Below are 52,991 nucleotides of genomic sequence, written 5' to 3'. Positions count from 1 at the left end.
TCTAATCTTAAAACATGAAGAGGATGTCGATGTAATTCCAGCAAACATTGAACTGACAGATTATGAAATGCGTATTGTTTTTGGACCATATCCAACAAGCATTACTTTAACTATTCGTAATTCGAAATGTTTGCGAAATGTTATCGAAATGTTTGCGAAATGTTGATATAATTATTGCGAGGTGATTAATTTGAGAATTAACGAACTATATCCAGATGTCATAACAGAAGATTTGCACTATGAACTCAAAAGCATTTTATCATCCGATAACCCATTGAAATGGGCAAAAACTATTGTTGGATATGCTAATGGTGATGGCGGAATAATCTTTGTTGGTGTTTCCAATAATCGAGATGTTTTTGGACTTTCGATTGAAGAGATTGATAAAACAAAAAATCTTATTGCGATTATTAATGATAGACACATTTTTCCACATACAAAAATATCATATTCTATGAGGAGCGTTGATAACGATGCTGAAAAATTTGTTTTGGCAGTAAAAATATATTCTTCCGACTCTGTTGTGAGATATAGAGATGGAGATTTTAACGAAACTGTTTATGTTAAAGGCGATGGAAATACAACTCCTGCCACTCCAGAAGACATTATCTCACTATCTAAGCGTAAATATGGTGTCGATAATTCAATAAGTGAAATCTTATATAAAGAATCAGACTGGAGCAAATATCTTTCGACATGTAGCATTTATCGAACCGACCACAGCATCCCGAGCTTAAAAGAATTACAAAATGAACAAATTGTATCAAAAGACGGCTATTCATCAACCGGGCTACTAATGTTTAAAGATGACTATGATAACGATGATTCTTTAATATGTTGCAGACTTTGGAAAGGAATTAACAAAGTTGGCACTGTTTTAGATACTGGTAGATATAAAGGACCTTTATTAGATGTTTTTTCTTCAACACTCAATTTTATTGAAAGAAACACAAAATCCGGATGGAAAAAGGCAGCAAACGGAGGAAGAGAAGAAGTACGTTCCTATCCTAAAGAAGCAATAAGAGAAATACTGGTTAATGCAATAGCACATCGTGATTATTCAATCATGGGAACGCAGATTGATGTAGATATTTATGATGATAGGATTGAGGTTGTATCCCCTGGATCATGGTTGCTTCCAAAGCCATACGAAGAATATCCTGTTGGCACCATTCCTTCCATTAGAAGAAACACAATAATAGCAGCATGTCTGGATATTGCAAATCTAATGGAACGTGGTGGCACAGGATTTCAGACAATCGTAGAGTGTTATAAGAAAGCACCTGAAAACAAACAACCAGTTGTTTCTGCATATCCAGGTTTTCTATCCTTAAAGCTTTATGATCTTTTGTACAACGAAGAGGTGAAAGAATTAGACGTCGATAATATTACAGACTTAAAAAATTATGAAGAAGTGATAATACATTTGCTAAAAAGCGGTCCAAAACAAATAAACGAATTACAAGGTGTTACTCCTTATAAAAGTAGATCAACATTTTTATCTAGAGTAATAAACCCACTTATTGAAAAAAATATTATTAAAAGAGAAGGAAATTCTAAATCTCCATATTCAGTATTCATATTAGTTGACGATAAAAACAACTTATAAACCAGTTAAAAACGCCGATTTCTCGGCGTTTTGCTCATTTTATTCGAACTCGATTGTCCCTGGAGGCTTACTTGTAATGTCATACATTACGCGGTTTACACCTCGTACTTCATTAATAATACGAGACATTACTTTATTTAATACATCATATGGAATTTGTGCTGCTTCAGCTGTCATAAAATCCACTGTATTAACGGCTCTTAGTGCAATGGCATAGTCATATGTTCTTTCATCTCCCATAACACCAACAGAACGCATATTTGTTAAAGCCGCAAAGTATTGACCAATACTGCGATCCAAACCAGCTTTTGCGATTTCTTCTCGATAAATCGCATCAGCATCTTGAACAATACGAACTTTTTCAGCTGTAACTTCTCCGATGATACGAATACCTAAACCAGGTCCTGGGAATGGTTGTCTAAAGACTAAGTAATCAGGGATTCCTAATTCCAATCCCACTTTACGGACTTCATCTTTAAATAAATCACGTAAAGGTTCAATTATCTCTTTAAAATCTACCACATCTGGTAATCCACCCACGTTATGATGAGACTTAATAACAGCAGATTCTCCACCCAATCCACTTTCTACAACATCTGGATAAATAGTTCCCTGTACTAAGAAATCTACTTTGCCAATTTTTTGTGCTTCTTCCTCAAAAACACGGATAAATTCTTCTCCAATGATTTTACGTTTTCTTTCTGGTTCTGTCACACCTTTTAATTTTTCATAATAACGCTCTTGCGCATTAACACGAATAAAGTTTAAGTCATATTCTCCATCTGGACCAAATACAGCCTCGACTTCATCGCCTTCATTTTTACGAAGAAGCCCATGATCCACAAATACACAAGTTAATTGATTTCCAATGGCTTTTGATAATAAAACAGCTGCAACCGATGAATCCACACCACCACTTAAAGCACATAAAACCTTACCATTTCCAACTTTTTCACGAATCAATTTAATTTGTTCTTCCACAAATGCATCCATTCGCCAATCACCAGAACATTGACAAACATTCATAACATAGTTCTTTAAAATTGTTTTTCCATAGTCTGTATGCAATACTTCGGGATGAAATTGAATCGCATAGTTTTGATTCGTAACATCTTCACAAGAAGCACATGGACAATTATCAGTATAAGAAGTAATTTCAAATCCAGGCGCCACTTTCGAAATATAATCAAAATGAGACATCCAAACAGAAGAGTGATATGGAACTCCTTCAAATAATACTGAATTATTTTTATGAATTAAAGCCGTTTTCCCATATTCACGAGCATCTGCTTTTTCAACTTTTCCACCCAATACATGCTGCATTAATTGAGCTCCATAACAAAGACCCAGAACAGGAATACCTAACTCAAATAATTCCTTTGAACAAGTTGGTGAATTATCTTCATAACAACTATTCGGTCCACCTGTTAAAATAATTCCCTTTGGGTTCATTTCCTTAATTTTTTCAATAGGCGTTTTATATGAATAAATTTCACAATATACATTACATTCACGCACACGACGCGCAACCAATTGATTATATTGACCACCAAAATCGATAACAACTACCAGTTCTCTTTTCACTGTGAATCCTCCTATTTACCCATACATGATACCATAAGAAAGCACTATCCCAAAAGAAAAACGAGAAGAACCCCTCTCGCTTATTCATCTACATTTGATTTTGATAACGCAAAAGCAATATTTGTTGCATGATCGCCTACACGTTCCAAGCTAGAAATAACATCCGCAAAATAAACACCCGCACGAGCTGAACAAACACCTTCTTTTAAACGCGTAATATGAGCATCTTGTAAAGTCTTTTCATAACGATCAATACGATTTTCGTAATCCTGAATATCTTTCATATATGATTCATCTCCTGAAACGAACATCTTCAAAGACTTGTCTAAAATCACATTAACAGTTCCCATCATTTCACGAAGCTCATCAATACTTTGTTGAGACAAAGACAAGTTTCTTTCTTTGAACAAAGAAATCATATCCGCAATGCTTTCAGCATGATCCCCAATACGTTCAATATCTCCATTTACATGGAAATAAGCCGAAATTTTGTTAGCATCTCCTAAAGGAATCGCATTCTGGTTAATCTTAATTAAATAATTATTAATCTCAGTATTTAAATAATTAATATACTTTTCTGTTTCATGAACCTGATTAGCCCCATCTTCATCTACATCAATCAAACACTCAATGGCTAAATTTAAGTTATTAAATGCCATATAAGCCATGCGCTCCATTTCCTTTATCGCAACATAAACAGCTACAGAAGGATCTGGAAGAGCATTGCTGATGAAATGCGCAACATATTCATTGTCTTTTTCTTCAGGAACTGTATCATCTCCAGGAACAATTAAATACGTTAACTTAATAATCCAATTCATAAATGGATAGAAAACAATAACCTGGAATACCTTGAATAAAAAATGCGTATACGCAATTTGACGACCCAGTGTACCAGAATCCGTTCCACCACCGGCAACCATCAATACAATGCTTTCAATAAAATCACCAACAACTAATAATAAAACAAACATTAAGACAGTTCCAAAAACATTAAATAACAAATGAATCAAAGCCGTACGCTTCGCATTTTTTCCACCACTCAATGCCGTTAATAAAGCAGAAGTACATGCTCCAATGTTACATCCCAAAATAACAAACATACAAATACGTAAGTCCACTAATCCCTGAGAAGCCATAACAACTAAAATACTGACCGTTACAGAAGAAGATTGCACAACCGATGTAATAACCAATCCCAATAACATTCCCAGGAAAGGATTTGTGAAATTTGCCAGGAAATCAATGACAAATTGCATATCTCTTAAAACACCCATTGCACTGGACATAGCTGAAATACCCATAAACAAGATACCAAATCCCAATACAATTTCACCTGATTTTTTAACCATAGGTGCTTTAAAGAAATTACACATGATTGCCCCTGCTAAAACAAAGACAGGCGCTACTGCGCTTAATTTAAACGCAACCAGTAAAGCCGTAACCGTTGTACCGATGTTAGCCCCCAAAATAATTCCACTTGCTTGTGCTAAATTCATTAATCCCGAATTCACAAAACTCACTGCCATTGAAGTTGCAGCACTCGAAGATTGAATAACAGCCGTAAAAAATAAACCAACAAACAATCCCATTAGACGATTTTTTGTAAACGCCTCAAGAATAGATCGAAGTTTACTACCAGCAACTTTTTCAATACCATGACTCATCATATTCATCCCAGCAAGAAAAAGTCCAAGGCCTCCCATCAACTCAACTATAATTGTAATCATCTTTTCTCTCCTAAACCAAAAGACTATTAAAGCCTTTACAAAATAATTTTACTTTATCTTACATATATTTCAACTAAATTTTACTTACGACTATTATATTTTACACAGATTTTACATTTAAAATAAAGAAAAGATCTTTCCTAAGAAAGACCTAAAAACGAACAAAAATATGACAACCCTTTCCCACATCACTCACCAATTCAATCTTTGCATCATGAATTTCTACAATATGTTTCACAATTGCCAAACCAAGCCCCGTTCCCCCTGTTTGACGAGAACGCGACTTATCAACACGATAAAATCGCTCAAAAACACGATCCTGTACATCTTTTGGAATTCCAATTCCATTATCTTTAACACTTAAAACAACACCATTATCATTATATATACTAACTTCTACTTTGCCACCTTCATTATTATATTGAATCGCATTTTGAACCAGATTTGTAACCAATTCATTTAATAACTCCCGATTCGATAGAATCACTTCATCACTGCCAGTACAAGTTAAAGACACATTCTTTTTTTGGGCATTTACTTGCAGATTATCACAAACCTCTTTTGCCACATCCAATAAATGAATCGAAACAAAATCACTATGTACTTCACTATGATCCAATTCTGATAAACGAATAATATCATTAATCAGAACCAATAAACGATTCGCATTGTCTCGAATTTGTTTTGCAAAATAGACTTCCTGATCCTTTTGAACCATGTGATTCTCAATCAATTCTGCATATCCACTAATCGCCGTTAAAGGCGTCTTTAATTCATGAGAAACATTGGCTGTAAAATCTTGTCTGGACTTTGCTGCTTTTAATATATTTTCATGTTGCGAACGAATTTTATTCGCAAAAGGAATTAATTCCTTGTAACAAGGCATTGCGATAGAATCATCTAAACTTTCTGCCATTGTATTGATTGGCTCTAACAATAATTTCGTTAATAAATGCGATAACACAAAACAAATCAATAAAATCACAATCAATACAATCACAATATAAGGAACCATTGAAAGAAAAATACTCACAATCGTTTTTGACATAATAGAAACACGTAAAATCGTTCCATCACTTAAACGAAGTGCATAATAATACGTATTCATTTTCAATGAATCCGATTGACGAACACATTGCCCAGTACCTGTTTCAATGGCCTGCTTAATTTCCGGACGATCCAAATGATTGCTCAAAGAATTCACATCAACATCATTATCATATAAAACCGTTCCATCTTGATCAATCCACGTAATACGTAAATTCTCTTTGATGGCATCCGCAAATAAATCCGGAATCGAATCTAAATTTCCTTCTTGATAATACCGCTGAAAAACACCCGACTCATCAATTAATTTCGCATGAATTTGTAAATCTTTTTGAACCTGAGACTCTAAAGTCGAATATGAACCATAAATAATACCCGATGCCGTTAAAAAAATAGCCAATAAAGCAATCAAAAACAAACGAATACTAATTTTCTGTTTCATTTGAACTTACTCTTTGAAGTACATAACCAACATTTCGAATCGTCTTAATGCACTTTCCACTTTCCTTTAATTTTTGACGAAGCGTCTTAATATGCATATCCACGGTTCGACTCTCTCCTTCAAAATCCGTATCCCATACCACACGCATAATAGCATCCCTTGATAAAACCACTTCTACATTAATCATTAAATAACGAAGCAACTCAAATTCTTTATATGTTAATTCTACAATTTCATCTTTTACATAAACAATATGTCTCGTATAATCCAGTGTAATATCATTTACTTTCAATAAAACAGGATCCTTATCTTGTGTTCGACGAAGCAAAGCCTTGACACGTGAAATCAATTCCATAATAGAAAAAGGTTTTTTAATATAATCATCTGCCCCTTCATCTAATCCACGAACCATATCAATTTCAGTTGACTTAGCACTCACCATAATAATAGGCAAACGACGCCAAGTTGGGTTCTTACGAATTTTTTTGATGACTTCATATCCATTTTCATCTGGCAACATGATATCCAGTAAAACCAAATCCGGAAGCGTATCTTCTAATTTTTTAAAAAAAGTAGACGAACGATCAAAAGTCCTAACATCATAGTTACAGTTTTTTAAAGCAATCATTTCAATTTCACTAATACTTGCATCGTCTTCTACAATATAAATCAGTGTCATATATCCTCTTTTCTAAGGCAAAACATAAACATCCTTAATCTTATTATACTCATCTTTAAACCACGTTGCATCTAAAATCAAGTCATCCATACTCATTAAATCCTTTGCGACATTGGAACAATGATCCGCTACTCTTTCATAATAAATAATAATATCTTCCAAAATTAAGCCTGCATCTAAAGAACACTCGCCACTTCTAAGACGCATAATATGACGCTTTTTCATTTCAACGCTCAATTTATCTACTACTTCTTCCAATGGCTCCACTTCTTTTGATTTTTCTGTATCCATTGTCGCAAAAACATCGACTGTTAAATCCAAAATATCCTGAATAGCTTGTGCAAAAATATCCAATTCCACTTTTGCTTTCTTTGACCACTGAATCTTATTTTTTATCAATTCATCGCTGCTTTCGATCACATTGATGGAATGATCTGAAATCCTTTCAAAATCATTAATACAATGAAGCAATAAAGATAAAACCTTACTATCATCACTCGACAAATTCTGACTCGATAATTTTATCAAATACGAATTCAGTTCCGATTCATATAAATCCACTTTCTTTTCAATTTCATAAACCTCATTTCGCTTTTCATCCGATGGAAATTTCAAATTATCAACCGCAATCAAAAACGACTTCTTTGACAAATACGCCATATCCACAACAGCTTCCTGTGCCAGTTTAATCGCAAAACCAGGTTGATCCAAGAAACGAGGATCCAATACCATGACCGGATTTTCCTGTGTGTCTTCTTTCTTTTCTGGAATACAAACTGTAGCTAATTTCACCAAATAATTACTGAAAGGAAGTAAAACCAGAACACAGCCTACATTAAATAAACTATGAATCACTGCAATAGAAGCTGCAGAAGTCACATCACTTAAAAATTCAAAATGAACAAACATATTGATTCCATAAAACACACCAATAAACACAAGAGAACCCACTAAATTAAAAATCAAGTGAATCATAGCCGCTCTTTTAGCATTAATATTTGCTCCAATGGAAGACAATAAAGCCGTTACACAAGTTCCAATATTTTGTCCCATGATAATAGGAATTGCTACATTATAACGAATCGCTCCTGTCATACATAAAGCCTGTAAAATTCCTACTGAAGCCGAAGACGATTGAATGACAGCCGTTAATAAAGCTCCTGCTAAAATTCCTAAAATCGGATTAGAAAACATTGTTAAAATACTTGTAAATGCTTCATTATCGGCTAAAGGCGCAACTGATGCACTCATTGTATCCATTCCAAACATCAAAGTCGCAAATCCCAATAAAATCATCCCCAGATTCTTTTTGAAATCACTTTTCTTTGACATATAACAAAGAATTCCAATCAAAGCCAATATCGGTGAAAACGAACTCGGCTTTAATAAACGAATCCAGACATTACTACTTTGTATCCCAGTTAACGATAAAATCCAGGCAGTAGCAGTTGTTCCAATATTGGCACCCATAATAATACCCACCGCCTGATTTAATTTCATGATTCCAGAATTCACAAATCCAACAACCATAACTGTTGTAGCAGAAGAAGACTGAATGACAGCTGTCACCAAAGCCCCTAATAAAACCGCCATAATACGTTTTGACGTTAATTTTTCCAAAATACGTTCCAGTCGTCCACCAGATAATTGCGTCAATCCATCTCCCATTATACTCATTCCAAATAAGAATAACGAAAGACCACCTATCATTGATAAAACACTAAATATATCCATATATCTTATTGTCCTTTCGTATTTCTACTATAAAAATGATTTGTAAATTCTAAGTAAATTTTAATGTAAAGGGCATGTAAAATTTATATGTTTTACCAAAGATTTACACAAAATAGATATTGGACTTTACAATTTTCTTTTATTTTTTTTATTGAAGGAAGTGAATACTATGACTAAAAAACTTAATATATTTCTCATTTCAATGATTGGACTCCTGATTGGATTTATTTTATCCATTCCATTTCAATATCCAACAAACGCCATCCTTATTTTATCAACGATGATACTATTCGGATACACTGCCATCTTTTATTACATGAGAAAATAGCTCGGAAATTCCGAGCTATTCATTTTCTACTGGCTTATTATCTAATGAATAAATAACCCATTCCGCAATATTTGTCACATGATCTCCGATACGCTCTAAATACTTATTTACCATTAATAAATCAACCGCTGCTTTTCCTTTTTCCGAATTCAAATGAATCAATTCAATTAAATCCTCTTTATTCTGGTCAAATAAACGATCCACTGCATCATCTTTTTGAATCACGTCTCTAGCCAATTCAATATCCCTGGACACATAAGCATTTATACTTTGAATCAACATCGAAACCACGCCTGTATACATTTCTTTAAAATGATCTACATTAAATAAAATCGGACAATCCGACATATCAATAACCAATTCTGAAATATCTGAAGCATGATCTCCAATACGTTCCATATCGGTTACCATTTTTAATGCCGCTGTAATTGTTCTTAAATCCTTGGCAACTGGTTGTTGCTGAATCAATAAATTAAAACAAATATTTTCAATTTTCTTTTGATAATGATTAATATTTTCGTCGTTTTTAATTATTGTTTTTGCACCTTCAATATCCGCTTCAAAAAACACCTTCATCGCATTTTGAATCGCATTCTGAATTAAATAAGCCATATCCAATAAATCAATATGCAATTGATTTAATTGTTCATCAAATTTTGATCGCATTATCCAAACCTTCCTGTAATATAATCTTCTGTACGTTTATCCTTTGGATACGAGAAAATCTGTTTCGTACTACCAAATTCCACTAAATCCCCAACCAGGAAAAACGCTGTATCATCGCTTACACGAGCAGCCTGCTGCATATTATGTGTAACAACGACTACTGTATAATTTTTCTTTAACTGCTCCATCAATTCCTCAATTTTTAAAGTCGAAATTGGATCCAAAGCACTTGTTGGTTCATCCATCAATAAAACCTCTGGATGCACAGCCAATGCTCTGGCAATACAAATACGTTGTTGCTGTCCACCCGATAAACCCAAAGCCGATTTCTTTAAACTATCTTTTACTTCATCAAAAATAGCAGCCTGTTTTAAACTATTCTCCACAATCTGATCCAATTGTTTTTTATCCTTTATTCCATGTACTCTAGGACCATACGCAATATTATCATAAATACTCATTGGAAAAGGATTTGGCTGCTGGAAAACCATTCCAACTTTTTTTCTTAAAGAAATTGTATCCACATTTTTATCATAAATCTCTTTTCCATCAATTTTAATTGAACCCTCAATACGAACCCCATCAATTAAATCATTCATTCGATTCAAAGTACGCAAGAAAGTCGATTTACCACATCCAGAAGGACCAATAAACGCAGTGATTGAATTCTTTTTTATATCCATGTTTATATTTTTTAGAGCTTGTTTCTCACCATAAAACAAATTCAAATCACGCACTTCAATAATATTTTCCATACCTTACCTCTTCGTATTATCAAATTTTTTCGCCAAAACCTTTGTTAAGACATTGATTCCAAATACAATCACAATCAAAACAAACGCAATTCCAAAAGCTGTACTAAAATCACCATCGGCGGTAGCACTTAAATACAACTGAATCGTCATTGTACCACCAGATTGGAAAATCTTACTAAACAATCCTTTGAAAGTCTTTGGAAGAATTTTGGCACTTCCAGCTGTAAATAATAAAGCCGCAGATTCTCCAACAATTCGTCCTACCGATAAAATGACACCTGTAATAATGCCTGGAAGCGAACAAGGAATCAAAATCGTTCGAATCATATACCATTTTCCGGCTCCTAAACCAATAGCTCCTTGTCGATAACTATCTGGAACTGTTTTTAAAGATTCTTGTGTATTTCGAACAATTAAAGGAAGAATCATTAAAGACAGGGTTAATGAACCCGTCAATAAGGAATACCCCATCTTTAAAGATTGCCCAAAAAACATCATCCCAAACAAACCATAAATAATAGAAGGAATTCCAGCCAAAGTTTCAATCGCAAATTCAATCATATTGACTAATTTTCCAGGCTTAGCATATTCATTCAAATAAATAGCGGCTCCAATTCCAATAGGTAAAGACACAATCATTGACAACACAATAATATAAAGAGTATTGACAATATTTCCTGCAATTCCCACTGTTCCTTTTAAAGAAGAAGACACACTCGTTAGAAACGACCAATTAATAGCGCCAATTCCTTTTACACATACATACGCTAAAATACCAACCAACAATAAAACTGAAAAACTGGCGCATATATAAATGATGCCATATAGAATGGAATCCATAATTCGTACTCGCTTATGCATGTTGTTCTCCCTTCTTTTTCACTTTCAACAACACAAAATTGATAATCATGATAAAAATATAAAGAACCAATCCAACTGTAAACAAAACTTCACGATGCAGACCTTGTGAATAGCTCATTTCACTAACCAACTGTGTCGTTAAAAAACGAACTGAATTAAATGGAAGAGGAATATTAACCGATCCACCAGAAACCATATTGATAGCCATTGCCTCTCCAATGGCACGACCAATTCCTAATACAATACCAGCAACAATTCCAGATTTTGCAGCAGGTAAAACCGTTTTAAAAATTGTCTGCATTTTTGTGGCTCCCAATGCTAGACTCGCTTGTTTCAAACTACCTGGAACTGCACGAATAGCACTGGCACTCATATTAATCACTGTTGGTAAAATCATAATAGCTAATACGATGATGGCTGCCAGCATATTGGCACCACCAGTAAATTGATGGGTTGCAGAATTTTCAAAAATTAATTTTTCTAATTTATATAAAACCGGATTTAAAATCATCATTCCCAGCAAACCATAAATAACTGAAGGTATAGCTGCCAATAATTCGACGGCAGGCGAAACAATAGAAGCCAATTTTTTATTTGAAACTTCTGTTAAAAAAACTGCTGTCATCAAACCAATAGGAACACCAATTCCTACGGAACAAAGAGTTGCCAATAAAGACGATAAAATAATATATAAAATACCATAAGATGGATTAGATCCCGTTGGTTTCCATTCTGTAGAAAACAATAATTCAAAAGGACCTACTTTAAAAAGAGCCGGAACTCCTTTTAAAATCATATAAATCGTAATGGAACAAATAGCGAAAATTGCCACAGAAGCGCATCCCGTGACAACCCATTTCGCTATTCGTTCTTTTTTAGAAATCATTGTGCATCAGGAAGGATTAATCCTAAAGATGTAATAACTTCCTGACCTTCATCTGACTGTACAAATTCAAACCAAGTTTTTACTGCATCATTTTGTTCATCAATAGCACCCATTGTAGCCATTACAAATGGACGAGATAACAAATAATCCCCTGCTAAGATATTTTCTTCTGTTGCTTCTACACCATTTAAAGAAACCATTGAAACAGAATCATCTACAACATCTAGTGAAACATACCCAATTGCACCAGGTGTAGCTGCGACTTTACCTAATACAGCACCAGTTGAATCCAATTCTTGTGCATAAGCACATTCTTCTTCAACACCAACTAATTCTTCAAAAGCAGATCTTGTCCCGGAACCATTTTCACGTCCAATCACAACGATAGCTTGATCGCTTCCACCTACTTCAGACCAGTTTGTGATTTCTCCTTTATAAATTGAAGCCAATTGATCTGTTGTTAAATCTTTTACACCATTGTCTTTATCTACGATTAAAGCAATACCATCAACGGCTACAACATTTTCAACCAAACCACTATTTTTTTCATCATCACTTAAACTACGAGAAGCATTTCCAATATCCACACTACCAGCACTTAAACTTTCCAAACCAGCTGTAGAACCTGTATATTCCACTTGAACATTGATATCAGGATATTCTTCCATAAATTTTTCAGATAACGCATCACATAATTTATTCATGGAAGTACTTCCAGCTAAAGACACAGATCCACTTACACTTTCATTACTTGAACAACCAGCTAAAACAGAGGCACACAAAGTTAAAGCAGTTGCGACTTTTAATAATTTCTTCATATAAAATTTTTTCCTTTCCATCTCGTGATCACGGTTATATGATAGAAAGGCTTTGTAAAAATAAAAAACATAAAATCGTAAAATAAATGTAAAAAAAAGATGTCGTAATTGACACCTTTTATTGAATATCCCAACCTGAATCAGCCGTTAAATCATCATCAGCTCTTCGACCACTTTCATACGCAATTTGACCTGCAATCGCAATCATATTCGCATTGTCTGTACAACAAGACATTGGCGGAACCGTAAACGTTACATTTGGATATTTATCTTTTAATTCTTCAATCTTTTCACGTAAACGAGAATTGGCACTAACACCGCCTCCCACTACAAAGTGCTTAATTTCTGGATAATCCATTAAAACCGCATTGACTTTATCAAAAATCTCATTTAAAGCTGTTTCCTGAAAAGAAGCCGCTAAATCTTTCATATCATAACTCTGATTCAATCTTTCTTGTCGCTTCACAAATTGAAGAACACTACTCTTTAATCCCGAAAAACTAAAATCATATTTTCCCTGTGTCTTTGGCTTAGCCAAAGCATAAACAGGCGACCCTTGTTTAGCTAATTGATCAATTTTTGGCCCACCAGGATATCCTAAATTCAAAACACGAGCCACTTTATCATAAGCCTCTCCAATGGCATCATCTTGTGTCTGTCCCAAAATCTCAAAACTCGTTTCATCTTTCATATACACCAATTCTGAATTTCCTCCCGATACCACTAAAGCCAATACCGGAAACTCTAAATCTACAACCAATTCATTGGCATAAATATGTCCAGCTAAATGATGAACCGGTACCAATGGTTTATGATACGCAAAAGCCAATGCTTTAGCTGCCTGCACACCCACATGAAGACAACCAATCAATCCTGGTCCCTTTGTGACAGCCACTACATCTATATCTTCCATTGTCATGTGTGCTTTTTCAAAGGCTTGTTCAATACAATATGAAATATTTTCCACATGAATTCGACTGGCTACTTCAGGAACAACGCCACCAAATTCCTTGTGAACATCAATTTGAGAAGCCACAATGGAAGCCAATATTTCTTTTTTATCTTTTACAATGGAAACCGCTGTTTCATCACAACTACTTTCAATTCCCAATACAATCATATATCCTCCTACAATGCTTTGGTCATAACGATGGCATCTTCCCCATCGGAATAATAATGCTTCGAAACATTTACTTGAATAAACCCATTCTTTTTATACAAAGCCAAAGCCGCTTCATTTGAAGCACGAACTTCTAAAGTCATGAATTCGCATTCTTGTTCCTTGGCTCTTTGAATCAAATACTGCAATAAAACATGTCCATATCCTTTTTTTCGAAACGAAGAAGCAATTCCAATACGAGCAACTTGTGCCATTTCAAATGTTTCCCAAAGAAAAGCATATCCAACTATTCCATCATCTTCCAAAATCCATCCATGACTAAATGGATTTTCATGAAGTTCATATAAACATTCTTTTTCACTCCATGGTTCTTTAAAACAATTTAGTTCTAATTCTAAAACACAATCCAAATCATTGTCTGTCATTTCTCGAAACATCATACCTTATATGAATCACTTTCTTTTAAATACTGTGGCACCAAAGCATGTATATTTTCAATTTTACGCATCGGTACTTGAATAAAATTTTCAAGAAAATCACTTTTTGTTTCTTGTTGATTGATTAAATACCCATCTCCATATAAAGTACCCGGATGCTCTTGTAGAAAAGAAGGAAGATCTTCCACATTTAAAATTTGGATACAATCATGAATTCCTTTTTCAACATGAGCCACATAAGCTCTTTTTGAACGTGCATCTAAAACCACATTGGCACTTTCATCCATCCCCGCATACAACTGCATCGTAGAAATACAATATAATTCTTTTTTCATCTGCGAAGCTAGAACCTTGGCAATGGTCATCGCAATTCGAATACCTGTATAACTACCTGGTCCATCTGTAATAATAAAACGATCAATGTCACAATAATCTAATTTCACATTTTTCAATAAACGATTTAATTCCACAAAAATTGTTTCGCTTTGTTTCTTAAACGCTTCAATGGATATTCCATCCAATAAAACATCATTTCTATAAATCCCTAATACCAGATTTTTATACGCACTGTCCATACATAAACTAATCATGATATGCCTCCACTATTTGATTGGAAAACCAACCTCTTCCTTCCATTGTGATGACTCGATTTTCATCCATTCCTTCTTCTATTGAAATACATAAACGATCTTCTGGTAATTGGTCTTCAATAAAATGTGACCACTCAATGACACAGATGCCTTCATCAAAACAATCTTCAAATCCTAAGTCCTGGCTGATGCCTTCTAATCGATAAGCATCAATATGATGAAAAGGCTGTCCATTTCCTTGTTTATATGACTTTAAAATGGTAAATGTCGGTGAATTAATCACGTTTTTTACCCCTAGCGCTTTTCCCAATTCCTTTGTCCAAGTCGTCTTTCCAGCGCCTAAATCTCCATCTAAAGTAATCACAAGAGGATGATTTTCAATCAATTTTGCGATTTTTCTGGCAAATTCTCTCGTTTCTTCAATTGAATGAATTTCAATTCTCATTTTCTTCTGCTCCTTCTTACTTGTGCCTTGATAGCCTTAATTTGTTCCAGTCTCTTTTGAACCTTAACTTCTGATCCCTGATTCGTTGGAACATAATATTCTTTATTTAACAATTCATCAGGTAAACAAGTCATATCCGTCATTTTATATTCAAAATCATGACTATATTCATAGCCCTTATTATATCCTAAATCCTTCATTAATTTTGTTGGTGCATTTCGAATATGCAAAGGAACCGGTAATTCCAATGTTGTTAAGGCATCTTCTTTGGCTGCCATATATGCCGTTTCTAATGCATTGGACTTTGGTGCCAAAGACAAATAAACTACAGCATGCGTCAAATGAACATTGCATTCTGGTACGCCTAAAAAATGACACGCCTGATAAGCCGCAACACAAATTTCCAATGCCCGGGAATCCGCCATTCCAATGTCTTCACTAGCCATTCGAACCAGTCTTCGTGCAATATATAAAGGATCTTCCCCAGCTTCTAACATTCTGGCTAACCAGTAAATCGATGCTTGTACATCACTGTTTCTTACACTTTTATGCAATGCTGAAATAATATTATAGTGTTCTTCTCCTTTTTTGTCATATAAAAGAGAACGCTTTTGCAGACATTGTTTTAATATTTCTTTTGATACATGAATTCCATCTAAATCACTTGGTGAATTATAGACCACCATTTCCAATGTATTTAAACAAAAACGAGCATCTCCGGCACTAAAATTGGCAATGGCCTGAATGTCTTCTTTGGATATATCAATTTTTAAGTCTTTAAATCCTTTTTCAGAAACCAAAGCTCTTTCAATCAATTCTTCTAAATCTTTTGCTTCCAAAGAATGCAACACAAAAACTCGACAACGAGATAATAAAGCACTGTTGATTTCAAAGCTTGGATTTTCGGTTGTCGCACCAATTAATACAATGCTCCCCTTTTCAACATAAGGCAAAAACGCATCTTGTTGTGCCTTATTAAAACGATGAATTTCATCCACAAACAAAATCGTCTTTTGTCCAAGTATCTTCCTTTGATCCGCTTGTTTCATCACTTCTTTAATTTCTTTGATGCCACTGGTGACAGCCGAAAAATCCACAAAATAACTCTTTGTATGTTTGGCAATAATAGAAGCCAAAGTTGTTTTCCCTACTCCTGGAGGCCCCCAGAAAATCATAGACGTCAACTGATCGTTTTCTATCATCTTCGACAATATATTGCCTTGATTCACAAGTTGCTTCTGTCCCACATACTCATCTAAAGACTCTGGTCGCATACGATCCGCCAATGGACGTGCATCATTTTTTTCTTCAAATAAAGACTCTTGTATCATGTCTTTCATTATAGCACAAAACAAAAAAAAGAAAGTCATGATGACTTTCTATTGCGCTATGGATTTAATAATTTCTACACATTTATCAATACCAAGTTCACTGGATTCCAATGAAATATGATAATTCGCTGCTCGATTCCATTTTCGATCTGTATAATATTTGTAATATGATTTTCTTCTTTTATCTTTTTCCAGGATTCTTTTTTCAATCGCAACATCTGTTTCTCCATATAAATTAATGATACGATCTTTTTTAAATTCCATATCCGCATAAATAAATACATTTAAAGTATCTTTTCGATCTTTTAAAATATAATCTGCACAACGACCTACAATGATACAATTTCCTTTTTCAGCCAATTCTAAAATAACTTTTCTTTCCGCAAAATACAATTGATCATTGATACTTAAAGCTCCCCAGTTATTTCCAAAGAAAGAAAAGAAATGACTGCTGGATGCTTCTTCACCAAATTCTTCAATAAAACCTTCCGCAAACCCACTTTCCTGGGCAATTTTACGAACCAATTCATAATCATAATATGCATAGCCTAATTCATCGGCTAATTTTTTAGCAATGGTTCTTCCTCCACTTCCAAATTCTCTTGTGATGGTAATAACTGAATAACTCATATACTTTCCCTCTTTCTTGTTTAGTATATTTTACCATCAAATACGTAAAATATCCAAAACATGACTGCTAGCTCCCAGACATTCCTTTCTTTGGCTTATAGCTTCCACATAGCGAATAAAAATTTCAAATTCTTCTTCACTCATTTTATTAATCACTGGACGTAAATAATCTGTTGGTCCATCTACAGCCACTATTAATTCTCGTTTCAATCCTGCGATTTCATTTAATTCATCAATGGATTCCAGTCGCGTGCGATAATATAAATCTTTAGATGAATGAATTTGAAACTGATCATCTAATTCATCTAAACAATCTAAAATATGGCCATCTATAAATGCATGTTGAATCACACTATAATCATTCATTACATAAGCCACCATCACAATTCCATTTTTCTTTGTGACACGCTTTGCTTCCTGTAAAGCCTGAATACGTTGTTCCTTTTCTTTTAAATGATATAAAGGCCCTAAAACTAATGTACAATCAAAGCTTTCATCACCAAAGCGATGCAAATCAATCGCATTTCCCTGAAATGCTTTCACAGTACTTTTTTTAGCTTTTAAAGTTCCTAAATTGCTTTTAACAAGCTCAATAGCACTAACATCATATCCTTCATTTGCCAAAGACACACAATAGCGACCAGTTCCAGCACCGACTTCCAGTATTTTAGGATTTTGTATCTGTTTTAAATATTGATGAATATATTTCATGGTAATGCGAAATTCCACTTGTCCATGACGAGACAATAAACGCTTTTCTTCATTGAATTTATTATAGTATGCTTCTAATTCTTTACTCATCAATGGCTCCATATAGGGCATAGTAAGCATCAATGCGTTCTTTTAGATCTGCATCCAATGCATTTTTACTTTCTAAATATTCCACTACTTCTGGCATAGAAACAATGGCAGCTGTTGGAAATCCATATAATTGAGACACTTCTTTTAAAGCAGTCTGATTTCCTTTTCCTTTTTCATTTCGATTCAAAGAAACCATTAATCCCTTAATTTCTACATTGGCAGCCGATCTCACCTTTGGAACTGTTTCTTCCATGGATTTACCAGAAGTCGTTACATCTTCAATCATAATCACACGATCTCCGTCTTGTAATTTCGTTCCTAAAAAACCTCCCATATCCGCTCCATGGTCTTTTAATTCTTTGCGATCTGAACAATAACGAACTTCTTTTCCATATAAATGATCAAAAGCAATCACAGTGGCCACAGCCAAAGGAATTCCTTTATAAGCTGGTCCAAATAATACATCAAAATCAAGTCCAAATTGATCGACAATGGCCTTGGCATAATATTCTCCTAAACGCTTTAATTGATTCCCTGTTACATAGCCTCCAGCATTCATAAAAAATGGGCTTTTTCGACCGGATTTTAATGTAAAATCACCAAATTTCAGCACTTTACTTTCTAACATAAAATCGATAAATTCTTGTTTATAGGCTTCCATAATTAATCTCCTTTTAGCGTTATAATCATATCATCTTTTCAGATAATAAAAAAGTGTCAAGAGTGCCCCTTACGGGGCATGGGATTCTTGACACGCACACTTACAACATTCGTTAACGAATCTATAGAAAGTATATCATAGAATACTTTATTGGACAATTTTTTGTTGCATATACTCCTCATAACTTAATCGCTTTGTACTAAATCCCTGGCCATCAACTTCACTGACCACACTAATGGTTAAAAACGCATAGGGATCGACTTGATATACCATTTCTTTTAGTGCAAACAACTTATGACGAGGAATGACACAAAGAATACCTTTTTGTTGTTCCTTGGCATAGCCTGTTTCAATATAAAATAAAGTCGTTCCAGCTTGTATATCAAATAATATATTTTTTCGAATGATTTCATATTGACTGGAAATAATCATGACTTGTAAAGACACTTTTCCATCGGGTAATAAACGATTAATAATAGTTGTAATGACAATCGTTAATACAATACCAAACAAAATCATTTCCTTATTTGAGAAAACAGCCTGAAGCGCAAGAATACAGAAATCAATGATATAAACACTAGTTCCTACACTCCATTTCGTAAATCGATTCAATAATAGAGCAACAATATCACTTCCTCCTGTTGAACCCCCGGCTTGTACAACCAATCCCATAGCACAGCCTACTAAAATACCGCCAAACAATGCACAGAGCATTAAATCATTGGTAATGGTAGATATTCCTGGTATTAGAGCTACCATTTCTAATAAAATCGGATAAATCAATGTACTTAGAATTGTTTTTTTCACAAACTCTTTCCCAAAGAAAATTCCTGCAATAATTAATAATAAAGCATTAACCACAAAGACAACAATTGATGTTCGAAATCCAAAAAAATGATGAATAGCCAATGCAAATCCTGTGGCGCCTCCCATTGGAATTTGAGAAGGAATGATAAAGGCTTGTACTGCAATGGCTAATAATAAATTTCCAAAGATGACTTGAATATTATTTTTCATATTTTATTTCCAATTCAAAAATGCTTTATAAGCTTTATAGGCCTCATATACATCGGCTTTATTTGTGACTTCATAAGGTGCATGCATATTTAATACAGCTACCCCACAATCAATAACTTCCATTCCATAATTGGCCATAATATACGCAATGGTTCCTCCACCACCGGCATCGACTTTTCCAAGCTCTGCAAATTGATAAGAAACATGGGCTTCATCAAATAATTGACGAAGTTTAGCTAAATATTCTGCATTAGCATCGTTGCAGCCACTTTTCCCTCTGGCTCCTGTATATTTATTGATGGTAATGCCTTTTGAAAGAAAAGCAGTATTTCTTGCCTCAAATACATCCGCAAACATAGGATCATAGCCTGCAGAAACATCACTGGACAACATCTTGGAATTTTGTAAAGCGCGACGAACTTTTAAATACGATTCCCCTTGTGTTAAAGCCATTAATTCCGCAATGATATTTTCAAAGAAAAGAGAATGCATTCCTGTAGCTCCCGTACTGCCAATTTCTTCTTTATCCACCAACAAACAACAAGACCAGCGATCACTTTCTTCTTGCTCTAACATAGCCATTGCACTGGTAAAAGCACAAACACGATCGTCTTGTCCATAACCAATAATCATAGAACGATCTAAACCTAAGTCTCTTGCCTTTTGCGCTGGTACAATTTCTAATTCCGCGGATACAAAGTCTTCTTCTGTTATGTCATATTGTTCCAATAATATTTTTAAAATATTTTCTTTCAGTGCATTTTCACATTCTTTATTGACTTCATTTCCAATGATGACATCTAAATTTTCTCCTTCAATCACTACATTTGCTGTTTTATTTAATTGATTACTGGCTAAATGAGGTAATAAATCCGAGATGACAAAGACTGGATCTTCTGATTTTTCTCCAATCGAAATTGAAATAATAGAACCATCTTTTTTCACAATTACGCCATGAAGTGCTAAGGGAGTGGCTACCCATTGATATTTTTTTATACCCCCATAATAATGTGTATCCAAATACGCAAAGCCTTCTTTTTCATATAAAGGATTTTGTTTGATATCCAATCGAGGTGAATCAATATGAGCTCCTAAAATATTGAGTCCATTCTCTAAAGGCTGATTTCCTACTTGAAATAAAGCCACGCATTTATTCATAAAATTCACAACAATTTTATCTTGTGGTTTTATTTTTTTTCCATGAATATATTCTTGTAAATCGATAAAACCTTTTTCTTTGGCTTGAGAAACAATTAAAGAAACACATTCTCTTTCTGTTTTTGCTTGATTTAAATACTGTTTATAGGTTTCACAAACAGTAAAACACTTTTCTTGTTCTTGTTGACTATATTTCATATTTTCCCTCCACATAAAAAGGACATCTCTGTCCTAAAACTTGTCAATGACATTTTCTGAATAATCTTTAATAAATTTTTCAAATTCAACATTTGTTTGATCGACAACTATATTATACGCTTCTTGAAATACTTTTAATAAAGAAATGATTTCTTCTTCCTTCAATTCTTCAAAAATCGAAATAAAATCTTCACATTCATTTGTAAAAACACTCTTTAAAATTAAGTCTTTTCCTTGTTTTGTTAAACGAATGAAAATTTCATGTGAATCCTTTTCTCGACTCTTCTCCAATAATCCTCTTTTCTCTAATCGAGTAACCAAAGCCGATGTTGTACTTTTATTCCATAACGTTATCTGTGCTAATTTCGATAAAGAAATTTCATCTTTTAAAAATACAATCCATAAACAATGTTGTTGCGCACTGGATAACCCACAGACCTGAGCAACTTTATCCCAATTCTTTTCCAGACTCATGTAAATAGCTCTTGATAAATTTAAAAATGTATTAAAATACATCAAGTTTTTATTGTGATCCAGCATAAATATTCCTTCTTTCTAGAATTTGATACCATGAATCGATAGGATTTATGCTGTCAATTTCTAATGACATTGTAACACAAAAAGAAAAAAGAAGTGACAATGCACTTCTATTTCATCATATTTTCAATTAAATCATACGTTTCTTTTGGATTTTTTGATTTTGTGATGGAACGACCCACTACAATATAGTCACAACCTTGTTCCTTGGCATAAGATGGTGTAGCGACACGTTTTTGATCATCAACAGAGTCAGAAGCCAGACGAATACCTGGTGTTACAGTAAGAAAACCTGGTCCACATGCTTTTTTAATGGCAGCCGCTTCGTGTACAGAACATACAACGCCATCCAATCCAGCGGCTTTCGCATTTAATGCATATTTCACAACACAATCAATAACTTCTCCTTCAATTCCCAATTCTTCATTCATAGCTTCTTTTGAAGTTGATGTCAATTGAGTGACTGCAATGCATAAAGGACTTTGTCCTTGAGCACCTAAGGCAAGACCTTCTTTAGCCGCTTTCATCATCGCAATTCCACCAGCTGCATGAACATTGGTCATATTCACACCTAATTTTGCCAGGTTTTTCATTCCGCCTTTTACTGTATTTGGAATGTCATGTAACTTTAAGTCTAAGAAAATATTATGTCCCATTTCTTTCACTGTTTTTACAATTTCCAATCCACAAGCATATGTTAATTCCATTCCAATTTTTACATAAATCGGTTCATCAAATTGTTTTAAAAAATCAACAACTTCTTCTTTTGAAGAAAAATCCAGCGCTACAATTGTTTTTGACATTATTTGAAACTCCTTCCAATCGCATCTTGAAGCGATGTATATCCATATTGTACTAGTACCTCAGGTAGTTCTTCAATGATTTTTGGACAAACCATTGGATCCACAAAATTTTGTGCCCCCACTTCCACGGCACTGGCTCCTGCATTTAAAAACTCCAACACATCCTGGGCACAAGTAATGCCTCCTACTCCAATAATTGGAATCGAAACAGCCTGAGCCACTTGATAAACCATACGAATCGCAACTGGTTTAATGGCAGGACCGGATAAACCTCCTGTTACATTGGCTAATAATGGTTTTCCTGTTTTTAAATCAATGCGCATTCCCAATAACGTATTGATCAAAACTAGACCATCGGCTCCGGCTTTTTCCACAGCCTTGGCAATCGATACAATATCCGTTACATTCGGTGATAATTTTACATAAACTGGTTTTTTTGCCACTTCCTTACACATACGCGTCACATGAGCGGCTAGCTCTGGATTGGTTCCCAATCCAATGCCTCCGTGTTTCACATTCGGACAGGAAATATTTAATTCAAAAGCTTTAATGACACTTTGATCATTTAATTTTTGAATCACTTCTACATATTCTTCTTCACTAGCCCCGGCTACATTGGCAATGATTTCTGTGTCGTATTGCGCTAAAAAAGGTAATTCATTTTCAATGATGGAATCCACTCCTTTATTTTGAAGACCAATGGCATTCAACATTCCCATAGGCGTTTCCGCAATTCTTGGTGTGGGATTTCCAAATCGTTCTTTTGGTGTTGCACTTTTTATCGCAATTCCGCCTAAAATTGACAAATCATAGATTTCCGCAAATTCTTTTCCAAACCCAAAACATCCACTAGCAGGAATAATTGGATTTTTTAAATGTAATCCAGGTAGTTTTACTGAAATATCCATTATAGAGCCACCTTTCCCATTTCAAAGACAGGTCCATCTTTGCACACACGCAAAGAATGTCCTTCTACATCTTTTACAACACAACCCATACAAGCACCCATTCCACAGGCCATACGAGATTCCAAAGAAATATATCCTTTTTGATACACTTGATTTAAGGCTTTCAACATAGGAAGTGGTCCACACGCAAAGACTTCATCTCCTTGAATGTTTTGTTCTTTGATTGCATCTATTACAGTTCCTTTTGTTCCTGCACTTCCATCCATGGTTGCGATATATACATTACATCCCAAAGTTTTAAATTCCTCTACATAGAATAAAGAAGCTTGATCATTGGCTCCCATAATCACATCGACCTTGGTTCCTTGTTGCAGATATTGTTTTGCACATTCATATAGAGGAGGGAGTCCAACTCCACCTCCAACTAATAAAATGTGTTGTTTGTCTTGAATTGGAAATCCATTTCCCAATGGTCCAAATACATCCAGTGCAGTATCCACTTCAAATGTACTTAATTCTTTTGTTCCATTCCCCAATATTTTATAAATAATCACAATGGAATTGTCTTTGATTTCGTTAATAGAAATTGGACGTCGCAAAAAGAAAGAAGGCACTTGAATTTCTATGAATTGTCCTGGTTTTGCGATTTTTGAAATATTTGTTTCCAATTCCATTCGAAATACATCTTTAGCAATTTCATCATTTGAAATAATTCGAGCTTTTTCTATCATATTATTTTCCCATTTCATTCATACTCATTGTTGAAAATGACAAAGATTCCAGCACTTGCAACAAAGCCTGTGCCGTATCAAGTGATGTCATACAACTGATATTGTTTTCAGCCGATACTCTTCGAATCATATATCCATCGTCATTGACTTTTCTATCTTTATTAGTCATGGTATTGATCACAAAATTAACATGTCCTTTACGAATAATATCTAGAACAGAATCACTTCTTCCGTCATCAATTTTGCTGGCAATATGCACAAATAAACCACGATCCTGTAAATATTTAGCTGTTCCTTCTGTGGCATAAATTCCATATCCAATCGCATAGAAACGCTTTGCCAATTCATAGGCTTCTGGTTTTGTTTCATCCGCAATGGTCAATAATACATTTCCATGCATTGGTACATTGACACCTGAAGCAATTAAAGCTTTATACAATGCTTTTTCAAAGTTCACATCACAACCCAAAGCTTCTCCAGTTGATTTCATTTCAGGTCCTAGAACTGTATCTACTTTATGTAATTTAGAGAAAGAGAATACCGGTGCTTTTACATAGACATGGCTATGATCTTCTGGATGATAACCCGGTGTTAATCCTTGTTCTTCTAAACTTTGTCCTAATACACATTTAGTTGCGACATAGCTCATTGGAACGCCTGTAATCTTCGATAAGAAAGGCACTGTACGTGAACTTCTTGGATTGACTTCTAAGACATATACACGATTTTGTTTGTCAACAATAAACTGGATATTATATAAACCAATAAATTTAAATCCTTTTCCTATGCGTGTCGCATAATCAATAATAGTTTCTTTTGTTTTTTGATCAATACGCTGTGTTGGATAGACACTGATGGAATCCCCTGAGTGTATTCCAGCACGTTCAATATGTTCCATAACCCCTGGAATATAAACATCTTTTCCATCCGCAATCGCATCAATTTCTAATTCTTTTCCTACAATATAGCGATCAATTAAAATAGGCGCATCATGACTGATTTCTTTTACAGCCGTAGCCATATAAATCCTTAATTCTTCATCGTCATGAACAATTTCCATAGCACGTCCACCTAATACATAAGAAGGACGAACTAAAACTGGATAACCAATATGGTTCGCAATAACAAGGGCTTCTTCTACGGTAACAGCTGTTTGCCCTTCTGGTTGTGGAATATCGAGTTTCTTTAACATTTTTTCAAATTCATGTCGATCTTCTGCCCAGTCAATGGATTCCAAAGTTGTTCCTAAAATTTTTACGCCATGTTTTTCTAATGAATCGGCTAAGTTTATTGCTGTTTGTCCTCCAAATTGAACAATGACACCCAGTGGTTTTTCTAAATTAACAACGTGCATAACGTCTTCCGTTGTTAATGGTTCAAAATATAATTTATCACTGATAGAGAAATCTGTTGAAACTGTTTCTGGGTTATTATTAATAACAATGGCTTCATAGCCTTCTTTTCTTAGTGTTTCCACACAATGCACTGTGGCATAATCAAATTCCACACCTTGTCCAATTCGAATCGGTCCCGAACCCAATACAATGATTTTTTTACGATTTGAACAAATGGATTCGTTTTCTTGTTCATAAGTCGAATAAAAATAAGGAGTTGCTGAGCTAAATTCACATGCACATGTATCGACCATTTTATAAACTGGAACAATGTTGTTTTCTTGACGAATCGAATAAATTTCGTCTTCTTTTTTATGCCAGCACTTAGCAATAAAACGATCTGAGAAACCTGCTTTTTTTATTTTACGAAGCGTATTTAAATCATCTACATTTTCTTTGCATTCTTTTTCCAGTTGAATGATGTTTTGTAGATGACAAAGAAAGAAATAATCTATTTTTGTCAAAGAATGAATTTCTTGCATATCCCATCCATTTCGAAGCCATTGCGCAATCGCAAAAATTCTTTGATCATCGGTTTTCTTAATTTTATTCCATAATTCTTCTTTTGAATACGATTCAAAGTCTGAATTATAAAGATGGTCCACTTTCATTTCAAGGGAACGAACAGCTTTTAAAAACGATTCTTCAAAAGTACGTCCAATGGACATAACTTCTCCCGTTGCTTTCATTTGTGTTCCCAGTTTACGAGACGCATTTGGGAATTTATCAAATGGAAAACGAGCAAATTTTGTCACAATATAATCAAGAGCCGGTTCAAAACAAGCATAACTTGATTTTGTGATTGGATTGATGATTTCATCCAATCCCAATCCCACCGCTAGTTTTGCACTGATTTTGGCAATTGGATACCCAGTTGCTTTACTGGCTAAAGCCGATGAACGAGACACACGTGGATTGACTTCAATCACATAGTAGCGAAAGCTTTTTGGATTTAAAGCCAGTTGAACGTTACATCCTCCGCAAATCTTTAAAGCACGTATGATTTTTAAAGAGGCATTTCTAAGCATTTGATTTTCTTGATCTGTTAAAGTTTGAACAGGTGCTACAACAATACTATCGCCTGTATGAATTCCAACTGGATCAATGTTTTCCATATTACATACGACAATTGCATTGTTTTTGGCATCACGCATCACTTCGTATTCAATTTCTTTAAATCCTGCAATACTTTGTTCAATCAAACACTGATGAACAGGAGAAATTTTTAAACCGGCTTCACAGATTTCTTTTAATTCTTCTTCATTATCAACAAATCCTCCACCTGTTCCTCCTAAAGTATAAGCAGGTCGAACCACTAATGGATAGCCTTGGTTATTCGCAAATTGAATGGCTTCCTGAACCGTATGAACAATACGACTTTCTGGAACAGGTTCTCCAATATCCTGCATCAAAGAACGGAATAATTCTCGATCTTCTGCACGATTGATAGCCTCTAAATCAGTTCCTAGAATTTCAACACCAAATTCATCTAAAATTCCGTCGTTATGTAATTCTACAACTAAATTTAATCCGGTTTGTCCTCCCAACGACCCTAAAATCGCATCGGGTCTTTCTTTATAAATTACTCGTTTGGCAAAATCGAGTGTTAATGGTTCAATATATACTCGATCGGCAATGCTGGAATCTGTCATTATTGTTGCCGGATTTGAGTTGATTAATACAACTTCATAGCCTTCTTCTCTTAAGGACTGACAAGCCTGGCTTCCGGCATAGTCAAATTCAGCGGCTTGTCCAATGATAATAGGACCCGAACCAATGACTAAGATTTTATGTATATCATTTCTTCTAGGCATTTTTGTCATCCTCCTTTTCCATTAATTCAATAAACTGATCAAATAAATATCGACTATCTTCTGGACCGGCACTGGCTTCTGGATGGTATTGTACACTGAAACAAGGATAATCTTTGTGACGTACGCCTTCACAGCTTTTATCATTCAAAGCCTGATGTGTCATTTCCAGTCTTGTATTTTTCAAACTATCAATATCTACCGCAAATCCGTGGTTCTGGGAAGTAATTTCCACCAAACCTGTTTCTAAGTTCACAACGGGGTGATTGGCTCCACGGTGTCCAAATTTTAATTTATATGTATTGGCTCCACATGCCAGAGAAATCAATTGATGCCCTAAACAAATTCCAAATACAACTGTTTGTGGAATTAATTCTTTAATGGTTTCAATAGCCACTTGCACATCTTGTGGATCGCCTGGCCCATTGGATAACATAATACCATCGGGATGAAAGGCCATAATTTCTTTTGCAGATGTATTATATGGCACTACAATTAAGTCACATCCTCGTTTAGATAATTCACGAATAATTCCTAATTTAGCTCCAAAATCCATTAACACAACTTTCTTTCCTCGATTGGGAATCGGATAAATACGATTGGTACTGACCATGGATACTTGATTATGTAGTAAATCTGTTTCTTTTAATTGTTGCACAATGGCATCAATATCTGCATCTACATTGGCTAAGGTTGCTTTTAAAGTACCAGCTGTACGGATTTTCTTTGTGATGGCACGTGTATCTACACCATAAATTCCTGGAATATGTTTTGTTTTTAAATATTCATCCAAAGTGGATTTGCTGCGCCAGTTACTTGGTTGTGGACAATAATCCTTGATCACAAAACCAAAAACATAGGGTGTCATGCTTTCGTTGTCATCACGGTTAATTCCATAATTTCCAATCAATGGATATGTCATCATTACGATTTGTCCGCAATATGAATTATCCGTTAAAATTTCCTGGTATCCTGTCATTGAAGTATTGAATACCAATTCACCTATTTTAAAATCATCGCTTCCAAAAGCTGTCCCACGATAGACACTTCCATCTTCTAAAACCAATAATCTTTCCATATTCATTATCCTTTCCAAACTGTTTTTCCACTCACAATGGTTTCTTTGACTTGTCCATAGACTTCCCATCCATTAAATGGTGTATTGACTCCCATGGATTCAAAGTCATTCGTATCAATGACATATTTTTGATTTAAATCCACTAAAACAAAATCCGAGGCAAATCCTTTTTCAATACGTCCTGTATTTTTTAATCCAAATCGATTAGCTGGTTTTGTACTCATCCATTCTACCAGCTGAGCCAAAGTCCATCGTTTTTCGCGTAAAACAAATTGTGTATATAATAAAGGGAAACATGTTTCTAAAGAAACGATTCCAAATGGGCATTTTTCCATTGGGCGATTTTTTTCTTCTTTTGTATGGGGTGCATGATCATTGGCAATAAAATCCAAAGCACCGCTTTCCAGTCCTTCTATTAAAGCCATACGATCTTCATGACTTCTTAAAGGCGGATTCATTTTCCAGTTTGGTCCTTGTACATCTTTATCTTCCAATAACAAATGATGCACTGTGACTTCTCCAGAAACATTCAATCCCTTTTCTTTGGCCTCTTTTAAAGCTTCTACACTTTCTTTACAAGAAATATGACACGCATGATAACTAGACTGTACTTCTTGAACTAATTGTAAATCACGAATCAATTGTGCACTTTCACATGCACTTGGAATACCTAACCATCCTTTTTTTGCAGTGATTTCACTTTCATGTACACAAGCCCCTGGTTTTCGATAGGCCATATCTTCTGTATGTGCAACAATCATAGCATGATTTTCTTTTGCCTTGATCATGGCTTCTTTCATAATCTTTGCTGTACTAACACCCACTCCATCATCACTAAACCAGTGAATTCCTAATTCAGAAATAGATTTCATGTCCACCACTTCTTTGGAGGCTTCTTTTTTTGTGATGCATGCATATGGGTATGTATGAACAAGAGAATCTTTTTTAATTTTTTCTATATATTGTTTAATGACATCCACTTCATCGGGAAAAGGAAGAACATTGGGCATACAGAAAATACTTGTGAAGCCACCATGGGCAGCCGCTTTGGTTCCTGTTTTAATGGTTTCTTTTTGTTCGTGTCCTGGTTCTCTTAAATGTACATGTACATCAACAAAACCAGGCAACACTGTATAACCTGTGGCATCAATGGTTTCTACATCCATTTCAATATTTTCTTGTATATCAAGTATTTGGTCTTCGTCAAATAAAATATCCATGGATTGAAGTGTATGATTTATTAATACTTGTCCATTTTTTATAAGTCTCATTCTTTTTCCTCCTTGAATGGTTCAAATCCAAAAGCTCTTTTCATGACAGCTTTTCGAACTAATACACCATTTGACATTTGTTTAAAGATACGAGATTTTTCACTTTCCACTAAATCACCATCGATTTCAACACCGCGATTAAAAGGAGCTGGATGCATGATAATGGCATTTTCTTTCATACGAGAATATCTTTCTTTATTTAATCCATATCGACTTAAATAATCAATACCCCCACTTAAACTTGCCCCTCTTTCTTTTTGAATTCGAAGCATCATAACGACATCCGCCCATTCAACGGCTTTGTCTAAATCCATAGTTGGATAGCCTTCTCTTTGCCATTCTTTAGGTCCTGCAAAATAGACATTGGCCCCTAATCGATTTAATGCATCTTTATCGCTGGCTGCTACACGTGAATGCAAAATATCTCCGACAATCACTACGTTTAAGTCTTTAAATGTATGGAATTCGTCATAAATCGTTAATAAATCCAATAAACATTGAGTTGGATGATTACCGGCTCCATCTCCGGCATTGATAATTGGAATTTGAATGCCTTCTAAATATTTGAAATATTCATCTTTTGGATGTCGAATAACAAGGACATCATATCCAATGGCTTCAAATGTTTTTACAGTGTCATAGAGCGTCTCTCCTTTTTGTACGCTTGATGTTTCAGCATTAAAATCTTCTACTTGACATCCTAATTGATGTTGAGCACTGGCAAAGGAAAAATGAGTTCTCGTGCTTGGTTCAAAAAAAAGATTAGCAACTAATGCCTTTTGGAAAGGAAATTGCCAATCTTTATATAAACTATCAAAAAGTCTAGCATCATTAAGAATACTAAAAATATCGTCAGTAGATAGATCTTTCATGGACAGTAACGAATGTTTATTCATTAAAAAATCCTCCTAACTTACAAAAAAAATGGACGTATCCAAATTTCTTATCTCATTCTATCACACAAAAAGTTTTTTTCAATCCTTCTTTTACCATAATTATTTGACAATCTTTTTTTTATTTTATGTACAATATATTTGAGGTGATTTACATGAAAGATAACATTTTCTTTTATCTAAAAAAGAAAGGAGATGTTTTCTATTTAAACAGTTTTCTTTCAATTGAACAAGGATTAGAAGAAATGAAAAAAAGCGGATTCACAGCCATTCCTGTCATTGATAAAGAAGGATGTTATGTGGGTTCTATTACAGAAGGTGATTTCTTATGGTACATTTGTCAAGAAGACCATAATATGAAAAAATCCATAAAAAGCATTATCCGAAAAGATTTTATGCCAGCGGCTTCGATTACCACACCTATGAGTGAAATTCTCAATCAGTCGTTGTTACAAAATTATGTACCCGTTGTCGATGATCGAAATATTTTTATTGGTATTATTACACGAAAAGTGATTTTAGAGTCTTTATTCACACAGATTGCATAAACAATTGATTTTGTGTATTATTTTAAAAAAGAAGGAGAAATGTTTTAAAATGAACAATGAAGACCCGATTCCCATAGAATATAAAGGAGAAACATTATGAATCCTTTATTTCTAATTATTTTAATTTTTTTGTCTATTTATTTATCCATGGTTTATACACTATTTGAATTTGATTCTAAAAATGAAAAAACAGATTCCATTTTAACGACTATTTCATGGAGCAGAACCCTTATAAGTTTTGTGATTTTAGTCTTTCTATTAAAATACACAAAACCATTTATTCATCCTCTATGGACTGTACTCATTTATAGTTATGTGCGAATGATTTTTATTGAAAAACTCGTTAAAATCTTTATATTAAAACGAAGCAACAATTTTCAATTAAAAATCATGAACTCATTTTTTAAACTACTTCCATTATTGTCTTTATTTACATTTTTCATTCAAATTCCTGTTGAAAAACCACAAGAAGTCAGTGAAGAAGATATTCGTGAAATGATTACAGTTTCCAGTGAAAGTGGCCACATTGAAGAACCGCAAAAAGAATATATTGAAAACATATTTGAATTTGATGATACCGATGTAGATGAAATTTGTACACATCGTTCTGAAGTCATTGGCTTAAGTTTAGAAGACAATTTAAAAGAATGGCATACCATCATATTAAATAATCGACATACTTTTTATCCTGTATATGACAAAGACGAAGATGATATTATTGGTGTATTAGATACTCGTGACTACTTTCGTTTGTCGAATCCAACTTTAGATCATATTTTAAATAAAGCCGTCGATAAGCCTTTCTTTGTTCCTGAAAACATGAAAACCGATGAATTATTCCGTGAAATGCAGCAAAGAAAAACTTATTTTGCGATTGTATTGGATGAATACGGTGGAATGGATGGAATTGTTACTTTACACGATATTGTAGAAACCATTCTAGGAGAAATGAATGAAGAAGATGATTTACAACAACCAGATGACATTCAAAAACTAGGAAAAGATAAATATTGTATCAATGGTACAGCCGATTTAGAAGAAGTACAGGAAGTTCTTCAAATTGATTTACCACTGGATGAATTTGAAACTTTTGGTGGTTATATTCTCGATTGTTATGGAAAAATTCCAGACGATGGTTCTACCTTTGATGTAGATCTGGATTTGATACATGTACATGTCAAAAATATGATTCATCATCGCATCGATCAAATGATTGTTTATAAAAAAGAAGAAATACAAGATGGAGAATAATTCCATCTTTTTTTGGAGAACCATATGAAAAAAATAATACCATTCATTTTATCACTTTGTTTGTTGTGTTCTTGTGCATCGAAGCCATCAAAAAAAGAAAACGAAGAATTTTCAAGCTATTTAAATGATTTATTTATTCAACAAATGGAGCAAGACTATACAACGATGCATCAATTCCTGGAAAATCCAGAAGATTTTGGTGTAAACCCAGATTGTGTAGAAGTGTCTTTAGGTCCTATATTTGATTCACAAGATTATTCGATTTTATTAAAAGAGCTCCATGCATTTGATTATGAATCACTTAATGAAACACAACAAATTATTTATAATCAATTAAACTTGGATTTTAATTTAAATCTTCAATTAAATGATGAAAAATTTGAATATTATCCTATTTTATTTGGAAGCATGGACGGTATTCAAGAAATATTAGTCACTTATTTTAGTGAATTTGTTTTACGAAACGAACAAGACATACAAGACTTAATGACTTTACTTCAAGATGTTCCTCGTTTCACAAATGATGCACTAGAATATACAAAACAACAAGCCAGTCTAAATCTTTGTCGCATGAATTATCAGGAAGTAATAAATTCGATTCAATTGACTCTAAATCACCAAGAAGATTCCAGTATTTATCGTGAATTGGAAAAAGAAATCAATCAATTAGATATTTCAAACAAAGAAGAAGTTCTGCAACAAATTCAAGAAGCCCTGCAAACTTATTTTTATCCAAGTTATCAATTAATGCTGAATACACTGCAATCTATAAAAGACCAGATTCTTCCTGTTTCTGGGTATTATACACTGGAATATGGAAAAGAATATTATGAATTACTAGTTCAACAGGCAACTGGAACCACAAAAAATATTCAAACCATTCAAAAAGAATTAAGTCAGGCGCTTGATGATACTTTGAATGAATATTTGTCTTTATCCAATTCGAAAGAAAATACTACAACTTCTTTTACTTCTGTCGAAGAAATCATGATGTTTTTAGAACAAAATTATAAAAAGGATTTTCCAGAAGTAGCTGATATGAACTATGAAATTAATGCATTGGATGATGATCAAAGTACAATGGGAATTGTAGCTTATTTTGTGACACCAAGTCTGGATGTTTCCACTCCATTTCAGATTCGATACAACAAAAGAGATTATGGAAAAGACGTGAATGATTTATCGTTATATACAACACTCGCTCATGAAGGTATTCCAGGACATATGTATAATGCCAAATATAAACTGGAAAACTTAGAATATCCGATTCAGTTTCTATTTCAAAATAATGGATTATCTGAGGGCTATGCGACGTATGTTCAGCTTTATGCTCTTTCCTATTTGGATTTTGATACCGATGCGTATCGCTTAATGGAAATCTTAAATTTCTATACCGTTGCCTTATTGGATTTATCCATTCAATACGATGGAATGACCCTTGATGAATTAAATCAAGTCTATGGAAGTGACATGAGTGCAGCTTATAATCAATTATGTGATGCACCAGCTACTTTTTTATCGTATTATTATGGTTATTTAGAAGTAGTTCAATTAAAAGAAAAACTAAAATATCCAGATAAAGTTTTTCATGAACATTTATTAGAATATGGAGACATCTATTTTGATTTACTAAACTAAAAGGAACTCATTGAGTTCCTTTTAATAATGCGCTTCAATTTTTGAAATAATGTTTCCTGCTGGCATATATCCAGAAAAAGCATCCACTTGTTTCCCATTTTTAAATAAAATCATAGTGGGTACGGCCATAACTCCAAATTGTGCAGCTAAATCCGGTGACTGATCTACATCCACTTTTACAATTTTGACTTTATCATTTAGAGTTTCTTGAACTTTTTCTAACACAGGGGCTAACATTTTACATGGTCCACACCAAGTTGCGAAAAAATCCACTAAAACTAGATTTTCATTCATTAATGCATTAAATTCTTCTGTATTCACAATTTTCATTTTCATTTCCTCCTACTTTTATAATAATGAAAACAATTGTTTCTTTCTACTTATTTGCTCAAAATCTTTTCATCTATAAATACTCCAATTCCATTTTCATTATTGGATGGCGTTACATAATCCGCTATTTCCTTTACTTCTGAAAACGCATTTCCCATCGCAACACTTATTCCAGCTTCTTTTAGCATCGATATGTCATTTTGAGCATCTCCAAAGGCAACAACACTTTCTAAGGGAATGGAATTTCTTTGGCAAATGGTTTTTAACGCCTTTCCTTTATTGACTCCTTTTGGCATGATTTCCATCCAATACGATGCAACCATCATGCATTCGTAATTTGATAAATCATTTTGGATTTGAATAAGATGTTCTTTGAAAAAGGAAGGTGATTGAAAGAATACAACTTTATTAAAAGATTTATTCTTTCTTAGAAAATGTTTTTTAAATTTGGTTCCTTTTACCATGGAACCTTTTTTCTTTCGTTTTCGAATCATTCGAATTATTTCTCGAAAATACGATTTCAAAGAGCCATAAAAATAAGCATCCCTGTCAATTGTAAAACGCGATAAACAATCATATTTTCTGGCAATTTCTTTGATTTGAAATACATCTTCTTTCTCCAGCAAACGATCATTAATGTATTGTTTTGTTTGAAATTCATAAATTTGCTGACCATTGATTAATGACAAAAAATGAGGCCCATTTTCTAAATTTAATTCCTCATAAATAAAACGACAACCTTCTTTGCTTCGTCCACTGGAAATCACAATATGAATGCCTTGTTTCATGGCTTCTTGAATGGAAGCTTTGGTACGAGGATCTATTTTTTTATCATCATTGGTTAATGTTCCATCGACATCAAAAACCAGGCAAGAAATATTCATAAATGTATTATAAAGATAAAATAGTATTTGACAAATGAATTTTTCTTATATAAAATCTAAACATCTATGGGGGAGTAGCAACCACATGGTGGAACATGCCAACATACCGGCGAAAGCCTGGCTTGTTTTAAAATGCGAGACTCATGTATCAGTTTTTACTATGCATGAGAAAAATATGTTTTTGACTCAAGTATAGTAAATACTTGAGTTTTTTTATGGGAGATGTATATGAATTTAATTGTGAACAGTATTTTATTGGGTATTGGATTGGCAATGGATGCTTTTTCGGTATCTATGGCTAATGGACTTCATGAAACTAAAATGAAAATCAATAAAATGACTTTGATTTCTTTTACTTTTGGTTTTTTTCAGTTTTTAATGCCATTAGTGGGATGGATTTGTGTCCATACAATTGTGGAAACCTTTCAGGAATTTGAAAAATTTATTCCCTGGATTGCTTTGATTTTATTGGCCTATATTGGAGGAAACTTATTAAAAGAAGGGTTTTCAAAAGAGGAAAAAGATCAGGAAAGTGTAGTGGATTTAAAGGGATTGTTTATTCAAGGTATTGCGACATCGATTGATGCTTTGTCTGTTGGATTTACCATTTCCAGTTACAATTTTCCTCAGGCTTTTATTTCTTCTTTGATCATTGGAATCATCACATTTGGTATCAGTTTTACAGGCGTTGAAATTGGAAAGCGAATGGGAATGAAATTATCGAATAAAGCTTCTATTCTTGGTGGAGTGATTTTAATTGGAATTGGATTGGAAATATTTTTGAAAGGAATATTAGGTTGATTATGAATATTTTTACAGCTTGTTTATTAACCATTCTAGGATTTGTTTTATTAATTAAAGGCGCTGATTTTTTTGTGGATGGAGCCAGCAGTGTGGCTAAGAAATTACGCATTCCTTCTATTATCATTGGATTAACCATTGTAGCTATGGGAACCAGTCTTCCTGAATGCGCTGTCAGTGTTACTGCTTCTTTAGCCAACAATAATGCCTTGGCCATCAGTAATGTTGTAGGTTCGAATATATTTAATTTAATGGTGGTTTGTGGAGCCAGTGCTGTTTTTGCGCCATTAGCCATCCAAAAAAGTACATTATTAAAAGAATTTCCATTTTCTATTCTCTGTGCTTTATTATTATTAATTTGTGGATTTACTTCTTTTTCATTGGGAAGAATGGAAGGCATTGTTTTACTGATTTTATTTGTGTGTTATTTATTATGGATGGTATTCAGTGCTTTAAAGTCAAGACAAGAAACAAATGAAGAAGAAGTGGAAACCTTACCTGTCTGGAAATGTATTCTCTTTATAGTTGGAGGAGCCATTGCGATTAAGTATGGAGGCGACTTTGTTGTTGATGGAGCCAGTTTTATTGCTTCAAAATTAGGGTTGTCTCAAAACTTAATTGGCTTAACAATTGTTGCGTTGGGAACCAGCTTACCGGAATTGGTTACTTCCATTGTTGCGGCACGTAAAAATGAAGTGGATATGGCTTTGGGAAATGCGATTGGATCTAATATCTTTAATATTTTACTGGTTCTAGGCATTGCCGCTTCTATTAGTCCAGTTGCCTTCATTATGGAAAATGTCATCGATATTATCTTATTGATAATTATGTCAATTGTTGTTTGGATTATGGCTTGGACAAAGAATCGAATTGATAAAAAAGAAGGTATATTGATGATTCTGATTTATGTTGTCTATCTTGTTTATATTTGCATTCGTTAAGAATGCATTTATTTTTTAAAATTTTTAGCACTCTGGTGTTGACTCTGCTAATATTAGTGCTATAATATCAGTGTAAAGGAAATAAAGTACTTTACAATATAGAACATTTTATAAAACAAAATGATAGTTTCATTATTTGTTTGTTTATTAGGAGGCGATATTATGATGTACTATCCAACTTTTGATTTATTTGATGATTTCTTCTCAAGCAATTCTGGAAATGATTTTATGAAAACAGATATTGTTGAAAAAGACGGTAATTATGAATTGGCCATTGAAATGCCTGGAATCCAAAAAGAAAATATTCACATGGAATTAAAGAATGGATATTTAAAGATTGGAGCTCAGACTTCTAAAGACACAGAAAACAAAGACAACAATGGTCGTGTCATTCGTAAAGAACGATTCAGTGGATCGTATTCTCGTTCTTTCTATGTAGGTCAAAACATTACACAGGAAGATGTAAAGGCTTCTTTCAGCAATGGTGAATTAAAGATTGTTCTTCCAAAGGAAGCACCTAAAAAAGTGGAAGAAACGAAATATATTCCAATCGAATAAAAAAAATGCGAGATGTATTTCTCGCACTTTTTTTATCCCCAGACAATCACTCGATCTACAATGTCTACATTCTTTTGGGCTCGATACGAATAGGCACCGGATTCAAACAATAAATATACACTATAATTTCCGTATTCTGAAATCATAGCTTGTTCTAAGCGAGCTGGAAAAGTAAAAGTTCGATCGGCTAGATCATCTTGCAAGCTATATACTTTTGTTTCTTTTAGACGTTTATTATAGGCATCTACATCAAATTCAATGGCATCTTTCTTTTCCAGATTCACTTCTTTTTTAAGATTTAATATTTTAATTTCTAATTCTCGTTTCTGTTCTTTTAAACTTGAAATCTCATCTAATACATCTTTGTATTCTTCTTTTTCTTCACTTTCTTTCAAAAAATCTTTTTTCTCGGTTAAATCCTCAATTTGATCCAAAATATTTTCATATTCCTGGTTCATTTCTTCTAAAGAATCCAAAAGATTTTGAATTACTTCTTGTTGTTGTTGATACAAATGATATTGTTCGTCTAAATCAATCATTTCTTCTACATCTTGTTGAAATTGTGAATTCACAAACGATTGAACTTTACTGTCTTTTGTTCCACTGGATTGAATTAAAACACAATAACCTGTATCCAAATACAATCCCTGGCAATATTGATCAATAATGGCTTTTTCCTTTCCCACTGCAATTTCTTTATTTCCCATTACTTTTCTAGTTTCTAAGCCACCATCTTCTGTAATAGGAAAACGAACTACGTAACTGTCTTTCCATTCTCCTTCATAGTAATGTCCTACAAACAAATTGTTTCGATAATAACTAATAAAGGAAGCCGAGCTAAAGCCTTCAATATTGTATTTTTTATCATAGGTAATGGGTTCCATAGTCGCATTGAAATCATATTGTTCAATGGCTTCTAAAGAAACACAATTCAAATACGCACTCTTTTCGCCTGTAATTACGTTTTGTCCTGTACAAGCTATCCAAATGGTATTGTGTATATCATCATAGGCAATGTTACCTGCATGTGGTTTTCCACTTAAAATAATTTCTTTTATAAATTGATGTGTATTTTTATCAATCATATACAAAACAGAATTATGGCTATGAGTATGACAATACGCGCTAATAAATACATATTTTTCGGTTAGACAAATGCCTTGAGGTGTCATGGATGTACACATACTAAATGCATGAGAACTATCACTGGCTAAGGTCTTGGTAGCTAAAAGTCCTGGAATAATATAACTGGTTTGTTCTAAATCATTTAGATTCAGTGTTTGAAGGTCTTCATAAGAACTTAAATTTTTTGACAATTGTTCAATTGTTAAAATAGAATCAGTATTAGTTTCAGTTAAATCCGTTTCGGGTTCATTTTCATAGCGATATGAAAACGCATAAAAATAATATCCCATATATCCAATTCCCAATAATAAAACAAGTATAAAGATAAAAATTCGTTTCTTTTTCATAACTTTATATTACCACAAACAAATATGATACATCACAAAAGCACAAAGCCAAGCTAATACACATTGCCAAATCACAACAGCCATAGCCCAGGAAGAACCGAGTTCTCGTTTAATAGAAGCAATGGCGGCTACACATGGTGTATATAATAAACTAAAAACAAGTAAAGAAGCCGCACTGGCTTGTGTTAATACTTGTGTGATGTTTCCTTTAAATAAAACTTCTAAAGTCGATACAACACTTTCTTTGGCCATAAATCCACTGATCAATGATGTACAAATGCGCCAGTCTGGTAAGCCAATGGGTTTAAATATTGGTACGAGTATACTGGAAATATAAGCTAAAATACTGTTTTGCGAGTTTTGTATAAAATTTAAATGAAGATCAAAGCTTTGTAGAAACCAAATAATAACCGTCGCTAAAAAGATAACGCTAAAGGCTCTTTGAAGAAAATCTTTTGCTTTTTCCCACAACAATTGACTGACATTTTTATAAGATGGCAATCGATAATTAGGGAGTTCCATCACAAATGGAACGGCTTCTCCTTTGAATAATATTTTTTTATACAGAAAAGCTATTAATATTCCTACGATAATGCCTAATACATAAAGACCTGTCATAATTAAGCCACCTTGTTTTGGAAAAAACGCATTCACAAAAAAGGCATAAATTGGTAATTTGGCAGTACAGCTCATAAAAGGCGTTAATAGAATTGTCATTTTACGATCTCTTTGTGATGGAAGTGTACGCGTTGCCATAACAGCGGGTACAGTGCATCCAAATCCAATCAATAAAGGAACAATGCTTCGCCCCGATAATCCAATTTTTCGTAAGAGTTTATCCATCACAAAGGCTACACGAGCAATATATCCACTGTCTTCTAATATCGATAAAAAGAAAAACAATGTCACAATGATGGGGAGAAAACTTACAACACTTCCTACACCTGAAAAAATTCCGTCAATAATCAAACTATGAATGGCTTCATTCATTCCAATTTGTGTTAAATATAAATCAACAAATTGCGTAATGTATTCAATTCCTGTTTCTAATAAAGTCTGTAAAAAAGCTCCAATCACATTAAATGTCAAATAGAATACTAATCCCATTATTAAAATGAAAAATGGAATTCCTGTGTATTTTCCTGTTAAAATGGTATCAATTTTTTGTGAACGAAGATGTTCTTTACTAATTTTTGGTTTAATTACACATGCATATCCTACTTTTTTGATAAAAGAATAACGCATATCAGCCATTGCAGCACTTCGATCCAGTTGTCTTTCGTTTTCCATTTGAACAATAATATGTTCCAGCATTTCTTTTTCGTTTTTATCAAGTTTCAAGGCTTCTAAAACTAAATTATCGCCTTCAATGAGTTTACTAGCCGCAAAACGAACAGGAATATCTTCTCGTTTGGCATGGTCTTCAATTAAATGACAAACCGCGTGGATGCATCGATGAACCGCTCCATCATGGTCTTTTTCGTCGCAATAATCTTGTCGAACGGGTTTTTCTTGATATTTCGCAATATGGATCGCATGTCGAATCAATTCATCTACGCCTTCATTTTTGCTGGCAGAAATTGGAATAACAGGAACCCCTAACATGGTTTCCATTTTATTAATATCAATGGATCCTCCATTTCCAGTAACTTCATCCATCATATTTAAGGCCACAACCATCGGAATGTCCATTTCTAATAATTGCATTGTCAAATAGAGGTTTCTTTCAATATTGGTCGCATCTAATATGTTGATAATGGCTTTTGGATGTTCTTGTAAGACAAAATTTCGAGACACAATTTCTTCACAACTATAAGGAGACATAGAATAGATACCTGGTAAATCCGTTACAATGGTATTGGCATAGCCTTTAATGGGTCCATCTTTTCGATCCACAGTCACACCCGGAAAATTTCCTACATGTTGATTGGAACCCGTTAATTGATTAAACAATGTTGTTTTTCCACAGTTCTGGTTTCCAACCAAGGCATAAGTTAATGTTTCTGAATCATCTAATGGATGTTCTTCTTGTTTATTATGAAACTTTCCTTCTTCTCCTAATCCAGGATGAAATATAGTTTGATTTTGTTTGAAGCGTTGTTCTTCTTTTAAATCAATGAATTCCACTTCAATTTGCTGGGCATCCTCTAATCGAAGTGTTAATTCATAGCCATGAATTCGTATTTCAATTGGATCTCCCATTGGTGCATACTTCACAATTGTGATACGAGCCCCGGGAATCAATCCCATATCCAATAAATGCTGTCGCAACGATCCTTGTCCTTTAACCGATAAAATGCGTCCTCTTTGTCCAATTTTTAGTTCATTTAATTTCATGTTAAAAATATATCTCAACCAATTTGAATAATCAATCGAAAGCATAAAAAAAAAGGTACAATGTACCCTATCTTTCCATTGGTGCAGGAGATGGGATTTGAACCCACACGGATTGCTCCACTGCCGCCTGAAGACAGCGTGTCTGCCGTTCCACCACTCCTGCAAGCTATTCTATTATAGCACAAAAAAATCTCACATGTGTGAGATTAAAAAATTTCTTGTGCATTGGTATGAATCCATTCTTGTAAAGACTCCAGTTCATCTTGTTCTACTTTTCCAAAAGAAATATAGGATGGACTCATTTGAGCTTGTGGACACAAAGCAGCAATGCTTTCTTCAATGTCTTGTTCTCCGGCTCCTCCATGTGTTAAGAAAGGAATGATTTTCTTTCCACTAAAGTCATGGTCTTTTAAAAAAGTGGCCAAAGGAGAAGCAACGCTTCCACCCCAGTTTGGTGTTCCAATAAAGAATACATCAAATTCAGACACATCCAAATCCACTGGACAATATTCACGATCCACACCTGCTTCTTTTTCATCAGCTACTTCTTTTAACATTTTTTCATAGTCTTTAGAATACGGATGCAGTGCTTCAATTTCAATTTGATGAGCCCCTGTAATAATTTGAATAAGTTTAGCTAAATGTTCTGTTGTACCAGATTGACTGTAATAGATAATACATGCATTTTTTGCCATATTTACACCTTCTTTTCTATTTCTATTTTAGAAGAAAAGAAGATAGAATTCACTATCTTCTAGAATAAACCTGTAATTTTTCCGTTTTCATCGATATCCATATTCAATGCACTTGGAATTTTTGGAAGACCAGGCATCGTTAAGACTTTTCCTGTTAAAGCCACAATGAATCCAGCACCTAAAGATGGACGAAGTTCACGAACTGTAATTCTAAATCCAGTTGGACGTCCCATGATTTTTCCGTTGTCTGTTAAAGACATTTGTGTTTTAGCCATACAAACTGGTAATTTATCCCATCCTTGTTGTTTAAAAGTATCCAATTGAGCTTTGGCTTCATCCGTAAAGTCTACGCCATCGGCTCCATATACTTTCTTGGCAATGATTTCAATTTTTTCTTCAATGGATTGTTCCACATCATATAAAGGCTTGAAATGATTTTCTTTTTCACATGCTTCCATAACTTTTTGTGCTAAGTCAAGAGCACCTTCACCACCTTTTGCCCATACCTGAGATAAAGACATTGGATGATTGTTTTCTTTACACCAATTTTGAAGGGCTTCAACTTCTTTTGGTGTATCTGTCGCAAATTCATTGATGGCTACTACATAAGGTAAACCAAATTGCTGCACTGTATCAATGTGTTTAGCCAGGTTTTGACAACCATCTAACATAGCTTGCACATTTTCTTCTTTTAAGTCTTCAAAGGCAACGCCACCGTGTTGTTTCAAAGCACGAATGGTAGCAACTATGACAACGGCACTTGGTTGTAAATTCGCAAATCGACATTTAATGTCTAAGAATTTTTCCGCACCTAAATCCGCACCAAAACCAGCTTCTGTTACTGTATAATCGGATAAACGAAGCGCTGCTTTTGTCGCAATGACAGAGTTACATCCATGGGCAATATTCGCAAATGGTCCTCCATGAATAAAGACAGGATTGTGTTCCAGTGTTTGGACTACATTTGGAAGAATGGCATCTTTCATAACCATCGCTAAAGCACCTTCTACTTTTAAGTCACGAACATAAACAGGTTTGTCATCGTATGTATAAGCAACTAACATATTTCCAAATCGTTTTTTCAAGTCCATTAAGTCATCGGCTAAACACAATGAAGCCATTACTTCAGAAGCCACTGTGATATTAAATCCATCTTTTCTTTCTACACCATTGACTTTGGAACCCTGTCCAATCGTAATATCACGTAAAGTACGATCGTTCATATCTAAGCAACGTTTAAATGTTATTTTTTCTGGATCAATATTTAATTCATTTCCCTGATAAATATGATTATCAAGAACAGCACTGACTAAGTTATTGGCACATGTAATAGCATGCATATCGCCTGTAAAATGTAAGTTAATATCTTCCATAGGGACAACCTGTGCATATCCACCACCTGTTGCACCACCTTTTAATCCAAATACAGGCCCTAAAGATGGTTCACGTAAAGCCATCATTGTTCGTTTTCCTAATTTATTCAGAGCATCTCCTAATCCGACAGTCGTAGTTGATTTTCCTTCTCCTGCTTTTGTTGGATTGATTGCGGTCACTAAAATCAATTTACCCATTTTGTTGTTTTCGATTTCTTTTAAATAATCAAAGGATAATTTTGCTTTATACTTTCCATAATGCTCTAACATGTCTGCAGGAATTCCTACTTTTGCAGCCACTTTTTCAATTGGTTCCATCACACATTCTTGTGCAATTTCTAAATCACTTTTTGCCATTTTATTCTCCTTTTTCCTTGTTGTCCTTTTTTTGAAGAAAAAAAGGACGATTCTTTTGAATCGCCCAGACGGTCGGCTTTATTGATTCAAATAACACGTGGTGCTCCACTAATCCGTCAGCTATTTGAACAACCTAATTATAACATCAAAATTTGAAAATGAAAGCTATTTCACTTTAATATCCACTAATTTATTGGCCACTCCAATATAAGAAGCCGGTGTCATATTGACCAATGTATTACGATCTTCTTCACTTAATACTTCCAGACCATTGGCAAATTCAATAATCGCTTCTTTGGAAATATTTTTTCCACGAGTCAATGCTTTTAATTGATCATAGGCATCGGCAATTCCATATTTTCTTAGCATCGTTTGAATTGGTTCTGCCAATACTTCCCATTTTTCATTTAAATCCGAAGCCAGTTTTTCTTCGTTGATCACACATTTTGCCAATCCATTTTTTGTTTCGTTAATGGCTTGTAAAGAATACCCAAAAGCCAATCCCAGGTTACGTTGAGAGCTGGAATCACTTAAATCACGTTGCATACGAGATTTTGGTAATTTATTGGATAGAGCCATACAAATGTTGTTGGACATATCAATATTGGCTTCACTGTTTTCAAAGCGAATTGGATTGACTTTATGAGGCATTGTAGAAGAACCAACTTCTCCTTTTACTGGAATTTGTTTAAAATATTCCATTGAAATATATAACCACATATCTACGTCTAAATCCGCTAATACATTATTGAAATGACGAATTCCATCCAGAATATGACACGTATAGTCATGGCTTTCGATTTGTGTTGTCAATGGATTAAATGTTAATCCTAAATAATCTTCCACAAATCTTTGACAAGTGGCTGGCCAATCTACATTTGGAAACGGCGTAGAAATGGCACTGTAGTTTCCTGTTGCTCCATTGAATTTGGCTTTAATTTGAATGGCTTCAATGTTTCGAATACTTTCATTTAAACGATACGCATAAACTTTAAATTCTTTTCCAATAGTCGTTGGCGTAGCTGGTTGTCCATGGGTATGTGCTAACATCGCAACATTTTGATATTTAGTTGCCAATTCATCAATGATATCTGCCATTTCATGGGCTTTTTTCAACCATACATTATGTAATCCATCTCGAATCATAGACGCATAAGATGTATTGTTGATGTCTTCTGAAGTACATCCAATGTGTACAAAACTTTGAAGGAAATCAAGATTCATATTTCTTAATTGTGAATCAATGAAATATTCCACGGCTTTTACATCATGACGCGTTGTTTGTTCAATTTCTTTAATTTGTTTAAAGGAATCATAATTAAAGTTTTTTGAAATAGATTCAATTTTTTCCATGTCTTCTTTATGAAATTGATTGAAAACATCGCATTCAATATTTTCGATTAAAAACTTTAACCACTGAATTTCGACATAAACACGATATTTAACCAATCCATATTCACTAAAATATTCTTTTAATTCATCTTTGATAAATCCATAACGTCCATCCAATGGAGATAACGTATAACATTCAAATTCTAATTTTTCCATCTACATGTCCTTCTTTCCAATATCGTGTCTATAAAATAAATCTTTGCATTGAATTTTATTAACTTCTTTATATGTATGCTCAAAAGCCTGTTCCAATGTATCTTCCATTGTCACAACCATCAATACACGACCCCCATTTGTGACAAGTCCATTTTCCGTATTTTTTGTTCCCATATGATAAATCAAAGCATCACTGTCTTCCAAGCCAGTAATCAAAGAACCTTTTGTAGAACTTGCTGGATAATTTGTAGAAGCCAGAACAACTCCATGGCTGACTTTGTTTGACCATTTTAATTGTGTTTCTTTTCCTTCCATAACATCTAAAACAGCTTGTACAAAATCACTTTCCAATCGACATAAAATGACTTCCGCTTCAGGGTCTCCAAACCGGGCATTAAATTCAATGGTTTTAATGCCATCTTGACACAACATCAAACCACCATATAAGAATCCTGTGAAAGGCACGCCTTCTTCTACCATGGCTTTTGCCATAGGAATCATAATAGAATTCTTAGCTTCTTCAATGATTTCTGGTGTAATCTTCTTAACTGGAGAATACGATCCCATTCCACCTGTATTCGGTCCTGTATCACCGTCATTTACACATTTATGGTCTTGTGCCACTTCCAATGGAATAACCAAGTCATTGTGTACTAAACAAATTAATGAAAATTCAAATCCCACTAAACATTCTTCAATGACTACTTTATTTCCTGGTATTTCAAAGGCAATATCCAATGCTTCAATGGCTTGTCCAATATTGCTTGCTACTGTTACCCCTTTTCCAGCTTTTAAGCCGTCTTCTTTTATAACAATAGGCGCTCCTTGTTCTTTGACATATTCCACTGCTTTTTCATAGTTATCAAACGTTTGATAAGAAGCAGTTGGAATATTGTATTTTTTCATAATATTTTTCGCAAAATCTTTACTCGATTCCACTTGTGTGGCAGCTTTTGTTGGTCCAAAAATTTTCAATCCAGCTTCCAAAAAAGCATCAACAACGCCTAAAGACAATGTAGCTTCTGGTCCTACAATGGTTAAATCTATTTCTTTTTCTTTGGCAAATGATACCAATCCATCTATGTCACTTCCAGAAACATTAACACATTCACCAATTAAAGCCATTCCAGGATTTCCTGGGGCACAATATACTTTTTCAACTAAAGAAGATTTAGAAGCAGCTAAAGCTAAAGCATGCTCTCTTCCTCCTGTACCAATCACAAGAACTTTCATTTTTGTTTCTCCTTTATCTTATCGTACCTATTTTAACATAAGAAACCTTAAAATAAAGGTGTTACCTATGAAAAATAAGCATCACACAAAATTCATTTTCATTCGATTCCAAAATCAATTCTCCATTCATTTGCTTCATTTTTGTTTCTACTGATTTCAAACCAATGCGATGGCTTTCCATTTCCATAAAACCTGGTTGAATATAATTTCTAAAAACAAGTTTTGAATATCGACACTCCACAATGACTTTTTCTTGTTTGTCTGCATATTTTAAAATATTAGAAAAAATATTATTCAGAATTCGTTTATAACTATCAATATCCAAATATACTTTTTCAAATTCTTCTTGATTTGTTTCAACTTGAAATCCAGCTAATGAAATATAGTCTATATGTTCTTTGATTTCATTCCATATAAATTTACTTGTTACCCATTCCATATGAATATCTTCTTTTTTTTCTAAAATGCGATTGCTTAATTCATTAATTTCATTTGATTTTTGCATACAACAATCAATATATTCTGTCCTTGATGGATTTCTTTTTAAGATTTCTAAATATCCATTCAAAATAGTCAATGGTGTTTTTAAGTCATGAAACAAAGACGCCATTTGATCTTGATTTACTTTTTCTTGTTTAAAAGTATCTTTTAAAGTTATTCGAAGTTGTTCCAATTGATAAGACATAATTCCAATTTCATCTAAATAAAAAACAGGAACCGGTGAATCTAAATTCCCCGAAGCCATTTGAAGAATGCTTTCCTTTATTTTTATGATTCGTTTTACTTTTTTAGAAAGAAAAAATAAGACGACAAATATAAAAAAGCTGCATGAAATCAATAAACAAACAATGGCATAAATCAAGATAAAATACATACTATGATAAAAAATCAATTGTACAAATCCACTTCCATTTTTAAATTCCAATGAAAAGCTTTGATAACGCTCGATTAATCCATCTGTTAATCGATATCCAAATAAAAAAGCCATATCAAAAAATGAATCATCAATGATTTGGGCATATTTTCCCGCAAGATATTCTCCATTGCTTCCATAAACTATCATACTCGTATATTTATCTGTTTGATTCATTAAAGTCTCTAAATTTTTAATAGCTTCTTGATCTTGTATGGACTCTGGAAGAGTATAATTTTTAGCTTGTTGTACCAATGTATTGGATAAATTTTCATCTCCATAAATCGGTAAAAAATGAAAATAAGGATTCAATCCATCATAGACATTGAATTTATTCAACCATAAAAACTGAAACAAACAATAGCTTACTATACCCGTAATCAAGATTACCAGAAAAAATTGATTCTTTATTTTATGCATCGCATTTATACCCCTTTCCCCATACGGTCTTGATAATCATGGGGTGATTTACATCATCTTCAATCTTTTTTCGTAAATTTCGAATATGGACCATAACTGTATTATTCGCTCCATAATAATAGTTTTCTTGCCAAATTGTTTGATACAAATGCTGGGCTGAGAAAATTTGTCCTTGGTGTTTCACAAATAAAAGAAACAATTGATATTCTGTTTCTGTTAATTCCAGTCTTTCTTCGTTTTTATAAACAATTTCATTTTGTTCATCAAAACAAAAGTTTCGATATTTCAAATGAGAAGTCTTTTTATTTTTTCCCTGATATACGTGATAACGACGAATCAAGGCTTTTACACGATTTAATAATTCATTATAAGAAAATGGCTTTGATAAATAATCATCTGCTCCATAAGAATATCCAAGTGTTTTATCACTGTCCTGAGATTTAGCACTTAGAAATAATATCGGAACATTACTGATTTTACGTATTTCTAAACATGTTTGATAGCCATTGATTTGTGGCATCATAACATCTAAAAGAATCAAATCCAATTCCATTTTCTTTAAATTTTCCAATGCTTCTTTTCCATTCTTTGCCAAAATAACTTCATAGCCTTCTGCCGTTAATAAAATCTGAAGGATATCTAATACTTCTTTTTGATCATCTACAACTAATATTTTCATATTTTTATTGTATCAAAATATAGTATCTTTTTTAGATTTCTTAAGAATTCTTCAGAAATGCTTTATCTTTTTCTTCATGTTGATTTGTTAGAGTATCCATGGTGACCAATATGATATTTGAACTCATTCGATATGGAATCTGTGGACTTTGTACAACAGGAATTAATTTCTTTTTGTTTCTTTTTTTAAGACAATGTCAATTAAATTTATTATTATCTAATTTTATTTCTATTTCCTGTGCCATTGTTTTTTCCTTTTTTGCGAATCATTTTTATGTTTTTCAACAAAAAGAAATCCATTGCCATCAATTTCTAATGTTCCTTGGTTTACGCCTTTTCTGTATGATTGTTGAAATTGTTTGTATGTATATATTCATCCATGGATTTCATTTGACAGATTTTCTTTCAAAAGGATTGTGTCAAATTCTTGTGATACTTTTGAATTATGTTTTAAATAAGGAGGCTATATGGAAACAATAAGTATTATTGTTCCTTGTTTCAATGAACAAGAAACGATTTCTATTTTTTTTGATGAAATGAATAAAGTAATGAACAAACTACAAAATTATCAATTTGAAATTGTATTCATTGATGATGGTTCCAATGACAATACTTTAAATTACATGAAAACTTTTCATCAAAAAGATAATCGCTATCATTATTTATCTTTTTCCAGAAATTTCGGAAAAGAAGCAGCTATTTATGCGGGTTTACAGTATGTAAAAGGTGATTATGTTGCGATTATGGATGTCGATTTACAAGATCCTCCTGTTTTATTAGTTGATATGTTACAAATTCTAAAAACAGAAAATATTGATAATGTCGCAACTAAGCGGTGTACAAGAACTGGTGAAACTTTCATTCGTTCATTTTTATCGCGTAATTTTTATAGAGTCATTAATAAAATTTCCAGTGTTCAAATCGTCAATGGTGCTCGTGACTTTCGTTTAATGAAAAGAGCTATGGTCGATGCGATTTTAATGATGAGTGAAAGAAATCGTTTTTCAAAAGGTTTATTTGAATGGGTGGGATTTAAAACATACTGGATTGAATTTGAAAATGTACAAAGAAGTGGTGGACAAACCAAATGGTCATTAAAACAATTGTTTTTCTATTCCCTGGAAGGCATTTCTTCTTTTTCTGTACAACCTCTTTTTCTATCTTTTATTTTATGTGGACTTCTTTTTTTGGTCTTTGTTGTCTGTATCTTTTATAGTTTTTCGCTTTCTTTATTCTTTTTATTCAATGCGCTTCAACTTTTATGCATTGGTATTTTAGGCTACTACTTGTCAAAAATGTATATTGAAATCAAGCATCGCCCTATTTATATTGTGAAAGAAAGAAGTGAAGATCATGAGTAAAACAAAGAAATATCTTCCCTATCTATTTTTAACGATTCTTGTTTTATTGTTTTGCGTATGGTTTTGTTTAAAAGACGGTGTTTTTGGCTCAAATTTAGATTGGATCAATCAACACATTGTGTTTCCAGATTATTTTCGTCAATTGTTTTATGATTCGCATCAATTATTCATGTAATATGCCCCTCATATTGGAAATGGGCAAAATATTTATCACTTCTCTTATTATGGACTCTATAATCCATTTATTGTATTGTCGTATTGTTTTCCATTTATTGATATGGGAACCTATATCATGATTGTAATGATTTTATGTTTGATTGCCTCTACTTTATTATTTTATACATGGCTGATTTCAAGACAAATTTCAAAACCCATTTCTTTTCTTGTTTCTTTGATGTTTGTATGTTCAGCCCCTATGATCTATCATTCCTATCATCAAATTTCTTTTGTGAATTACATGCCTTTTTTGATTTTAGCTTTTATAGGCATTGATCGATTTTTTAATCAACATTCTATTTTTTTATTTGTTTTAAGTGTCTGGCTAATGATTTTAACGAGTTTTTATTTTAGTGTCAGTGGCATTCTTGTCTTAATTTTATATGGATTTTTTCGTTATCTACAAATGCATCCTGTTTTTCATTTTAAACAATTTCTAAAAGATGGATTTCGTTTTTTAATGCCGATTTGTATTGCGATTGGTTTAAGTGGCATTTTATTGATTCCAACATTTTTTGTTTTATTCTCAGGAAGAAATCAACATGCCTGGTTATCTTTAAAAGAATTATTGATTCCAAATTTGAATTTCATTCGTTTTTTATATGATCCCTATGGATTGGGAACCACTTCTTTCACTTTCGGGATTTTATTTTCAATTCTTTGTTTTGAAAAAAAAGAAGAACGAATTCTAGTATGGATTTGTATAATTTTATTTTGTATTCCTTTGTTTTCTTATATATTAAATGGAGGACTCTATATTCGAAATAAAGTCTGGATTCCTTTTCTTCCTTTGTTGTATTTTTTAGTAGCTTCTTATTGTAGTGAAGAAAAGAAAACCCATTCTTTTCTATGGATACCCTGGATTCTTGTTTTACTATTAAATGCTTTTTATTCTCATTCTATTCTATATGGCATAGAAGCCCTGTTATTTTTGTTGTGTCATAAAAAGAAAACAATTGGACTTTGTGTATCCATTTTATGTTTATGTATATGCAATAGTTTTATACAAGATCCTTTGTCTTATACAGAATATAAAAACATGATTTCTAAATCCAATATAAGTTCGTATCCATATCGAATGGAAACCAATACATATGAAAAAGAAACCATTAATCGAATTGATCATTTAAATCAATATCGATCTTCGATTTATTCTTCTTCCTATAATTCAGATTTTTATGCGTTTCAGCGTTATACATTTCAAACGGAACAACCATATCGAAATCGTTTTATGCAGCCATGTTCAAAAAATCCAATTTATCAAATGTTGATGTCAACAAAATATATTGGACAAACAAAGAATGAGAATGTATTTCCAATGGCTTATACCACTAAACAAGTGATTTCAAAGAAAGTATATGATTCTTTATCGTTTCCGTATAATCAGCTTTCTTTTCTACAAGGCAGTGTTATACAAAACACAGATTCATCTTTTATGCCTTCTTTTGATTTACAGAAAATGAATTTGCCAGAATCTAAAAGTATTCAATCTAAAGTGGATCAAGAAGAGATTTTAGATGGGTTTCAAGCGAAAAAAGGGGATTTAATTATGATTCAGTTTTTAGTAAAAAATCATAAAGATGAAGATGTTTCAATTTGGATTGAAGATATAAAAAATAAATTGTCGGCTTCTTCTCATATTTATTACAATGAAAATGATATATTTACTTTTGTTTTTTCTTCAAAAGAAGATACATCTAATATCAAAATCAAATACGGAAAAGGAGATTATTCTCTTCAAGACATACAAGGATGGATTTGTCCGGCTTCTTATCTGCAAACTGATGTTGTGGATCAGAAACTTCAGTGGAACACAATTCAAGGCAACAAAATGGATGGTCATATCAATATACATCAAAACCAGTATTTGATTACTTCTATTCCATATGATGATTCTTTTGAAGTCTATGTAGATGGTCAGAAAATTGCCTATGAAAAAGTCAATACAGCTTTTTTAGGGTTTCCACTAAAAAAAGGAGAACATGATATTCATATTGAATACCATGCCCCTGGATTTCAATTGGGATTAATGTCAACAATTGTATCGATGATTGTCTGGTTTACCATGGAATACCTTCGTATTCATCAAAAAATCGTTTTATTAGAAATGTCAAAAAATGAGGAATCGTAAATTTTGATCCATCAAATCCAATATTATTATGTGTTAATTTTATGCCGTATTGTATGGGAATGGATGGATTTTTTAATACTGCGTTCATGAATTTCATCGAAAAGAATTAGAGTATCATAAAAATCCATTGAAAATGTTGATTTCAATAAAACTTTGATATGATTGAGAAAACTATCAAATACTCGTTGTTTTCCATTTGATGAGCACCTTTTATAATTAATGGCTTATGATTTCTTTGTTTCCATTCTTGTAAAAATATATCAATTTCTCTTTTTAACATAATAAATCACATTTTTTAAAAAATAGAGTAGAGGGAAGAAATTAATCTTCGCCCCTCTCATTGCACCGTACGT

At 33.4% G+C, this 52,991-nt stretch carries 49 protein-coding genes, 1 tRNA gene and 1 riboswitch; of the genes, 11 read left to right on the top strand and 39 right to left on the bottom strand.

What is annotated here, in order from left to right:
• The first annotated feature begins 190 nt into the window (after nt 1–190).
• Complete coding sequence (locus tag ACI32A_RS03735) at nt 191–1,609, top strand: ATP-binding protein (RefSeq protein ID WP_439753683.1); 1,419 nt, start codon at nt 191–193, stop codon at nt 1,607–1,609.
• Nucleotides 1,610–1,648: 39 nt separating this feature from the next.
• On the opposite strand, the gene guaA is transcribed toward ACI32A_RS03735, so the two are convergent.
• The 28 genes from guaA to ACI32A_RS03595 form a co-directional block, all read right to left on the bottom strand.
• Nucleotides 1,649–3,193 carry a glutamine-hydrolyzing GMP synthase gene (gene guaA / locus ACI32A_RS03730; RefSeq protein ID WP_439753682.1) on the bottom strand — a complete coding sequence of 515 codons (1,545 nt, stop codon included), beginning with the start codon at nt 3,191–3,193 and terminating at the stop codon, nt 1,649–1,651.
• A gap of 80 nt (nt 3,194–3,273) precedes the next feature.
• Nucleotides 3,274–4,923: a Na/Pi cotransporter family protein gene (locus ACI32A_RS03725; RefSeq protein ID WP_439753681.1), complete on the bottom strand. Its 1,650-nt coding sequence runs from the start codon at nt 4,921–4,923 to the stop codon at nt 3,274–3,276.
• 151 nt (nt 4,924–5,074) lie between these two features.
• Nucleotides 5,075–6,412: an ATP-binding protein gene (locus ACI32A_RS03720; RefSeq protein ID WP_439753680.1), complete on the bottom strand. Its 1,338-nt coding sequence runs from the start codon at nt 6,410–6,412 to the stop codon at nt 5,075–5,077.
• The gene (locus ACI32A_RS03715; RefSeq protein WP_439753679.1) at nt 6,396–7,091 is read right to left on the bottom strand and encodes a response regulator transcription factor; all 696 of its coding nucleotides are present in this window, start codon (nt 7,089–7,091) and stop codon (nt 6,396–6,398) included. Before ACI32A_RS03715 ends, ACI32A_RS03720 begins: the two co-directional genes overlap by 17 nt.
• 12 nt (nt 7,092–7,103) lie before the next feature.
• The gene (locus tag ACI32A_RS03710; protein ID WP_439753678.1) at nt 7,104–8,825 is read right to left on the bottom strand and encodes a Na/Pi cotransporter family protein; all 1,722 of its coding nucleotides are present in this window, start codon (nt 8,823–8,825) and stop codon (nt 7,104–7,106) included.
• A gap of 343 nt (nt 8,826–9,168) precedes the next feature.
• Nucleotides 9,169–9,819, bottom strand: a complete 651-nt coding sequence (phoU, locus tag ACI32A_RS03705) for a phosphate signaling complex protein PhoU (protein ID WP_439753677.1) — start codon at nt 9,817–9,819, stop codon at nt 9,169–9,171.
• Nucleotides 9,819–10,574 carry a phosphate ABC transporter ATP-binding protein PstB gene (gene pstB / locus ACI32A_RS03700; protein ID WP_439753676.1) on the bottom strand — a complete coding sequence of 252 codons (756 nt, stop codon included), beginning with the start codon at nt 10,572–10,574 and terminating at the stop codon, nt 9,819–9,821. The genes phoU and pstB overlap by 1 nt, the downstream gene beginning before the upstream one ends.
• A gap of 3 nt (nt 10,575–10,577) precedes the next feature.
• Nucleotides 10,578–11,435, bottom strand: coding sequence for a phosphate ABC transporter permease PstA (gene pstA / locus ACI32A_RS03695; RefSeq protein ID WP_439753675.1), 858 nt, complete (start codon nt 11,433–11,435; stop codon nt 10,578–10,580).
• Nucleotides 11,428–12,321, bottom strand: a complete 894-nt coding sequence (pstC, locus tag ACI32A_RS03690) for a phosphate ABC transporter permease subunit PstC (protein WP_439753674.1) — start codon at nt 12,319–12,321, stop codon at nt 11,428–11,430. Before pstC ends, pstA begins: the two co-directional genes overlap by 8 nt.
• A complete protein-coding gene (locus ACI32A_RS03685) occupies nt 12,318–13,139 on the bottom strand; it encodes a phosphate ABC transporter substrate-binding protein (RefSeq protein WP_439753673.1) in 822 nt (273 codons plus the stop codon). The genes pstC and ACI32A_RS03685 overlap by 4 nt, the downstream gene beginning before the upstream one ends.
• 118 nt (nt 13,140–13,257) lie before the next feature.
• Nucleotides 13,258–14,259 (bottom strand): tRNA (adenosine(37)-N6)-threonylcarbamoyltransferase complex transferase subunit TsaD, encoded by a 1,002-nt coding sequence (tsaD, locus tag ACI32A_RS03680; protein ID WP_439753672.1) that lies wholly within the window; start codon nt 14,257–14,259, stop codon nt 13,258–13,260.
• 8 nt (nt 14,260–14,267) lie between these two features.
• Nucleotides 14,268–14,699, bottom strand: a complete 432-nt coding sequence (rimI, locus tag ACI32A_RS03675; protein ID WP_439753671.1) for a ribosomal protein S18-alanine N-acetyltransferase — start codon at nt 14,697–14,699, stop codon at nt 14,268–14,270.
• Nucleotides 14,696–15,286, bottom strand: coding sequence for a tRNA (adenosine(37)-N6)-threonylcarbamoyltransferase complex dimerization subunit type 1 TsaB (gene tsaB / locus ACI32A_RS03670; protein ID WP_439753670.1), 591 nt, complete (start codon nt 15,284–15,286; stop codon nt 14,696–14,698). The genes rimI and tsaB overlap by 4 nt, the downstream gene beginning before the upstream one ends.
• Nucleotides 15,279–15,731, bottom strand: a complete 453-nt coding sequence (tsaE, locus tag ACI32A_RS03665; protein ID WP_439753669.1) for a tRNA (adenosine(37)-N6)-threonylcarbamoyltransferase complex ATPase subunit type 1 TsaE — start codon at nt 15,729–15,731, stop codon at nt 15,279–15,281. The genes tsaB and tsaE overlap by 8 nt, the downstream gene beginning before the upstream one ends.
• The gene (locus tag ACI32A_RS03660; RefSeq protein ID WP_439753668.1) at nt 15,728–17,062 is read right to left on the bottom strand and encodes a replication-associated recombination protein A; all 1,335 of its coding nucleotides are present in this window, start codon (nt 17,060–17,062) and stop codon (nt 15,728–15,730) included. Before ACI32A_RS03660 ends, tsaE begins: the two co-directional genes overlap by 4 nt.
• A 48-nt stretch (nt 17,063–17,110) precedes the next feature.
• Nucleotides 17,111–17,692: an AAA family ATPase gene (locus ACI32A_RS03655; protein ID WP_439753667.1), complete on the bottom strand. Its 582-nt coding sequence runs from the start codon at nt 17,690–17,692 to the stop codon at nt 17,111–17,113.
• A gap of 36 nt (nt 17,693–17,728) precedes the next feature.
• A complete protein-coding gene (locus ACI32A_RS03650; protein ID WP_439753666.1) occupies nt 17,729–18,493 on the bottom strand; it encodes a class I SAM-dependent methyltransferase in 765 nt (254 codons plus the stop codon).
• Complete coding sequence (pyrE, locus tag ACI32A_RS03645) at nt 18,486–19,154, bottom strand: orotate phosphoribosyltransferase (RefSeq protein WP_439753665.1); 669 nt, start codon at nt 19,152–19,154, stop codon at nt 18,486–18,488. The genes ACI32A_RS03650 and pyrE overlap by 8 nt, the downstream gene beginning before the upstream one ends.
• A 147-nt stretch (nt 19,155–19,301) precedes the next feature.
• Complete coding sequence (locus tag ACI32A_RS03640; protein ID WP_439753664.1) at nt 19,302–20,171, bottom strand: YitT family protein; 870 nt, start codon at nt 20,169–20,171, stop codon at nt 19,302–19,304.
• Between the two features lie 3 nt (nt 20,172–20,174).
• Entirely contained in the window at nt 20,175–21,527 is a 1,353-nt protein-coding gene (locus ACI32A_RS03635) for an aminopeptidase (RefSeq protein WP_439753663.1), read from the bottom strand.
• A 33-nt stretch (nt 21,528–21,560) separates the two neighbouring features.
• On the bottom strand, nt 21,561–22,067 hold the full coding sequence (locus tag ACI32A_RS03630) for a MarR family winged helix-turn-helix transcriptional regulator (RefSeq protein ID WP_439753662.1): 507 nt from the start codon (nt 22,065–22,067) through the stop codon (nt 21,561–21,563).
• A 107-nt stretch (nt 22,068–22,174) separates the two neighbouring features.
• Nucleotides 22,175–22,867, bottom strand: coding sequence for an orotidine-5'-phosphate decarboxylase (gene pyrF / locus ACI32A_RS03625; protein WP_439753661.1), 693 nt, complete (start codon nt 22,865–22,867; stop codon nt 22,175–22,177).
• Nucleotides 22,867–23,775, bottom strand: a complete 909-nt coding sequence (locus tag ACI32A_RS03620) for a dihydroorotate dehydrogenase (protein ID WP_439753660.1) — start codon at nt 23,773–23,775, stop codon at nt 22,867–22,869. The genes pyrF and ACI32A_RS03620 overlap by 1 nt, the downstream gene beginning before the upstream one ends.
• Nucleotides 23,775–24,506, bottom strand: coding sequence for a dihydroorotate dehydrogenase electron transfer subunit (locus ACI32A_RS03615; RefSeq protein ID WP_439753659.1), 732 nt, complete (start codon nt 24,504–24,506; stop codon nt 23,775–23,777). Before ACI32A_RS03615 ends, ACI32A_RS03620 begins: the two co-directional genes overlap by 1 nt.
• Before the next feature lies 1 nt (nt 24,507).
• Nucleotides 24,508–27,714, bottom strand: a complete 3,207-nt coding sequence (gene carB / locus ACI32A_RS03610) for a carbamoyl-phosphate synthase large subunit (RefSeq protein WP_439753658.1) — start codon at nt 27,712–27,714, stop codon at nt 24,508–24,510.
• Complete coding sequence (carA, locus tag ACI32A_RS03605) at nt 27,707–28,789, bottom strand: glutamine-hydrolyzing carbamoyl-phosphate synthase small subunit (RefSeq protein ID WP_439753657.1); 1,083 nt, start codon at nt 28,787–28,789, stop codon at nt 27,707–27,709. The genes carB and carA overlap by 8 nt, the downstream gene beginning before the upstream one ends.
• 5 nt (nt 28,790–28,794) lie before the next feature.
• On the bottom strand, nt 28,795–30,060 hold the full coding sequence (locus ACI32A_RS03600; protein WP_439753656.1) for a dihydroorotase: 1,266 nt from the start codon (nt 30,058–30,060) through the stop codon (nt 28,795–28,797).
• Nucleotides 30,057–30,956 (bottom strand): aspartate carbamoyltransferase catalytic subunit, encoded by a 900-nt coding sequence (locus ACI32A_RS03595; RefSeq protein ID WP_439753655.1) that lies wholly within the window; start codon nt 30,954–30,956, stop codon nt 30,057–30,059. The genes ACI32A_RS03600 and ACI32A_RS03595 overlap by 4 nt, the downstream gene beginning before the upstream one ends.
• Before the next feature lie 152 nt (nt 30,957–31,108).
• On the opposite strand from ACI32A_RS03595, the gene ACI32A_RS03590 reads away from it, so the two are divergent.
• The 3 genes from ACI32A_RS03590 to ACI32A_RS03580 all read left to right on the top strand — a co-directional run bounded on the left by ACI32A_RS03590 (nt 31,109) and on the right by ACI32A_RS03580 (nt 34,390).
• Complete coding sequence (locus ACI32A_RS03590) at nt 31,109–31,501, top strand: CBS domain-containing protein (protein WP_439753654.1); 393 nt, start codon at nt 31,109–31,111, stop codon at nt 31,499–31,501.
• A gap of 96 nt (nt 31,502–31,597) precedes the next feature.
• Entirely contained in the window at nt 31,598–32,752 is a 1,155-nt protein-coding gene (locus ACI32A_RS03585; protein ID WP_439753653.1) for a hemolysin family protein, read from the top strand.
• A gap of 24 nt (nt 32,753–32,776) precedes the next feature.
• A complete protein-coding gene (locus ACI32A_RS03580; protein ID WP_439753652.1) occupies nt 32,777–34,390 on the top strand; it encodes a DUF885 family protein in 1,614 nt (537 codons plus the stop codon).
• A gap of 21 nt (nt 34,391–34,411) precedes the next feature.
• Here ACI32A_RS03580 and trxA read toward each other — a convergent pair whose 3' ends face one another.
• Nucleotides 34,412–34,720 (bottom strand): thioredoxin, encoded by a 309-nt coding sequence (gene trxA, locus ACI32A_RS03575; RefSeq protein WP_439753651.1) that lies wholly within the window; start codon nt 34,718–34,720, stop codon nt 34,412–34,414.
• A gap of 50 nt (nt 34,721–34,770) precedes the next feature.
• Nucleotides 34,771–35,604: a Cof-type HAD-IIB family hydrolase gene (locus tag ACI32A_RS03570; protein WP_439753650.1), complete on the bottom strand. Its 834-nt coding sequence runs from the start codon at nt 35,602–35,604 to the stop codon at nt 34,771–34,773.
• A 228-nt stretch (nt 35,605–35,832) separates the two neighbouring features.
• Here ACI32A_RS03570 and ACI32A_RS03565 point away from each other — a divergent pair, with 228 nt between their 5' ends.
• From ACI32A_RS03565 to ACI32A_RS03555, 3 genes are all read left to right on the top strand, one after another.
• Entirely contained in the window at nt 35,833–36,405 is a 573-nt protein-coding gene (locus tag ACI32A_RS03565) for a manganese efflux pump MntP (protein WP_439753649.1), read from the top strand.
• Between the two features lie 2 nt (nt 36,406–36,407).
• Nucleotides 36,408–37,346, top strand: a complete 939-nt coding sequence (locus tag ACI32A_RS03560; protein WP_439753648.1) for a calcium/sodium antiporter — start codon at nt 36,408–36,410, stop codon at nt 37,344–37,346.
• A 162-nt stretch (nt 37,347–37,508) separates the two neighbouring features.
• Complete coding sequence (locus ACI32A_RS03555; RefSeq protein WP_439753685.1) at nt 37,509–37,904, top strand: Hsp20/alpha crystallin family protein; 396 nt, start codon at nt 37,509–37,511, stop codon at nt 37,902–37,904.
• A gap of 32 nt (nt 37,905–37,936) precedes the next feature.
• Here ACI32A_RS03555 and ACI32A_RS03550 read toward each other — a convergent pair whose 3' ends face one another.
• From ACI32A_RS03550 to ACI32A_RS03510, 9 genes are all read right to left on the bottom strand, one after another.
• Nucleotides 37,937–39,376: a hypothetical protein gene (locus ACI32A_RS03550; RefSeq protein WP_439753647.1), complete on the bottom strand. Its 1,440-nt coding sequence runs from the start codon at nt 39,374–39,376 to the stop codon at nt 37,937–37,939.
• 9 nt (nt 39,377–39,385) lie between these two features.
• Nucleotides 39,386–41,713, bottom strand: a complete 2,328-nt coding sequence (gene feoB / locus ACI32A_RS03545; RefSeq protein WP_439753646.1) for a ferrous iron transport protein B — start codon at nt 41,711–41,713, stop codon at nt 39,386–39,388.
• Nucleotides 41,714–41,792: 79 nt separating this feature from the next.
• A tRNA-Leu gene (locus tag ACI32A_RS03540) sits at nt 41,793–41,876 on the bottom strand.
• Nucleotides 41,877–41,919: 43 nt separating this feature from the next.
• Nucleotides 41,920–42,408, bottom strand: coding sequence for a flavodoxin family protein (locus ACI32A_RS03535; RefSeq protein WP_439753645.1), 489 nt, complete (start codon nt 42,406–42,408; stop codon nt 41,920–41,922).
• 59 nt (nt 42,409–42,467) lie between these two features.
• The gene (locus ACI32A_RS03530) at nt 42,468–44,138 is read right to left on the bottom strand and encodes a formate--tetrahydrofolate ligase (protein ID WP_439753644.1); all 1,671 of its coding nucleotides are present in this window, start codon (nt 44,136–44,138) and stop codon (nt 42,468–42,470) included.
• 55 nt (nt 44,139–44,193) lie between these two features.
• Nucleotides 44,194–44,272: riboswitch (ZMP/ZTP riboswitch) on the bottom strand.
• A 31-nt stretch (nt 44,273–44,303) separates the two neighbouring features.
• Nucleotides 44,304–45,686, bottom strand: coding sequence for an adenylosuccinate lyase (gene purB / locus ACI32A_RS03525; protein ID WP_439753643.1), 1,383 nt, complete (start codon nt 45,684–45,686; stop codon nt 44,304–44,306).
• Nucleotides 45,687–46,919 carry a phosphoribosylamine--glycine ligase gene (gene purD, locus ACI32A_RS03520; RefSeq protein ID WP_439753642.1) on the bottom strand — a complete coding sequence of 411 codons (1,233 nt, stop codon included), beginning with the start codon at nt 46,917–46,919 and terminating at the stop codon, nt 45,687–45,689.
• Between the two features lie 61 nt (nt 46,920–46,980).
• On the bottom strand, nt 46,981–48,252 hold the full coding sequence (locus tag ACI32A_RS03515) for an ATP-binding protein (protein ID WP_439753641.1): 1,272 nt from the start codon (nt 48,250–48,252) through the stop codon (nt 46,981–46,983).
• On the bottom strand, nt 48,245–48,931 hold the full coding sequence (locus tag ACI32A_RS03510) for a response regulator transcription factor (protein WP_439753640.1): 687 nt from the start codon (nt 48,929–48,931) through the stop codon (nt 48,245–48,247). Before ACI32A_RS03510 ends, ACI32A_RS03515 begins: the two co-directional genes overlap by 8 nt.
• 110 nt (nt 48,932–49,041) lie before the next feature.
• Here ACI32A_RS03510 and ACI32A_RS03505 point away from each other — a divergent pair, with 110 nt between their 5' ends.
• Genes ACI32A_RS03505 through ACI32A_RS03490 form a run of 4 tightly spaced genes read left to right on the top strand, consistent with a single transcriptional unit; the run spans nt 49,042 to nt 52,638 of the window.
• Nucleotides 49,042–49,410, top strand: a complete 369-nt coding sequence (locus ACI32A_RS03505) for a GtrA family protein (protein WP_439753639.1) — start codon at nt 49,042–49,044, stop codon at nt 49,408–49,410.
• Nucleotides 49,398–50,291 (top strand): glycosyltransferase family 2 protein, encoded by an 894-nt coding sequence (locus ACI32A_RS03500; RefSeq protein WP_439753638.1) that lies wholly within the window; start codon nt 49,398–49,400, stop codon nt 50,289–50,291. Before ACI32A_RS03505 ends, ACI32A_RS03500 begins: the two co-directional genes overlap by 13 nt.
• Entirely contained in the window at nt 50,284–50,466 is a 183-nt protein-coding gene (locus tag ACI32A_RS03495) for a hypothetical protein (protein ID WP_439753637.1), read from the top strand. Before ACI32A_RS03500 ends, ACI32A_RS03495 begins: the two co-directional genes overlap by 8 nt.
• A 12-nt stretch (nt 50,467–50,478) precedes the next feature.
• Entirely contained in the window at nt 50,479–52,638 is a 2,160-nt protein-coding gene (locus tag ACI32A_RS03490) for a YfhO family protein (protein ID WP_439753684.1), read from the top strand.
• Nucleotides 52,639–52,991 lie beyond the last annotated feature (353 nt).

Origin of the sequence: Floccifex sp., assembly GCF_051873555.1 — a bacterium.
Classification (GTDB): domain Bacteria; phylum Bacillota_I; class Bacilli_A; order Erysipelotrichales; family Erysipelotrichaceae; genus Floccifex.
Note: the sequence above shows the minus strand (reverse complement) of the source record. Positions and strands in the feature narration are given on the sequence as shown.

Coding starts and splice junctions, on each gene's coding strand:
- ACI32A_RS03725 (WP_439753681.1), bottom strand. CDS start 4,923: ATGATTACAATTATAGTTGAGTTGATGGGAGGCCTTGGACTTTTTCTT.
- ACI32A_RS03720 (WP_439753680.1), bottom strand. CDS start 6,412: ATGAAACAGAAAATTAGTATTCGTTTGTTTTTGATTGCTTTATTGGCT.
- ACI32A_RS03715 (WP_439753679.1), bottom strand. CDS start 7,091: ATGACACTGATTTATATTGTAGAAGACGATGCAAGTATTAGTGAAATT.
- ACI32A_RS03710 (WP_439753678.1), bottom strand. CDS start 8,825: ATGGATATATTTAGTGTTTTATCAATGATAGGTGGTCTTTCGTTATTC.
- phoU (WP_439753677.1), bottom strand. CDS start 9,819: ATGCGATCAAAATTTGATGAACAATTAAATCAATTGCATATTGATTTA.
- pstB (WP_439753676.1), bottom strand. CDS start 10,574: ATGGAAAATATTATTGAAGTGCGTGATTTGAATTTGTTTTATGGTGAG.
- pstA (WP_439753675.1), bottom strand. CDS start 11,435: ATGCATAAGCGAGTACGAATTATGGATTCCATTCTATATGGCATCATT.
- pstC (WP_439753674.1), bottom strand. CDS start 12,321: ATGATTTCTAAAAAAGAACGAATAGCGAAATGGGTTGTCACGGGATGC.
- ACI32A_RS03685 (WP_439753673.1), bottom strand. CDS start 13,139: ATGAAGAAATTATTAAAAGTCGCAACTGCTTTAACTTTGTGTGCCTCT.
- tsaD (WP_439753672.1), bottom strand. CDS start 14,259: ATGATTGTATTGGGAATTGAAAGTAGTTGTGATGAAACAGCGGTTTCC.
- rimI (WP_439753671.1), bottom strand. CDS start 14,699: ATGATGTTTCGAGAAATGACAGACAATGATTTGGATTGTGTTTTAGAA.
- tsaB (WP_439753670.1), bottom strand. CDS start 15,286: ATGATTAGTTTATGTATGGACAGTGCGTATAAAAATCTGGTATTAGGG.
- tsaE (WP_439753669.1), bottom strand. CDS start 15,731: ATGAGAATTGAAATTCATTCAATTGAAGAAACGAGAGAATTTGCCAGA.
- ACI32A_RS03660 (WP_439753668.1), bottom strand. CDS start 17,062: ATGATACAAGAGTCTTTATTTGAAGAAAAAAATGATGCACGTCCATTG.
- ACI32A_RS03655 (WP_439753667.1), bottom strand. CDS start 17,692: ATGAGTTATTCAGTTATTACCATCACAAGAGAATTTGGAAGTGGAGGA.
- ACI32A_RS03650 (WP_439753666.1), bottom strand. CDS start 18,493: ATGAGTAAAGAATTAGAAGCATACTATAATAAATTCAATGAAGAAAAG.
- pyrE (WP_439753665.1), bottom strand. CDS start 19,154: ATGGAAGCCTATAAACAAGAATTTATCGATTTTATGTTAGAAAGTAAA.
- ACI32A_RS03640 (WP_439753664.1), bottom strand. CDS start 20,171: ATGAAAAATAATATTCAAGTCATCTTTGGAAATTTATTATTAGCCATT.
- ACI32A_RS03635 (WP_439753663.1), bottom strand. CDS start 21,527: ATGAAATATAGTCAACAAGAACAAGAAAAGTGTTTTACTGTTTGTGAA.
- ACI32A_RS03630 (WP_439753662.1), bottom strand. CDS start 22,067: ATGCTGGATCACAATAAAAACTTGATGTATTTTAATACATTTTTAAAT.
- pyrF (WP_439753661.1), bottom strand. CDS start 22,867: ATGTCAAAAACAATTGTAGCGCTGGATTTTTCTTCAAAAGAAGAAGTT.
- ACI32A_RS03620 (WP_439753660.1), bottom strand. CDS start 23,775: ATGGATATTTCAGTAAAACTACCTGGATTACATTTAAAAAATCCAATT.
- ACI32A_RS03615 (WP_439753659.1), bottom strand. CDS start 24,506: ATGATAGAAAAAGCTCGAATTATTTCAAATGATGAAATTGCTAAAGAT.
- carB (WP_439753658.1), bottom strand. CDS start 27,714: ATGCCTAGAAGAAATGATATACATAAAATCTTAGTCATTGGTTCGGGT.
- carA (WP_439753657.1), bottom strand. CDS start 28,789: ATGGAAAGATTATTGGTTTTAGAAGATGGAAGTGTCTATCGTGGGACA.
- ACI32A_RS03600 (WP_439753656.1), bottom strand. CDS start 30,060: ATGAGACTTATAAAAAATGGACAAGTATTAATAAATCATACACTTCAA.
- ACI32A_RS03595 (WP_439753655.1), bottom strand. CDS start 30,956: ATGAATAAACATTCGTTACTGTCCATGAAAGATCTATCTACTGACGAT.
- ACI32A_RS03590 (WP_439753654.1), top strand. CDS start 31,109: ATGAAAGATAACATTTTCTTTTATCTAAAAAAGAAAGGAGATGTTTTC.
- ACI32A_RS03585 (WP_439753653.1), top strand. CDS start 31,598: ATGAATCCTTTATTTCTAATTATTTTAATTTTTTTGTCTATTTATTTA.
- ACI32A_RS03580 (WP_439753652.1), top strand. CDS start 32,777: ATGAAAAAAATAATACCATTCATTTTATCACTTTGTTTGTTGTGTTCT.
- trxA (WP_439753651.1), bottom strand. CDS start 34,720: ATGAAAATTGTGAATACAGAAGAATTTAATGCATTAATGAATGAAAAT.
- ACI32A_RS03570 (WP_439753650.1), bottom strand. CDS start 35,604: ATGAATATTTCTTGCCTGGTTTTTGATGTCGATGGAACATTAACCAAT.
- ACI32A_RS03565 (WP_439753649.1), top strand. CDS start 35,833: ATGAATTTAATTGTGAACAGTATTTTATTGGGTATTGGATTGGCAATG.
- ACI32A_RS03560 (WP_439753648.1), top strand. CDS start 36,408: ATGAATATTTTTACAGCTTGTTTATTAACCATTCTAGGATTTGTTTTA.
- ACI32A_RS03555 (WP_439753685.1), top strand. CDS start 37,509: ATGATGTACTATCCAACTTTTGATTTATTTGATGATTTCTTCTCAAGC.
- ACI32A_RS03550 (WP_439753647.1), bottom strand. CDS start 39,376: ATGAAAAAGAAACGAATTTTTATCTTTATACTTGTTTTATTATTGGGA.
- feoB (WP_439753646.1), bottom strand. CDS start 41,713: ATGAAATTAAATGAACTAAAAATTGGACAAAGAGGACGCATTTTATCG.
- ACI32A_RS03535 (WP_439753645.1), bottom strand. CDS start 42,408: ATGGCAAAAAATGCATGTATTATCTATTACAGTCAATCTGGTACAACA.
- ACI32A_RS03530 (WP_439753644.1), bottom strand. CDS start 44,138: ATGGCAAAAAGTGATTTAGAAATTGCACAAGAATGTGTGATGGAACCA.
- purB (WP_439753643.1), bottom strand. CDS start 45,686: ATGGAAAAATTAGAATTTGAATGTTATACGTTATCTCCATTGGATGGA.
- purD (WP_439753642.1), bottom strand. CDS start 46,919: ATGAAAGTTCTTGTGATTGGTACAGGAGGAAGAGAGCATGCTTTAGCT.
- ACI32A_RS03515 (WP_439753641.1), bottom strand. CDS start 48,252: ATGCATAAAATAAAGAATCAATTTTTTCTGGTAATCTTGATTACGGGT.
- ACI32A_RS03510 (WP_439753640.1), bottom strand. CDS start 48,931: ATGAAAATATTAGTTGTAGATGATCAAAAAGAAGTATTAGATATCCTT.
- ACI32A_RS03505 (WP_439753639.1), top strand. CDS start 49,042: ATGATATTTGAACTCATTCGATATGGAATCTGTGGACTTTGTACAACA.
- ACI32A_RS03500 (WP_439753638.1), top strand. CDS start 49,398: ATGGAAACAATAAGTATTATTGTTCCTTGTTTCAATGAACAAGAAACG.
- ACI32A_RS03495 (WP_439753637.1), top strand. CDS start 50,284: ATGAGTAAAACAAAGAAATATCTTCCCTATCTATTTTTAACGATTCTT.